Genomic DNA, 57,671 nt, shown 5'->3' on the forward strand with positions numbered 1-57,671 from the left:
TCGGGTGGGAGACGACCATATGGGGCGTTTCCTGGTCGAATCCCTGGCCCGCGAAGGTTGCGACACCCGCGGTATCACGGTCGATCCGGAACGCCTCACCGCCATGGTGCTGCTCGGTCTCAAGGACCGCGAAACCTTTCCGTTGGTGTTCTACCGCGAGAACTGCGCCGACATGGCCCTGCGCGCCGAAGACATCCGCGAGGACTTCGTCGCCTCCAGCAAGGCCTTGTTGATCACCGGCACTCATTTTTCCACCGCCAGCGTCTACAACGCCAGTATCCAGGCCCTGGACTACGCGGAAAAACACAATGTCCGCCGCGTGCTCGATATCGACTACCGCCCGGTGCTCTGGGGGCTGGCCGGCAAGGCCGATGGCGCAACCCGGTTTGTCGCCGACCAGCAGGTCAGCCAGCATGTGCAAAGCATCCTTCCACGCTTCGACCTGATCGTGGGCACTGAAGAAGAGTTCCTGATCGCCGGCGGCAGCCAGGACTTGCTCACCGCGCTGCGCACCGTGCGTGGGCTGAGCGCCGCGACCCTGGTGGTCAAGCTCGGCGCACAAGGCTGCACGGTGATTCATGGAGCGATTCCGGCACGCCTCGAAGACGGCGCCATTTATCCGGGGGTGCGGGTCGAAGTGCTCAATGTGCTGGGCGCCGGCGATGCCTTTATGTCGGGCTTCCTCTGCGGTTGGCTGGAGCAGGCCAGCGATGAACGCTGCTGCCAACTGGCCAATGCCTGTGGTGGCCTGGTGGTGTCGCGGCACGCCTGCGCCCCGGCGATGCCGACCCGCGCCGAACTCGATTACCTGTTCAACAGCCCGGTGCCGATCACCCGGCCTGACCAGGACATGACGCTGCAACGCCTGCATCAGGTCAGCGTGCCGCGCAAAGCCTGGCGGCAGCTGTTTATCTTTGCCTTCGACCATCGCGGGCAACTGGTGGAGCTGGCCCACAAGGGCGGTCGCGACCTCAACAGCATCGGTGAACTCAAGCTGCTGTTCATCAAGGCCGTGGAGCGGGTCGAGGCTGATCTGCGCAAGCAGGGCATCGAGGCGGATGTCGGTTTGCTGGCCGATCAGCGTTTTGGCCAGGATGCGTTGAACGCTGCCACCGGTCGCGGCTGGTGGGTCGCGCGTCCGGTGGAAGTCCAGGGTTCGCGGCCGCTGGCCTTCGAACAGGGCCGTTCCATCGGCAGCAACCTGATTGCCTGGCCCCAGGAGCAGATCATCAAGTGCCTGGTGCAATTCCATCCGGATGACGAGCCCATGTTGCGTCTGGAACAGGAAGCGCAGATCAAGGCCCTGTACCAGGCGTCGCAGGTCAGCGGTCATGAATTGCTGCTGGAAATCATCCCGCCCAAGGATCACCCATCGACTTACCCCGATGTGCTCTATCGTGCCCTCAAGCGCCTCTACAACCTGGATATCTACCCGGCCTGGTGGAAGATCGAAGCGCAAAGTGCCGCCGAATGGGAACAGCTCGATGCGCTGATTCAAGAGCGCGATCCCTATTGCCGAGGCGTGGTTCTGTTGGGCCTGAACGCGCCGGCCGCGACCTTGGCGCAGGGTTTTCAGCAGGCCAGCCAGAGTCGGACCTGCCGCGGCTTTGCCGTCGGCCGGACGATTTTCCAGGAGCCCAGTCGGGCCTGGATGGCCGGCGAAATTGATGACGAAGCGTTGATCCTGCAGGTGCAGGCGACGTTTGTCGGCCTGATTGACGCCTGGCGTGCGGCACGCGGCTGAGCAGAACATCTGATTGATGCACTTAAGCCTGAACACCTACCTTGTGGGAGCCGGATTTATCCGCGAAGAGGCCCTTGAGGTCGCCAAAAGCTTCGCGGGCAAGCACCGCTCCCACAGGTGATCAGTTGAATATTTTAGAGAAAACAATAAAAGGTGCAGCCATGCCCGCTATCCGAATTGGCATCAACCCGATCTCCTGGAGTAACGACGACCTGCCTTCCCTGGGCGGCGAGACACCGCTGAGCACCGCCCTGAGCGAAGGCAAGGCCATCGGCTACGAAGGGTTCGAGCTTAACGGCAAATTTCCCAAGGACGCCAAGGGCGTCGGCGATGTGCTGCGGCCTTACGACCTGGCCCTGGTTTCCGGCTGGTATTCCAGTCGCCTGGCCAGGCGCTCGGCGGCCGAGGAAATCGATGCGATTGCCAGCCATGTCCAATTGCTCGCGCAGAACGGCGCCAAGGTACTGGTCTACGGCGAAGTCGCCGACTCCATTCAAGGCCAGCGCATTGCACTGGTGGAGCGCCCGCGTTTTCACAGTGAACAGACCTGGCGGGAATACGCCGACAAACTCACCGAGCTGGCACGTTTTACCCTGTCCCAGGGGGTACGCCTGGCTTATCACCATCATATGGGGGCCTATGTCGAATCGCCGGCCGACATCGATAAGTTGATGGCGCTGACCGGCCACGAAGTCGGCCTGCTGTTCGATTCGGGCCATTGCTACATGGGTGGCGGCGAGCCGCTCGAGGTGCTGCGCAAACATATCGGGCGTATCTGCCACGTGCACTTCAAGGATGTGCGCAAACCGGTGGTGCAACTGGCGCGCAACAACCTCTGGAGCTTCCCGGACTGCATCGTCAACGGCACCTTTACCGTGCCCGGCGATGGCGATATCGACTTTGCCGCGCTGCTGGATGTGTTGCTGGCCGCCGATTATCACGGCTGGCTGGTGGTCGAGGCCGAGCAGGATCCGGCTGTCGCACCGAGTTATATCTACGCCAAGAAGGGCTTCGACACCTTGCGTGGGTTGCTCGACCGGAGGACCGGACAATGAGCCTGCTGGTCAAAAGTCACGCCAAGGGCCGGAGCCTGGTTGAGTTGGCACCCGGTACCCTGGAGTATGTCGGCTTCGCCGCCTATCGCCTGAGCCTCGGCGAAAACTTGCCGGTCAGCGCCGGCGACCAGGAGCTATGCCTGGTGCTGCTCGGCGGTCGGGTCAGCATCAAGGGTGAGGCACCGGAGCAGGGCGCCTTCGACTGGGACAATATCGGCGATCGCCAGTCGGTGTTCGAAGACAAATCACCCTATGCCGTCTATCTGCCGCCTGGCAGCCAGGCCCAGGTGGTTGCCTTGAGCGATGTGCAGATTGCCGTGTGTGCCGCCCCCGGTTCGCCAACCGCCGGCCACGGCCCACGGCTGATCACCCCGCAAAGCATGAAGCGCAGCGTGCGTGGCAAGGGCGCCAACACCCGCTATGTCTGCGACATCTTGCCTGACACCGAGCCGGCGCACTCGCTGCTGGTGGTGGAGGTGCGTACGCCGTCCGGGCATTCGTCGAGCTACCCGCCGCACAAGCACGACACCGACGACGTGCCGCGCCAGAGTTTTCTCGAAGAGGTCTATTACCACCAGGTCAACCCGCCCCAGGGCTTCGTCTTCCAGCGTGTCTACACCGATGACCGTTCCATCGACCAGGCCATGGCCGTGGAAAACAGCGACCTGGTGGTGGTGCCCAAGGGTTATCACCCGGTCAGCGTGCCTTACGGCTACGAGTCGTATTACCTGAACGTGATGGCCGGGCCCAAGCGCGTCTGGCACTTCCATAACGATCCACAACACAGCTGGCTGCTGGATTTGTAGTTCCTGCGCGATTTCAACCTTCGGATGGAGAACAAGAATAATGAACCAGCCCCTGCGTTTCGCCCTGAACCGTATGGTTGCCCCACGTCTGTCACTGCCGCAATTCATTGAGCTGGCGGTGGCCCTGAAGGCCGATGCCATCGAGATCCGCAACGACCTCATGGGCGTTGAAATCGAAGACGGCACACCGGCCATACGGGTCCGCGAACTGTGTGCGGCCCACGGCATCAAGGTGCTGTCGATCAACGCCCTGTACCCCTTTGATGTCTGGAATGCCGAGCGCCGTGGGCAAACCCTGGCGTTGGCGGCCTATGCCCGCGATTGTGGGGCGCAGGGGCTGGTGATGTGCCCGTTCAACGACCGCGACGATCCGCGTTCTGAAGCGCAACGCAACGCCGGGTTGCGCACCGCCTTGAGCGAACTGGCGCCGATTCTGCGCGAGTATGGGATTCTCGGCTTTATCGAACCGCTGGGTTTCGCGGAGTGCGCGCTGCGACGCAAGCGCACGGCGGTGGACGCGATCAAGGCGATTGGCGGGCTGGATGTATTCCGCCTGGTGCATGACACCTTTCATCATCACCTGGCTGGCGAACAGGAATACTTCCCCGAACTGACCGGCCTGGTGCACATCTCCGGGGTCGAAGACGCGCAAGCGCCGCTGGCGAGCATCCGCGACGGCCACCGGGTGCTGGTGGGCGAGGCCGATATCCTCGGCAATGCGGCACAGATCGAGGCCTTGCGCAGCAGCGGCTACAGCGGCTATCTGTCGTTCGAGCCCTTTGCCGAAAGCATCCATGGGCGGGTGGATATCCAGCAGGCGCTGGGCGCGAGCATGGCCCATCTGCAACAGGCATTGGCGGTGCAAGCATGACCACGACACGACTGACCATGGCCCAGGCGCTGGTGAAGTTCCTCGACAACCAGTATGTCGAGGTCGATGGGGTGCAAAGCAAGTTCGTCGCCGGGGTCTTCACCATCTTCGGCCACGGCAATGTGCTCGGTCTTGGCCAGGCACTGGAGCAGGACAGCGGCGACCTGGTGGTCCATCAGGGGCGCAATGAACAGGGCATGGCCCACGCGGCCATCGGCTTTGCCAAGCAGCATCTGCGGCGGAAAATCTACGCCTGCACTTCATCGGTCGGCCCCGGCGCGGCGAATATGCTGACCGCCGCCGCGACGGCGACCGCCAACCGTATACCCTTGCTGCTGCTGCCCGGCGATGTCTACGCCAGCCGTCAGCCGGACCCGGTGCTGCAACAGATCGAGCAGTTCCACGACCTGAGCATCAGCACCAACGATGCCTTCAAGGCGGTCAGCAAGTATTGGGACCGCATCAACCGTCCGGAGCAGTTGATGAGCGCGGCGATCCACGCCATGCGGGTGCTCACCGATCCGGCGGAAACCGGCGCGGTGACCCTGGCGCTGCCGCAGGATGTCCAGGCCGAAGCCTATGACTATCCCGATTATTTCCTGCAAAAGCGCGTGCACCGCATCGACCGCCGTCCGGCCACCGAGGCCATGCTCGGTGATGCCGTGGCGCTGCTCAAGGGCAAGCGCAAACCTTTGATCATCTGTGGCGGCGGGGTCCGTTACTCCGGGGCTAATGCGGCGTTGCAGGCCTTTGCCGAACGTTTCGAGATTCCTTTCGCCGAGACTCAGGCCGGCAAGAGCGCGGTGGTCTCCAGCCATCCGCTGAACGTCGGCGGCATTGGTGAAACCGGCTGCCTGGCAGCCAACCTGCTGGCCAAGGAAGCCGACCTGATCATCGGCATCGGTACCCGCTATTCGGATTTCACCACCGCATCGAAATGGCTGTTCCAGCATCCCGAGGTGCAGTTCCTCAATCTCAATATCAGCCCCTGCGATGCCCTGAAGCTCGATGGCGTGCAGGTGCTGGCCGATGCCCACTGCGCTTTGCAGGCGTTGTCCGCGGCGCTGGGCGAGTATCGCGCCGGTTGGGGCGAGCAAACACGCCAGGCCAAGGCCCAGTTGGACGAGGAGGTCGACCGGGTCTATCAGGTCGAGTACCAGGCCAAGGATTTTGTCCCGGAAATCAACGACCACATGGACCCGGCGGTGCTGCGCGAATTTATCGAGCTGACCGGTTCCTGCCTGACCCAGAGCCGAGTGCTTGGCGTGTTGAACGAAACCCTGGCCGATGACGCTGTGATCGTCGCGGCGGCCGGCAGCCTGCCCGGTGACCTGCAACGCAGCTGGCGGAGCAAGGGCGTGAACACCTACCACGTCGAGTACGGCTATTCCTGCATGGGCTACGAGGTCAATGCCGCCCTCGGGGTGAAACTCGCGGAACCGGCGCGGGAAGTCTATGCGCTGGTCGGCGACGGCTCCTACATGATGCTGCATTCGGAGCTGGTCACCTCGATCCAGGAGCGGCGCAAGATCAATGTGATCCTGCTCGACAACATGACCTTCGGCTGCATCAACAACCTGCAGATGGGAAACGGCATGGACAGCTTCGGCACTGAGTTCCGTTTCCGCGATCCGGCCACCGGCAAGCTCGATGGTGACTTTGTCCCGGTGGATTTTGCCATGAGCGCGGCGGCCTATGGCTGCAAGACCTACAAGGTCAATAGTGTCGAGCAGTTGCAGGCGGCCTTGGCCGATGCACGGTTGCAGACGGTGTCGACGCTGATCGACATCAAGGTCCTGCCCAAGACCATGATCCACGGCTACCTGTCCTGGTGGCGGGTCGGTGTGGCGCAAGTCTCCAGCAGTGCGCGCACCGATGCCGTGGCCAAAACCCTTAATGAGCAACTGGCCAAGGCGCGTCAGTACTGACCCCTTGCACCGAACAATACGCACGCCAACAGGAGTTTTTCCATGTCTTTAAAGCTAGGTGTCATCGGCACCGGTGCCATCGGTCAGGATCACATTCGTCGTTGCAGCCAGACCCTGCTCAACAGCCAGGTGGTGGCGGTCACCGACATCAACCTGCAACAGGCGGCCAAGGTGGTCGCCGACCTGCAACTGAGCGCCGAGGTCTACCCGGACGGTCATGCGCTGATCAAGGCGGCGGAAGTCGAAGCCATCCTGGTCACCTCCTGGGGCCCGAGCCACGAGGAGTTCGTGCTGGCGGCGATCGCGGCCGGCAAGCCGGTGTTCTGCGAGAAGCCGCTGGCGGTCACGGCCGAAGGCTGTCGCAAGATCGTCGCCGCCGAAGTGGCCCACGGCAAGCGCCTGGTCCAGGTCGGTTTCATGCGGCCCTACGATGAAGGTTATCGCGCCCTCAAGGCGGTGATCGACAGCGGCCAGATCGGCGAGCCGTTGATGCTGCATTGCGCCCATCGCAACCCGAGCGTGGGCGAGAACTACAAGACCGACATGGCCATCACCGACACCTTGATCCACGAGTTGGACGTGCTGCGCTGGCTGCTGGCCGACGACTACGTGTCGGTGCAGGTGGTGTTCCCACGCAAGACCAGCAAGGCCCTCGCGCACCTGAAGGACCCGCAGATTGTCCTGCTGGAAACCGCTCGGGGGACGCGGATCGACGTCGAGGTCTTCGTCAACTGTCAGTACGGCTATGACATCCAGTGCGAAGTGGTCGGCGAAACCGGCATCGCCAAGCTGCCGGAACCTTCGCAAGTGCAACTGCGCAGCGGCGCCAAACTGTCCAACGCGATCCTGATGGATTGGAAAGACCGCTTTATCGCCGCCTATGACGTCGAGTTGCAGGCGTTTATCGATGGCGTGCGGGCCGGCCAGGTCGGTGGCCCGTCGGCCTGGGATGGCCTGGCGGCGGCGGTGGCAGCGGATGCCTGCATCGAAGCCCAGGGCAGTGGGGCGATTGTCCGCATCGCGTTGCCTGAGCGTCCGCATTTTTACGGCCGATGAAAAAGAAAATAAATTTCTAAAACAGATTGATATGGAAATTATTTTCCAATAAAGTCGATTTTAGATTGTCGAGGGTCAGTGGTCATTCGCTGGCCGGTTACTGAAAGAGTCACGTTTGATCCATAAAACCAACAAGAATGTGGAGAAAGACTTTTCATGAAAACCAAGATCCGTTTCACCTCCCTTGCCCTGTCCCTGATGCTCGCCAGCGGTGCTGCCTTCGCCGACATGAAGATCGGCGTGAGCATGTCGCAGTTCGATGACACCTGGCTGACCTACCTGCGCGAATCCATGGACCAGAAAGCCAAGTCCATGCCTGACGGCGTGAAACTGCAGTTCGAAGATGCCCGCGGCGATGTGGTCAAGCAACTGAGCCAGGTGGAAAGCTTCGTCAGCCAGAAAGTCGACGCCATCATCGTCAACCCGGTGGACACTGCCGCGACCAAGAAAATCACCGATGCGGCGGTCAAGGCAGGGATTCCGCTGGTCTACGTCAACCGCCGGCCGGATGACCTGAACCTGCCCAAGGGCGTGACCACCGTCGCCTCCAACGATCTCGAAGCCGGTCAGATGCAGATGAACTACCTCGCCGAGAAAATGAACGGCAAGGGCGACATCGTGATCCTCCTCGGCGACCTCGCCAACAACTCCACCGCCAACCGCACCAAGGGCGTCAAGTCGGTCCTGGCCAAGTACCCGAACATCAAGATCGAGCAGGAGCAGACCGGTACCTGGCAGCGCGACAAGGGCATGACCCTGGTCAACGATTGGCTGACCCAGGGCCGCAAATTCGATGCGGTGGTCGCCAACAACGACGAGATGGCCATCGGTGCCTCCATGGCGCTGGAGCAGGCCGGGGTGAAAAAGGGTAGTGTGCTGATTGCCGGGGTCGATGGCACCCCGGATGGCCTGCGTGCGGTGAAAAAAGGCGATATGGCGGTCTCGGTGTTCCAGGATGCCAAGGGCCAGGCGGTCGGCTCCATCGACTCGGCGGTGAAGATGGTCAAGCACGAGCCGGTCGAGCCGGCGGTGTGGGTACCGTATCGCCTGATCACCCCGGAAAACGTCGCTCAGTTCAAATAGTCAGTCCGTTCGATAAAAACAATAAGCAAGCAAGGTCGCACTGCCCACCTTGCTGATGGAGTATCTGATCATGTTCGCTTCAGCGACTGCTTCGAGCAACCCGCTGGTGGGTATCCAGCCAACCGCCATACCTGTCGATGAGCCGTACCTGCTGGAGATTGTCAACGTCAGCAAGGGTTTTCCCGGGGTAGTGGCGCTGTCCAACGTACAACTGCGGGTGCGCCCGGGGTCGGTGCTGGCCCTGATGGGCGAGAACGGTGCCGGCAAATCCACCCTGATGAAAATCATCGCCGGCATCTACCAGCCGGACGCCGGTGAGCTGCGCCTGCGCGGCAAACCGGTGATCTTCGACACGCCGCTGGCCGCCTTGCAGTCCGGGATCGCGATGATCCATCAGGAACTCAACCTGATGCCGCACATGAGCGTCGCCGAGAATATCTGGATCGGCCGCGAGCAGCTCAACGGCTTCCACATGATCGACCACCGGGAAATGCACCGCTGCACGGCGAAACTGTTGGAGCGGCTGCGCATTGACCTCGACCCGGAGGAACACGTCGGCAACCTGAGTATCGCCGAACGGCAGATGGTCGAAATCGCCAAGGCGGTGTCCTACGACTCCGACATCCTGATCATGGATGAGCCGACCTCGGCCATCACCGACAAGGAAGTCGCCCACCTGTTCTCGATCATTGCCGACCTCAAGTCCCAGGGTAAGGGCATCATCTACATCACCCACAAAATGAACGAAGTGTTCGCCATCGCCGATGAAGTGGCGGTGTTCCGCGACGGTGCCTACATCGGCCTGCAACGGGCCGACAGCATGGACGGTGACAGCCTGATCTCGATGATGGTCGGGCGTGAGCTGAGCCAGTTGTTCCCGGTGCGTGAAAAGCCGATCGGCGATTTGTTGCTGTCGGTACGCGACCTGCGCCTGGAGGGCATTTTCAAAGGGGTTTCGTTCGACCTGCATGCCGGCGAGATCCTCGGCATCGCCGGGTTGATGGGCTCAGGCAGGACCAACGTCGCCGAAGCGCTGTTCGGCATCACCCCGAGCGATGGCGGTGAAATTCGCCTCGATGGCCAACTGATACGGATCAGCGACCCGCACCTGGCCATCGACAAGGGCTTTGCCTTGCTCACCGAGGACCGCAAGCTCAGCGGCCTGTTCCCGTGCCTTTCGGTCATGGAAAACATGGAAATGGCCGTGCTGCCGCATTACGTCGGCGGCAACGGTTTCATCCAGCAGAAGGCCTTGCGCGCCCTGTGCGAGGAGATGTGCAAGAAGCTGCGGGTGAAAACCCCGTCCCTGGAGCAGTGCATCGACACCTTGTCCGGGGGCAACCAGCAGAAGGCCTTGCTCGCCCGGTGGTTGATGACCAATCCGCGCATCCTGATTCTCGACGAGCCGACCCGTGGCATCGACGTCGGCGCCAAGGCCGAGATCTACCGGCTGATCGCCTACCTCGCCAGCGAAGGCATGGCGGTGATCATGATTTCCTCGGAGCTGCCGGAAGTGCTCGGCATGAGCGACCGGGTGATGGTCATGCACGAGGGCGACCTGATGGGCACCCTCGACCGTGGCGAGGCGACCCAGGAGCGAGTCATGCAGTTGGCCTCCGGGATGACCGCGGTTCACTAGTTGTTCAACGAACAGAGGCCGGCAGCGGTGCTCCGCTGCGGCAACGCGATAGAAGGGTGAGTGGTTATGAACGTGATACTGGAAAACAAGCCTGCAACGGTGTCGGTCAAGAGTCGCCGGCGCCTTCCCACCGAATTGAGCATTTTTCTGGTACTGATCGGCATTGGTCTGGTCTTCGAGCTGTTCGGTTGGATCGTGCGTGACCAGAGTTTCCTGATGAACTCCCAGCGGCTGGTGCTGATGATCCTGCAGGTCTCGATCATTGGCTTGCTGGCGATTGGTGTCACCCAGGTCATTATCACCACTGGCATTGACCTGTCGTCGGGCTCGGTGCTGGCGCTCTCGGCGATGATCGCCGCGAGCCTGGCGCAAACCTCGGACTTCGCCCGGGCGGTGTTTCCGTCGCTGACCGACCTGCCGGTGTGGATCCCGGTGATCGTCGGGCTCGGCGTGGGACTGCTGGCGGGGGCGATCAATGGCAGCATCATTGCCATCACCGGCATCCCTCCGTTTATTGCCACCCTGGGCATGATGGTCTCGGCCCGTGGCCTGGCGCGTTACTACACCGAAGGCCAGCCGGTGAGCATGCTCTCGGATTCCTATACGGCCATCGGCCACGGCGCGATGCCGGTGATCATTTTCCTGGTGGTGGCGGTGATCTTTCATATCGCCCTGCGTTACACCAAGTACGGCAAGTACACCTATGCCATCGGCGGCAACATGCAGGCGGCGCGCACCTCCGGGATCAACGTCAAGCGCCATCTGGTGATCGTCTATAGCATCGCCGGGCTGTTGTCGGGGCTGGCCGGGGTGGTTGCGTCGGCACGGGCCGCCACCGGGCAGGCAGGCATGGGCATGTCCTACGAACTGGATGCGATTGCCGCCGCGGTGATCGGCGGTACCAGCCTGGCGGGCGGGGTGGGACGGATTACCGGCACGGTGATCGGCGCGCTGATCCTCGGGGTCATGGCCAGCGGCTTCACCTTTGTCGGCGTCGATGCCTATATCCAGGACATCATCAAGGGGCTGATCATCGTGGTCGCGGTGGTCATCGACCAATACCGCAACAAACGCAAGCTCAAGCGCTGAGTTTGCCGTAAACAAAAAGGGCCTGTTCAGGCCCTTTTTGCGTACTGATGTTTCTCTCTCGCGAAGGTCAGGCCACTGTGGACGGAATGGCGACTGAAGCCCGTTGTGTCGGCGCATCAGGCAGATAGCGCGCAACGGCCTGATAAACCTCATCCACCGAAATGTTATCCATTCCGTCTTTTCGAATGATGCTGTGATGGGTGTGTACGGGATACGGCCCTGTCTGCGCCGGATCGGTTTTCCCGCAGAGCAGGACCATCGGTCGCTCTACCGCGCAGGCGACGTGCATCGGGCCGGTATCGCCAGTCAGCAGTAGCTGACAACGCTGGAGTACCGCCGCGAGTTGGCCGACATTGGTTTTGCCAATGAGATTCAAGATATGCGGATGGGGGGTCAGCGCGTCGGCGGCAAAGGCCTCGCTGGATGAGCCCGTGAGCACAATATGGACAGCCGGGTGTTGCGTCACCAGGCGCTGTACCAACTGATCAAAACGCTTGAACGACCAGCTCCGCGTGTCTTTGGTCATCAGGAAAGGAAACAGCTTGTGCAAGAAGCGCTGGCCCTTTTTCGAAATCTGATGACAGCCCATGTGCAAGGCAATCACAAAAGGTTCAGGGGCCGCCGGGATACTCTTCAGTAATCGGTCGGCGTCTGCCTTGTCCTGTGCATTGACATTGAGTTCATAGGGGCCCGCTGGAAATTCAGCCGCCGATGGCAGTTGCTGAAGCACGAAGCGATAAAAATTTTCCGAGTAGTGAAAGGCGCCTTCATAGCGAGGAAGCATCAAGACCCGAGGAATGTCTTTTAGATACTCGGTGACTTTGTTGATGTTCTGTAAGGGCAATACGGCGTCATACTCGGCGGCCAGTTGGGCGATGGGGCGCTCTTTGGCGGAGTAGAGCGTGTTGATGCAACTGTTGTGGGCGAGCAATTCATGGGACAGCGCTGACAACGCCACGGCATCTATTTGAGCATGCGGTTTTGCCTGGCGCAGGGCACGGATACCGGGCGTTGCAAACAAGGTGTCGCCCAGGCGGTGCGGAGCAACCAAGAGAATTTTTTCTGCTGCCTGTAGCGGATTGGTTGTCATGCGCAAGGGATCCGGTTCGGGTTTCGAGGGCGACGGTTCGCGGGGTGACAGACTATCGTAAAAAAGGGGAGATTTTCCAATCGGCGGGTTTTTCCAGTGATTTCTCCGGATCGAGAAGCGCCGTTGCCACGCGGCGCTGAAGAAAACCGCCGCCAGGTCGATAACCTTATGGCCGGGATCGCCTGCGATCCGGCCGTGGCCTGTTGTCTTCCGTCCCCGTTCAATGCGAGATCCCGCCCATGCTGTTGAGAAATATCCGGATTGCACCCCGAGCGTTCATTGGTTTTGCCGCTATCGCCTTGCTCAGTGTGTTCCTGGGCGTGTTCGCGCTGAAGCAGATTCGCGATGTCCAGGCCCAGGCCGCCGATATCCAGAACAACTGGTTGCAGCGGGTGCGGGTGCTGGCCTCGGCGAACGCATCGCTGGACCGTTACCGCCTGGGCTCCATGGCCCATATCCTGTCTTCCAGCGCCGCGGACATGAAGGTCTACGAAGACAAATCGGCCGGACGCCTGCAAAGCGTTCATGAGCAGATGTCGATTTACGCGGGCTTGCTGACCAGCGGCGACGACAAAGGGCGGTTGGATGCCTTCAACCGCAGCCTGGAGGCGTATGCCAAGAATCACCTCGAGTTGCTCAGGCTCTCGCGGCAAGGGGACAAGGCCGGTGCCAACAGCTACCTCTCGACCATCCGCGAATCCTATGAGCAGATGACCAAGAACCTTGATGACCTGATCGAACATGCGAACCAGGGCGCGGAGCTGGCTGGCAAACAGTCGGCCAGCACCTATGACAGCGCGGTGGCGGGCATCGGCCTGGTGATTCTGCTGGTGGGTGTCGGCACCGTGCTGGTGGCCTGGTTGCTCACCCGCAGTATTACCGTACCGATCATCGAGGCGGTCCAGGTCGCGGAAACCATTGCCAAGGGCGACCTGACGCAACCGATCAATCCGGCCGGCAACGACGAAGCCAGCCGTTTGCTCGCGGCCCTGGCGGTGATGCAGGGCAGCTTGCTCACCACCCTCAAGCAAATCACCCATTCATCGACCCAACTGGCCTCGGCGGCCGAACAGTTGAATGCGGTGACGGCCGAGGGCAGCCGCGACCTGCAACAGCAGCACGGTGAAATCGAACAGGCCGCCACCGCCGTGACCGAGATGACCAGCGCCATTGAAGAGGTGGCCAGGAACGCCTCGTCCACCTCGGACCTGTCCCAGGAGTCGCGGACCATTGCGCTGAAGGGGCAACAGCGGATGATCGAGGCGGTGACGGCGATTGCCGCGCTGACCCGTGGCGTCGAGGTCAGTTCCGAGCAGATCGGTGGCCTGGCGGAGCAGGCGCAGGGCATCGGCAAGGTGCTCGATGTGATTCGCACCATCGCCGAGCAGACCAACTTGCTGGCGCTCAATGCCGCGATTGAAGCGGCGCGCGCCGGTGACGCCGGTCGGGGGTTTGCGGTGGTCGCGGATGAAGTGCGGGCCTTGGCCCATCGGACCGCGCAGTCGACCCGGGAAATCGAAGAGATGATCGGCAGCATCCAGACCGGCACTGCCAATGCGGTGAGCGGCATGCACAACAGCAGCAACATGACCCGCCAGACCCTGGAACTTGCCGAGGCGGCCAAGACCGCGCTGGCGGAAATCGTCGAGGCGAACGACGAAATCAATAACCGCAACCTGGTCATCACCACGGCCGCCGACGAGCAGGCGCATGTGGCCCGTTCAGTGGATCGCAATCTGCTGAATATCCGCGAGTTGTCGATTCAGTCTTCCGAGGGCTCGCACCAGACCACTGCGGCGTCGCAGTCCCTGGCCCACCTGGCCAGCGAACTCAACACCTTGGTCAAGCACTTCCAGATCTAGGCTCTCAAGCCTGACCGACGCCGCTTCGGTCCGAGCCCCCGACGCCCTGCAACAGGCCAGCCTGCCTCCCGGTAGGCTGTGCCGGCACAGCGGTCCCTCAGTCAATGCTTGTGCAGCGGCGCGTCATTCAATCTGCGGCGATGGGGACACGGCCGTTGTTGGCCGCACCGCTGAAGAACTGCACTTTTATCGCAATGACCAGTACGGCCAGTCCGGCAAACAGCAGACCGCTGTACAGGGTGCCCTGCAAGCCCAGGCGCGCGAGGAACCAGCCACCGGTCGTGGAACCGATGGTCACGCCCAGATTGATGAAGGAAATGTAGAGGCCAGTGGCGAACTCAGGTGCCTCCGGGGCCTCGGACGTCAGCCAGACCTGGGTGACGATCAGGCCGCTGGTATGTGTCGCCCCCCAGATCAGCATGATCAACAGCATGGCCGGCAAGGACGGACTGGCGAACAGGTACAGCAGGCCGTAGGTGCCGGCCAGCAGGATCGGATGCAGCAGGGTGGTCCTGACCTTGTTCTGGCCGATCAGCTTGCCGGCATACAGGTTGCCGGCGATTCCGCCAATGCCGAACACCACCAGCAGGAGACTGATCAGCTGTGCGTTCATACCCGCTTCCTTGGCCAGGTACTCGGCCGAGTAGCTGTACACGGAAAACATCGCGGCAAAGATCAGGGTCGAGGCGGTGATATTCAGCCACAGCGGGAATTTGCGCAGGATCGCCAGTTGTTCCCTGTAGGACGCGCTCACCTTTTTCGGGGCATCCGGCAACTGGGCAATGATCCCCAGTCCCGCGATGCAGTTGACCGCCGCGCAAAACAGAAACGAGGTTTCATAGGAGAATTGCGCGGCGATCAGGGTGGTCAACGGCACCCCCAGGACCATGCCCAGGCTGGTGCCGACAAATGCCTTGGCGGCGGCCCGTGTCGACTCCCGGGGCGGGTACAGCGCGATGGCGGCGACGAACGCCAGTGAAAAGTACAGGGGGTGGAACAGTGCCGGGATGATGCGCAGCACCATCAGCGATTCGAAGTTCGTTGCGTAGGCCGACAGCACGCTGCTGCCGGCGAACACGAATAGCGCCAGGCTGAGCATTTTCTTGCGGTTGAAACGCGAGAGCAGCAAGACCACGAGCGGACCGGACAGGGCGATGATCAGCGCGAACATCCCCACCAGCAGGCCGGCCTGGGCGGGGCTGATGGCGAAGCGTTCGATAATCACCGGCAGAATGCCCACCACGCCGAATTCGAGGGTATAGACGCCGAACAGGCCCAGGGCCAGAAAGTAGATTGGATGGAGGATTTTCATGATCCGGACTCCAGGTCTCGGTGGGGCGGGAAGGGGGGAAGCGTCAGGCCCTGGCGCGTCCGAGCCTGCGTGAACCGTGGGGCACGGGGTTATTGGCCATAGACCGCGTTGCAGAGGTTGACGGTGAATGGCCCGGACATGCCTTCGAATGCGGTGTTGGTAAAGGCTACTACGCTCAGCTCCGCGGCCGGGTCGACGAACCAGGAGTGTCCGTAGGCTCCGCCCAGGCGCCAGCTACCGACGGACTCGGCGGTCTGTGCCGCAACCGGGTCCTTGAGCACCGTGAAACCCAGGCCGAAACCGCGTCCGGGCCAGTTGGCCAACGCCAGGTCGCCGCTCTGGTTGCTGCCCATTTGCGCGACCAGGGACTCGGGCAGCAACGGGGCGCCGCCTTTGCGCAGGGTTTCCAGGAGCTGGAGAAACTCTCCGGCGCTGCCGACCATGCCCGAACCACCCGAGTCGTAGGCCTGAGTATCCAAGACCCGGGCTGGTTCCAGGCGGATGCCGGCGGTGCCTTCAAACACCGGGACCACTTCCAGCGCCTGCATGCGCCGTGGCCGTGGCTGATCGTTGAGGTAGGCCGGACCAAGGCGGCCGACGTCGGTCACCCGGAAACCGGTGTCGCGCCAGCCCAGCGGGCGACCGACCCACTGGTCCACGGCCGCGGCCAGCGAAGTGTCGTTCACGGCGGCGATCACGCCGCCCAACACATCGGTGGCTATCGAGTAACCCCAGTCACTGCCTGGCTTGTAGAGCAAAGGCGCTTGGCCCAGGCGGCGCAGGTTTTCTTCCAGCGAGAGCGCCGTGCGGTCCATGCCATCGGAGACGCCGGCTGCGCGATAAGCGCCGTCCCGATTGTTTTCCAGGAAACCATAGGTGAGGCCGGCGGTATGGGTCAGCAAGTGGCGCACGGTCATCCGCGCCGGTGTGCCGTCGGCCAGGGTCGGCTTGAAGTACGGCAGCCAGCGGGTGATGTCGTCGTCCAGGCTGATACGGCCCTGGGCGACGAGCGCCAGGGCCGCCACCGAGGTGATCGGCTTGGAGACCGAGGACAGGCGGAACAGGGCGTCCTGGCGCATCGGCACCTGAGCCTCGCGGTCGGCGAGGCCGGCCGCGCGCTGATAAATCTGTCGCCCACGATGGGCGACCAGTACCACGGCGCCGACCAGGCGTTGCTCATGCAGACTCTGTTCGAGCACGGCATCGATGCGTGACGCCAGTCCGGCCGTCTCGACCGGGTGAAGGGATTGCACTGGACGTAGCGGTTCGTTGACAGACATAAAGGGCCCCGACTGATGAATGGATCAAGCTCAGGAGTCGATGGTAGAGCGGGGCGTATTAGGGAAACAGAGGTTACAATTCCGGGCTGTACGGACTTTTCTGTCCTCAATCAAGGGAGTGAGCGGTGGATAAGCTCAATGGTATTAGCGTGTTCGTGCAGGTCGCCGAAAGTCGCAGTTTTGTCGCTGCCGGCCGCGTGCTCGGAGTTTCCGCCTCGGCCGTCGGCAAAGGCATTGCCCGCCTGGAACACAAGCTCAACGCGCGGTTGTTCCATCGCAATACCCGCAGCATCAACCTGACTGCCGAGGGCGCGCTGTTCCTCGAGCGCTGTCGGCGAGTGCTCAATGAGCTGGAGGCGGCGGAGCAGGAGCTGTCCAGTTCCCGCGAGGCACCACGGGGCAAATTACGCATCAGCCTGCCGTTGCAGGGCAATGTGCTGTTCATGCAGCTTTCGTCCTTCATGCGCGAGTATCCGGAAATCCGCCTGGAACTGGACTTCACCGATCGCCTGGTGGACGTGGTCGAGGAGGGTTTCGATGCGGTGGTGCGCACCGGGCAATTGCACGATTCGCGGCTGATGGCCAGGAAGCTGGGTAGCTTCGAGTTTCATCTGGTGGGGGCACCGGGCTATTTCGCCGCCAAGGGTTATCCGCAAGCGGTGGAGCATCTGTTGGAACACCAGTGCCTGCATTACCGGATGCCCTCCACCGGCAAGCTGGAAAAATGGCCGTTGGCGGGACTGGTACAAGGCACTGAGTTGAAGGTGCCGGAGACGATGGTCTGCAATAACCTGGAGATGCTTATCCATACCGCCCGACAGGGCCTGGGCATCGCTTGCGTACCCGAGTTCGCCGTGCGCGAGGCGCTGGCGGGCGGAGAGTTGGAGTCGATACTGCCGGGGCGGATCCAGCGCACACTACAGATGCAGGTGGTCTGGCCGTCGAGTCGCTACCTGCCGCCCAAGCTGCGCGCATTCATCGATTTCATCTGCACGAGTGGGAAACCGTTGCCTGGCTGACCCGCTTCAGATCGCCCTGAGCACCACGATGCCCGGGGTTTTCCTGACGTAATCCAGGAACGGCGAATCCACCACCTTGTGGTTGGCTTCGCGGGCGGAGGCGTTGCGCAGCACCGGGCCCTTGTCGGTCATGATGAAGATACCGGTGTGGGTGACGTCCAGCCCTTCGGCCGGGGTGTAGATACCGATGTAGTCACCGGTTTTCAGGCGACTGACCACGGCGTCGTCGATCCACTCGCTGGGGATATAGGTAATGGCGCGCTCGACCGTGCCCACCGACGGGATCAGCGTGCCGCCGCTGCCGTCGCCTTGTGCGTTGAGGACCTTGGTGACGGTGGTCGCCCTCGGGCTGGCCTGCGTTGTCACATCCCGGGCATTGAGCGGCTGGGTGTGCGCCCAGTCGGTGAAGAAGTGCTTGCGCTCGGCGTAGCTGACCTTGCCCTCGGCGTAGCGTGTGCGCACCAGGTTTTCGACGAAGCGCGGCAGGCTGTCGGATTTGCGCAAGGCCTCGACGTAATCCAGGTAGGTAAAGCAATCCAGGCCGCGGAAGTCGATCACCAGCTTCTCCGGCGCGGTCGCGGAGCCGACCAGCATATGCGCCACATAGGGCGTGCCGAGGAAGTTGGCGGAGATATTCTTGATCCGTTCGCCTTGCTCATGGCCGGCGTGCTTGAGGATTCGGGTCTCGATGAACTCGATCTTGTGGCGCGTGTAGTCATCCAGCGTGACCGGATCGTCGAGGTGTTGCCGGGTGGTGAAACCACTCAACGCGAGCATCAGGGGCAAGCCCGATACCAACGCGATAACCTTGTTCATTGGCACTCCGCAGGGGTGCAGGAGACCCGCACTGGGTGATCGATTTTACATCACGGTTGCGACGACTCAATGAAACCTGGCGGTTTTCCGTTTGTTATTCCTTAATTGAATAAAATCATGATTATTTATTCCTTTTATAAGTTGTTGAGCTGGCGCATTTTAGCCTCCAGCACCTGAAACGCAGGTGTACCTCTCTCCACGAAAAGGAAGCAACCCCATGACGATCAAAGCGATCAACGTTCGTAACCAATTTCGCGGCGTCATCAAGGAAATTCTCATTGGCGAGGTGCTGTCCGAGATTGATGTGCAGACCGCGTCGGGGATCGTCACCTCGGTGATTACCACGCGCTCGGTACGCGACCTTGAATTGGCGGTAGGCAGTGAAGTGATCGCCTTCGTCAAATCCACCGAAGTCTCGATCGCCAAGCTCTGATGGAACGGTGCTTTCAGGCACTGACAATCAACTCGATCCGGCAACCCGGCTGCGCATCCTGCACCTCAAGGCGCATGTCATGCAGCCGGGCCACCGCCGCCACCATGCTCAGCCCCAGTCCGTTGCCCGCCGTATGCCGGCTGGATTCGGAACGGTACAGCCGGCGGAACACCGTTTCGCGCTCGGCTTCGGGAATCCCCGGACCATTATCCACCACGCACAGTCCGCGTCTGTCCGGGGCATCCATCACCGCCACCTGCACCCGGCTATGGTCAGGCGAAAACTTGATGGCATTGTCCAGCAGATTGCAGGTCGCATCGAACAGCAGCTGCGCATCGCCGAAGATCAGGCAGGGCTCGGGCGTGCCGCTCAAAGTCAACTCGATGCCACGCTCTTCGGCCAGCGGCTCGAAGAACTCGGCTGCATCGGCGGCGATGCGGTTCAGGTCGATCTCGGCAAAGCTGCTGCGCCGGGCACTGGCTTCTATCTCGGAAATCCGCAGCAGGGCGCGGAAGGTCGACAGCAACCCCTGGGCATCCTCAATGGCGTTGTCGATGGCTGCCGCGTATTCGTCTTCGCGCAGGTGCCGGCGCTGGGCCCGTTCCAGGCCCGCGAGCAAGCGGGTAAGGGGCGTGCGCAAATCGTGGGCGATATCGTCGCAGACGCCCTTGACCTCGCTCATCAGGCGTTCCAACTCGTCGAGCATCTGGTTGACCACCGTGGCGATACGGTCGATATCGTCACGGTTGCCGCGGGTCGGCAGGCGTTCGTTGAGGTCGCCCTTGACGATCCGTTCGATGGCGCGGGTCAGCACATCCAGCCGTCGGCGCGCCGAGTAGCCCAGCCCGACCGCCCCGAGCAAACCCACCAGCAGCAGCAACGAGCCGCCGGAGACCATCGCATTGACCAGCAACTCATCGAACTCGCGGATGTCATGGATATCCTGAGCCACCATCAGGGTCTGGCCATTGTCCAGGCGATGCATCATGAAGCGGATCGGGCGGTCTTTTCTGCGGGTCTTTTCCCAGTAGAATTCGTTGGGCTTGTCATAGCCCTTGAAAGCCGGCATTTCACTGACCGCCCCGGCAATCAGTTGGCCTTTGGCGTCGTAGATACCGTGGGGGACCCGACCGTCGATGTCCTGTTCGGAATGCTTGCGGATTTCCGCCAGGCGTAGCTCTTCGGGCTGTGCGCTGCGGTTGTCGATCTGCCGATAGAGGGCCGTATCGACCTCGGCCATCAAGTAGCCGGCAGTCTGCCAATAGAGGTAACCGAACAGCGCAAGGAACGAGCAACTGAACAGCGCCAGGGACATCAGCGCCGTACGGAAACTGATGGTGCGGGGGATTTCACGCAGGTGAACGGAGAACATAACCGGCCCCGCGAATGGTATGGATCATCGGTTCTTCGCCTTCGCCATCGACCTTGCGGCGCAAACGGCCCAAATGCACTTCGATGACATTGGTGCGTTCGTCGTAGGCGTAGTTCCACACCGCCTCGAACAGCATGGTCCGCGTCACCACCTGCTCCGCGTGCTGCGCCAGGTATTCGAGCAGGGCGTATTCCCGGGGCAACAGCTCCACCAACCGTTCACCGCGCTTGACGCTGCGCTTGAGCAGGTCCAGCTCCAGATTGCCAACCCGCAGGCGGTTGACCCGCTCTTCGCTGGGGGCGACCCTGCGGCGGCTCAAGGCATCCAGGCGCGCGGTCAGTTCGATAAATTCGAAGGGCTTGGTCAGGTAGTCGTCGCCGCCGGCCCGTAGGCCGCGAACCCGTTCGTCCAGCGCGCTGAGGGCGCTGAGGATCAGCACCGGCGTGGCGATACCCGAGGCGCGCAGGGCGGTGAGCATGCCCAGGCCATCGAGGGCGCCGGGTAGCATGCGGTCGAGCACGATGACGTCGAAACTGTCGCTGATGGCGCGCACCAGGCCGTCCCGACCGTTATCAACGTGGGTGACGTCGAAGCCGTGGTCTTGCAGGGCGGCTTCGATCTCCCGGGCAGTGGCGGGGTCGTCCTCGACGACCAGAACATGGGTCATGGGCACTTCGCAGAATGAGAGAGGGTGGTAGTCTTGCACTGCCCCCGGGGAGCCTGGCTGGTCAGTGCGTCGTGGTTGGCTTGTCGACCGGCATAGTGTGCCAAACCGGGTTTATCTGAAAGGTCGCGTCAATATGAAAAAAAGTTTAGCTGAGTCGGCTCGGAGCCGGTCTTGAGAATCCTGGTCATCGAGGATGACGCCCGAGCGGCCAGTTACCTGGTGCGCGGCCTCAACGAAAGCGGGCACGTCGCCGATACCGTCGCCGATGGTCGCAGTGGCCTGGACATGGCCCTGGAAGGGATCTACGACGCCTTGATCGTCGACCGCAAGCTGCCGGGGCTGGACGGTCTCGCGCTGGTCCAGGAACTGCGCCGCCAGGGCCTGCGCACGCCGGTGCTGATGCTCAGTGCCCTGGACTCCACCACCCAGCGGGTCGAAGGTTTGCGCGCCGGGTGTGACGACTACCTGGCCAAGCCCTATGCCTTCGTCGAGGTGCTCGCCCGGCTGGAAGCCTTGCAGCGTGGCCGTGACCCGGTGCTGGGATTGTCGCGGACCTTGCGGGTCGGCAGTCTGCAACTGGATTGCGCCGCGCGCACCGCCACCCGCGAAGGGCAGGTTATCGTCCTGCAGCAGCGCGAGTCGCTGATCCTGGAAAAGCTCATGCGTCACTGCGATGAGGTGGTGACCCGCAGCATGTTGCTGGAGAGTGCCTGGGACTATGACTTCGACCCCATCGACAACGTGATCGATAAACACATCTATCGGTTGCGTCGCAAACTGGACGCCGGGTTCAGCCATTCGTTGATCCAGACCGTGCCGGGGGTCGGGTACCGGTTGCTACAGGACGACGAAGACCCCCTTGATGCGCCACTGCGGTCAACGCCGCCTCTGTAGGAGCGAGCTTGCTCGCGATGGTCGTCCAGGCTCCGCTGGGTATCAGATGCCCCGCGTTATCGTTGACGTCCATCGCCAGCAAGCTGGCTCCTACAAGGAACCGCGTTCACATGATATTTACCTAAACTAAAATTTAGCTTTGGAGGAACGGGACGCGGGCCTCTGCCTGATAGCTTCGGAATCTGATCGATGGCTCTGCCACACAGGTTCTGGAGATATCCCGTAGATGCTGCTCACGCCGAAAATCGAGGCTTTTCATCCACCTCATGCCCCAAGCCGACTGTTCCGGGCCCTGGCCCTGGTCGGCTTGACGCTGCTGGGCGGTTGCTCGCTGGTGCCGGATTACCAGGCGCCGGCCTTGCCCCTGGCCCCGCAGTGGTCGGCCAAGGACCCGTCCGCGACCCCGGCTGACGCCGCGGGCGGACCCTGGTGGCGTGAGTTCCACAGCGCCGAGCTCGATGGCCTGATTGCCCGTGGCCTGAACGACAACTACAGCCTCAAGGCCGCCGTGAGCCGGGTCGACCAGGCCCGGGCCATCGCCCAGGTGGCCGGTGCCGGGCAATACCCCAACCTGTCCCTGGGCGGCAGCTACCAGCGCCAGAACAACTACGGCAGCACGAAAAAAACCAGCGTCTTCGCCGAAGCCACCTATGAGGTGGACTTCTGGGGCAAGCAGCGCGCCACGGCCGATTCCTCCCAGGCCCTGGCCAACGCCAGCCAGTTCGATGCCCAGACCCTGCGCATGACCCTCGGTGCAAGTATCGCCGACACCTATTTCCAGGTTCTCTCGCTGCAAGAGCGCGTGCGCCTGGCCCAGTCCATTGCCGCCGATGCCAGCCAGGTCCTCGACCTGGTACAGGTGCAGGCCAGCCAGGGCGCGGTGTCGAGTCTGGAAGTCGAACAGCAGCGCAATGCCCAGCAAACCTTCCAGGCCGCCGTGCCGTTGTTGCAACAGCAACTCGACGCGGCGCAGTACCAACTGGCGACGCTGGTGGGTGTGCCACCGGAAGGTTTCAAGGTCCAGCAGAGCGGGCTCGACACGCTCCAGGTGCCGCAACCCAAGGTCGGCCTGCCCGTCGGCCTGGTGCGTCAACGCCCGGATATCCAGGCCGCCGAGGCCCGCCTGGTGTCGGCCAACTTCGACGTCGGCGTGGCCCGGGCGGCGTTCCTGCCCAACCTTTCGCTGGACCTGCTCGGCGGTATCGACACCCTGGCCGGCGGGCATATCTGGAGCATGGTCGGCAGCCTGGCCCAGCCGGTGTTCAGCGGCGGCCAACTGACCGGGCAACTGCACGCCGACCAGGCCCATGTGCAGGAGCTGACCGCCAGCTATCGGGCCTCGATCATCGAAGCCCTGCGCGACGTGGAAACCCAGCTCAGCGCCGCGCGGCAACTGGACCAGGCCTATGCCCTGAACCAGGCCGCCGTCGGCTCGGCCCGTGAGGCCGCACGCCTGGCCCAGGTCCGCTACCGGCTCGGCTCCACCGATTTCCAGACGCTGCTGGTGGTCGAGCGCACCCAGTACCAGGCCGAAGACAGCCTGTTGCAGGTGCGCCTCCAGCATTTGCAGGCCGCCGTCGGCCTGTTCCGCGCCATCGGCGGCGACTTCAGCGCGCCAACCCTGGCTGCCGCCACATCTTCTTCTCTCTCTCAGGTCGTTCAGCCATGAAGCATTCACCCCAGGCGCCATCCCAACATCGTCGTCTGCGCCTCGGCCTGCTGGTCGTGGCCCTGTTCGGCGCGTCGTTGTTGATCAAAACCCAGTGGATCGACCGCGCCCAGGCGGCACCGGCAACCCCTGTTGATAGCGCCATCCCGGTGGTGATGCAGGCGGCGGGGCAGAAGGACCTGCCGATCTGGATCGACGCCATCGGCAATGTCCAACCCCTCAACACCGTCAATGTACGGGTACGGGTCGACGGCGAGCTGCAGAAAGTCCTGTTCACCGAAGGCCAGATGGTCAACGCCGGCAGCCAGTTGGCGCAGATCGACCCGCGGGTGTACCAGGCCCAGGTGGCCCAGGCGCAGGCGTTGGTCAGCAAGGACCAGGCGCAGCTTGCCAATTTGAAGGTCAATCTTGACCGGGCCAGTAAGCTGGCGGCGGCCAAGGCCGGCCCGACCCAGGATGTCGACACCTACCGCGCGCAACTGGCGGCCCAGCAGGCCACGGTCCAGGCCGACCAGGCGGCGCTGGAGAATGCCCGCCTGCAACTGGCCTTTACCCGGATCGACGCGCCATTCACCGGCCGCACCGGGCAACGCCTGCTGGATGTCGGTTCGATTGTCCACGGCGCCGATGCCACCGGTTTGGTGACCCTGACGCAGATGGACCCGATCTCGGTGGCCTTCGCGGTGTCCCAGGACGACCTGGCGCGGATCCTCAAGGAAAACGCCGTGGCGCCCTTGCAGGTGTTCGCCATGAGCCGCGACGGCCATCGACAGTTGGCCACCGGTTACCTGAGTTTTATCGACAGCCAGGTGATCGCCGCCAGCGGGCAGATCCAGCTCAAGGCGCAATTCCACAACGCGGGCCAACAACTCTGGCCTGGCCAACTGGTGGGGGCACGCCTGCTGGTGAATACCCAGAAGGCCGCCACCGTGGTACCGGCCAATGCCGTGCAGCAAGGGCAGAAGGGGGACTTCGTCTACGTGGTCAATGCCGACCAGCGGGTCGAGCCACGGCAGGTCACGGCGGCGACGGTGGTTGACGGGCAACAGTGGATCAAGGACGGCCTGGCGCCAGGTGAAGTGGTGGTGGTCCAGGGGCAGTCGCGGATTGCCCCCGGACTCAAGGTCAAGCCGATCAGCCTGGAATCGGATCCGGCGGCCCCTGAGCTGGCATTGACCGGCAGCACCGGAGGCAAGCCATGAACCTGCTCGCCGGGCTGATCCAGCGCCGCACCGGGCTGTGCCTGCTGGCCCTGGGGGTGATGCTGCTGGGCATCTTCGCCTATTTCCAACTGCCGGTGGCGCCGTTGCCGACGGTGGATTTTCCCACCATTCAGGTCACTGCCAAGCTCTCCGGGGCCAGTGCCGAGACCATGGCGACCTCGGTGGCGACGCCACTGGAGCGAGCCTTCGCGGCGGTGCCGCAGGTCACCTCGATGACCTCTTCGAGCTCCTCGGGCAAGACCCAGATCGTCCTGCAGTTCGACCTGTCGCGCAATATCGACGGCGCGGCCCAGGACGTGCAGACGGCAATCAACACCGCCAGCTCCACCTTGCCGAAAACCATGACCAGCACGCCGACCTTCAACAAGGTCAACCCGGCGGAGTTCACCGTGCTGTCCCTGGCCTTGACCTCGCCGACGCGGACCTTGCCGGAGCTCGATCGCTACGCCGACAACTACCTGGCCCAGCGCCTGTCGCAGATGCCGGGCGTGGGGCTAGTGGATTTCCATGGCGAGCAGAAGCCGGCGGTGCGCATCCAGATCGACCCGGATGCCCTGGCGGCCCGGGGCCTGACCCTGGAGGACGTGCGCAGCATCGTCGGCCTCAGTACCCTCGATCAACCCAAGGGCAACCTCAACGGCCAGTACCGCTCGGTGACCCTCAATGCCACCGACCAGTTGCTCGACCCCAAGGGTTATCGCGAGCAGGTGGTGGCCTACAAGGCCGGGGTGCCGATCAAACTCGGCGATCTGGGCCGGGTCATCGATGGCGCCGAGGACACCCAGCAGGCCGCCGGTATCGACGGCCAGCCGACGGTGATCGTCGACATCCACAAGCAGCCGGGCTTCAACGTGCTGTCGACCATCGCCAATATCAAGGCCAGCCTGCCGGCCCTGACCGCGTCCTTGCCGCGGGACGTCCAGGTCCAGGTGGTCGGTGACCGCACCCAGACCATCAACGCCTCGGTCAACGACGTGCAGTTCACCCTGCTGCTGTCCATCGCCCTGGTGGTCGTGGTGATCTTCGTGTTCCTGCGCAAGGCCACCGCGACCCTGATCCCGACCCTGACCATCCCGCTATCGCTGGTGGCGACCTTTGCCGTGATGTACCTGCTGGGCTACAGCCTGGACAACCTGTCGATCATGGGCCTGGCGATTGCCGTCGGTTTTGTGGTGGACGACGCCATCGTGGTCATGGAAAACATCGTTCGCCACCTGGAGATGGGCAAGTCGCGGATCCAGGCGGCGGTGGACGGTTTGCGTGAAGTGGGTTTCACCATTGTCTCGATGACCGTGTCGCTGATCGCGGTGTTTCTGCCGATCCTGTTGATGGGCGGTATCGTCGGGCGGCTGATGCGCGAGTTCGCGGTGACGGTCAGCGTGGCGATCCTGATGTCCGGCGTGGTCTCCCTGACCGTGACGCCGATGCTCTGCGCCTGGTTGCTCAAACCGGAGCACGACTCGCGTCCGAGCCGTTTCGGCGACGCCTGCGAGGCGGTCTACAAGCGGATTCACGAGGGCTATCGGCGCAGCCTGGAGTGGGTGCTCGATCACCAGCGCCTGACCCTGGCGGTAGCCGTCGCCACCTTCGTCGCCACGGCGATGCTCTACCTGTATATCCCCAAGGGCTTTTTCCCGCAGCAGGACACCGGGTTGATCCAGGGGGTCGCCGAAGCCGCTTCGGACATTTCTCCGGACGCCATGCGCCAACGGGTCGCGCTGCTGGCCGATATCGTCAGCGCCGATCCGGCGGTGGCCAAGGCCTATTTCTGGATCGGCCCCAACCCGACGGTCAGCCAGGGCCGGGTGATGGTCAACCTCAAGCCCTTCGATCAGCGCAGCGTCAGTGCCCAACAGGTGATCGCACGCTTGCAGCCGGCCCTCGACAAGGTCCAGGGCATCAAGCTGTTCCTGCAGGCCAACCAGGATATCCAGATCGGCGGCCGCGCCAGCAAGACCCAATACCAGTACACCTTGCAGGACCCGGACAGCCAGGAGCTGGACCATTGGAGCGGGCTGTTGCTCGAGCGCCTCAAGCAGTTGCCGCAATTGCGCAACGTCACCTCCGACCAGCAGCGCGCCGCGCCTCAGGCCACCCTGGTGATCGACCGACCGTCGGCGGCGCGTCTTGGCGTCAATGTGCAGGCGATCGACGACGTGCTCTATGACGCCTTCGGCCAGCGCCAGATCGCGACCATGTTCACCCAGCTGGACCAGAACCACGTTATTCTCGAACTCGATCCGCACTGGCAGATGTCCATCGACACCCTCAAGCACCTGTATGTGCGTTCGACCAGCGGGGGCATGGTGCCGCTGGATATGCTGGCCAGTGTCCGCAACGAGCTGGCGCCGATCGTCATCAACCACCAGGGCGTGTTCCCGGCCATTACCCTGTCGTTCGACCTGGCCCCCGGGCAGGCCCTGAGCGATGCGGTCAACGCCATCGAGAAGGCCTCGCTGGCGGTAGGCCTGCCCGACACGGTATCGGGGAGTTTTCAGGGCACCGCCCAGGCGTTCAAGGATTCGCTCAAGTCGCAACCCTGGTTGATCCTGGCGGCGATCCTGACGGTCTATATCGTCCTCGGCGTGCTCTATGAAAACGCCATCCATCCGCTGACGATTATTTCCACCTTGCCTTCGGCCGGTTTCGGCGCCTTGCTGGCGTTGATCATCTGCGGGCAGGACCTGTCGGTGCTGGGCATGATCGGGATCATCTTGCTGATCGGGATCGTCAAGAAGAACGCGATCATGATCGTCGACTTCACCCTGGAGGCCGAGCGCGGCGGTATGGCGCCCCGCGAGGCGGTGCATGAAGCCTGTCTGCTGCGCCTGCGGCCGATCCTGATGACCTCGCTGGCGGCGCTGCTCGGTGCCGTGCCGCTGGCGTTTGGTCACGGCGCCGGTTCGGAACTGCGCCAGCCCTTGGGGATCGCCATTGTCGGTGGGTTGGCGGTGTCGCAGCTGCTGACGCTCTACACCACCCCGGTGGTCTACCTGTGGTTCGACCGGTTGCGCGGGCAAAAAAAAGCTCGCGACAAAGGCGAGCCGAATGGGATTGAAGCGAGGAGTGAGCCGATCCTAGGCGTGCACAAGTGAAATCGGCGTGAAAGCCCTGGTCAGGAAAATGTAAATTTCGTGACCGGGTGGTCATTCGTCGGAACCTTGCGCCAGCGTCTGCCAATCGCTATTGATCGGCTACGCTCAATATTTTTGAAGCCTGCAGGCGTTTGCTGGCAGGGATCAATTATGTTGAGAAGGAGATGGCTATGAAGGACGTGTACATTTACGACAACGGGGACGAGTTTCCCATCAACAATCGACTGCGTTGCGGCCAGACTGCTTATGTCGCGGAGTTTGGCGGGGAGCCGCCGGTCGAGGTGGTAGCGGCGAAGGCCGTGAAGCCCGCGCCGACGCTGCTGGTCAAACCACCGTATTTTCCCAAGGCCAAGCCGCGCCTGAACAAACACGCCTGACCTTGTACCTGTAGGAGCCGAGCTTGCTCGCGATGGAGGTCAACGATAACGCGGGGCATCTGATACCCAGCGGTGTCTGGACGACCATCGCGAGCAAGCTCGCTCCTACATCAGATATCAGATTGGATGTGACGGTGTTTTCGCATCGCGCTTTCAGCGTCGGCGCAAACTCTGCTCCATCCGACTGATACCTTCCTCCAGCAATGCTCTCGGGCAACCGAAGTTCAAACGCACGAACTGCTTCGCGTTGTCGCCGAATTCGATACCCGCGCTCAAGCCCACCTTGGCCTCGTCGAGGAAAAACTGGTATGGGTCCGCCAGCCCCAACGCGCTGCAATCCAGCCAGGCCAGGTAGGTGCCCTGCGCCGGGTGCAGGACCACGCCCGGCAGCCGGGTTTCCACCGCGTGTTGCAGGTAGTCGCGGTTGGCCTGCAGGTACTCCACCAGCCCCTTGAGCCACGGAGCGCACTCGGTGTAGGCCGTGCAGGTGGCCTCCAGCCCCAGGGTGTTGACGCTGTCGACCATTCCCAGGCGGGAGGCGTTGAAACGCTCGCGTATCAGCGGGTCCTGGATAATGGCATAGGCGGTCTTCAGCCCGGCGATGTTATAGGCCTTGCTCGCTGACATCAGGGTGATGGTGCGCTTGGCGATCTCCGCGCTCAGGGCGGCGATCGGCACATGCCGACGGCCGTCGAAGCAGAGGTCGGCGTGGATTTCGTCGCTGATGATCAGCGCGCCCTGTTCCAGGCAGATATCCGCCACCTGTTGCAGTTCTTCCCGTGGGAAGACCTTGCCCAGCGGGTTGTGCGGGTTGCTCAGCAGCAACGCGCCGCCGCCGTGCAAGGCGTTGCGCAGGGCATTGAAGGGGGTGACGTAGTCCCCCTGGGCGTCACGCTCGAACGCCAGTTCGACTTTCGGCAGGTTCCAGTGCCCCGGCGCCAGACGCAGCGGGCGGTAGTTCGGCGTCTGCACCACGACGTTCTGGCCCGGTTGCACAAAGGCGTGCAACGCCATGTTGAAACCCGGCTCGACCCCCGGCAGGAAAATCAGCTCCTGGGGCAGCACGCGCCAGGCGTATTTGGCCCAGAGATCGGTGACGATGGCCTGGCGCAGGGCGTCCTGGGCCACGCTGTAACCCAGTTGCGGATGTTCCAGGCGCTGCTGCAGGGCCTGGGTGATCGCACTCGCCACCGGCAGGTCCATATCGGCCACCCACATGGGCAGGACGTCGGCCGGGTAGCGGCTCCACTTGGTGCTGCCGGTGTTGCGACGGTCGATCAGGGTGTCGAAGTTGAAGGTCATGCTGGTGGTCAATCTCGAAAGAAATCCCCGAAAGCGTCGGGTGTTCGTGGCCTGGGACGGCGGTCCGATGCGTGTCGCCAGGGGGGGCAGTCTAACTGTTCGGCGCATCCGGCGGGGTCTCATCATCGCCACGCACCACCCGGTTGCGTCCGCGATCCTTGGCCCGATAGAGGGCCTGGTCCGCCGCCTGGAGGACCTGGGCCACGGTCTGCCCACCCTGCGGCCAGCCGGCCACACCCAGGGAGATGGTCACCGGAATGCCGTTCGGGCTTTCGGTGTAGGCCATCGCCGTGCGCAAACGCTCGGCCACCAGGGTCGCTTGGGCCAGCGGGGTAGCGGGTAGCAGCATGAGGAACTCTTCGCCACCCTGGCGGCAGAGCACGTCGCTTTCCCGGGAGTGGCGACGGATCTGCTGGGCCAGGTGTTGCAGCACCAGGTCGCCGGCGCTGTGCCCGTAGCTGTCGTTGACCTGCTTGAAGTGGTCGATGTCCAGGGCGATCAGCGAAAACGGCTGCTGGCGGCTTTCCCAGTCGTCGAGGATCAATTGCAGGCCGCGCCGGTTGGTCAGGCCGGTCAGCGGATCGGTGACGCTTTCCTGGTTGAGCCGGCCCAGTTGCTGGTGCAGTGACATCAGGGCCTTCTGCATGGTGTTCTTCAACTGTGCGGCCTCGTAGTACCAGGCCTTGACCTTGCTCACCGACTGGGCGGCGGTGGAGGAGCCCCAATACTGAGTGGTATTGGCCAGTTGCCAGAGCGGTTTGCTGATCAGCGTCGAAATCCACCAGATGCCCAGCAGTGACAGCAGCAACAGTGGCACGGCATACCCGGCCACTTCCAGCATCAGCCGTTGCAGGCCCTCCAGGGTGACGGAGGTCGGTCGCTGGCTGATCACGCCCCAACCGATCCGCGGTACCGGCGCATACCCGGTGAGCATGTCGACGCCCTTGGAGTTGTGCAACCGCAGGCTGCCGGTCTCGCCGGCGATCACCGCGTCGATGGCCGGGTTGCCCTTGATCGTGTCGCCGATCCGCGCCGGGTCCTGGTGATAGATCAGTCGGCCCTGGGTATCGACTACATAGAGGTAGGAGCCGTCACGGTAATATTGCTCGCCCAGCAGCGAGTGCAGGATATTCGGTTCGTTGAGATAGATACCGGCGCCCAGGTAGCCCAGGTAGTTGCCGTCACCGTCGAAGATCGGATGCGAGATCTGGATCATCAGGTGGTTGTTGGCCCCGACATAGGGGCTTGAAATATAGGGTTGGCGCACCGCGCTGGCCTGGCGAAAGCCCTCGCTGTTGGGAGCGGTGCCGGTCAGGTTCATTGACAGCGGAGAGGATGCGATGATCTTGCCGTCCGCGCGGATGATGATCACCGAGTTGAAGCTGCCGGTCTCGCGGCGCAGCCGATGCGCTTCCTGCCACAGTAGGTCTGGCTGGTCCCAGATCGCGGGGAGCAGCCCGGCACTGAAGGCCAGTTGCTGCTGGGTCGACTTGAGGAAGTTGTTGGTGCTGTTCGCCAACTTCAGGGCATAGATCCGATTGGCTTCCAGGGTCTGTTCCATCAGGAAGTTGCGCTGGGTCTGATAGCTGGCGAAGAAGAGATTGCCGGCAGTCAGGGTGACGACGGAAAGCGACAGCAACAGGATCAATCGGCGGAGGTCGATGCGTGGCATGGATTTCTTATAAAAATAATGGCGGGCCCGGGCAGCCTGAGGTGCAATGATAGATCAGAGCGCCCGGCAGCCCTATGGGCCTGGCATAAAAAAACGGCGCTACCCTGTAGGAGCCAGCTTGCTGGCGATGGTATCGATGCGGTGTCCTGTCAAACCGCGTCGTCTGGATCGCCAGCAAGCTGGCTCCTACAGGGGCAGCGTGGGTTTGCGAACCACACCGCTTGGGTGACCTCAGAAGATGTAGTCGGTGGTCAGGAACGTCGACTCGCGGTTATGGATGATATCGCTGATCAGCGCCTTGTTGCTGTCCTGGAACTTGGTCGCTACCAGGGTCCGGATCGAAAACACCCGCAAGGCATCGTGCACCGAGAGCGTGCCTTCGGCCGAATTCTTGCGCCCGTTGAACGGGTAGGTGTCCGGGCCGCGCTGGCACTGGGCATTGATATTGATCCGCCCGACCTGATTGGCGAAGGTGTCCACCAGTCGGCCGATCTGGGCCGGATCCGTGCCGAAAATACTCAATTGCTGGCCGAAGTCCGATTCCAGTACGTAATCGATCACGGTTTCCAGGTCGCGGTAAGGGACGATGGGCACCACCGGGCCGAACTGCTCCTCCTGGTACACGCGCATCCCGTCATTCACCGGGTAGAGCAGCGCCGGGTAGAAGAACGAAGCGCGGGTTTGGCCACCATTGGGGTTGACCACCTTGGCCCCCTTGGCCTGGGCATCGGCCACCAGGGCATTGAGATAGTCGATCTTGCTGGCTTCCGGCAAGGGCGTCAGCGACACGCCATTGTCCCAGGGCATGCCCGGCACCAGGCTTTGCACCTTGCGATTGAATTTCTCGATAAAACCCTCGACCACCGCTTCGTGCACGAACAGGATCTTCAGCGCGGTGCAGCGCTGGCCATTGAACGACAACGAGCCGGTGACGCATTCGTTGACCGCGTTGTCCAGGTCGACCTCGGGCAGCACGATGGCCGGATTCTTCGCGTCCAGGCCGAGGGCGGCGCGCAGGCGGTGGGGTTTGGGGTGGAGTTTCTTCAGGTCGCTGGCGGCCTTGTTGGTGCCGATAAAGGCGAAGATATCGATCTTGCCGCTGGCCATCAGCGCGCTCACGGTTTCCCGGCCGCTGCCATAGATCACGTTGATCACTCCGGCCGGGAAGCTGTCGCGGAAGGCTTCCAGCAGCGGACGGATCAGCAGCACGCCAAGCTTGGCTGGCTTGAACACCACGGTATTGCCCATGATCAGCGCCGGGATCAGGGTGGTGAAGGTTTCATTCAGTGGATAGTTGTAGGGGCCCATGCACAGCGCCACGCCCATGGGGACGCGGCGGATCTGGCCGAGGGTGTCCTGTTCCAGTTCGAAGCGACTGGAGCGGCGATCGAGTTCCTTCAAGGCATTGATGGTGTCGACGATGTAGTCGCAGGTACGGTCGAATTCCTTCTCGGAATCCTTGAGGTTCTTGCCGATCTCCCACATCAGCAGCTTGACCACCGCCTCGCGCTGCTCGCGCATGCGCCGCAGGAAGGCTTCGACATGCTGGATGCGCTCGGCCACGCGCATCGTCGGCCATTCGCCCTGGCCGCGGTCATAGGCGCGAACCGCGGCGTCGAGGGCGGTGAGGGCGGTCTCGGCATCCAGCAGCGGTGTGCTGCCGAGGATCACTTGCTCATCGCCGCTGGCAGTGGCGAGGTACACCGGGCTGCGGACCTGGGCAAGGGGGCCGGCCCAGGTCCGCAAGGCGCCGTCGACCAGGTATTCGCGTTGTTCCAGCGGGCCTTCGAATCGGTACTTTTCCGGGATGTCCGCGGCGGCGGGAAACAGTGAGTCGAGCAGCTTCTGGTCGGTCATGAGGCTATCACCCTGTCTGATGGAAAGGACGCTGAAACGCTTCAGTGCTTGGGCCTGTTTTATCACGAAACAGCTTAGCCGCGTCCAGCGCAAACGACAGGTTGGGGTACCGACGGTTGAAGCGCGGCGGTGCTGGCCGCAGAATGACGCCCATTTTTCATTTTCAAGGCGACTTTCATGACGCTGGCAACCTTGCTCCTGTTCCTGATCAGCTCGGCGGCGATCATTGCGATGCCCGGCCCGACGGTGCTGCTGGCGTTGCACAACGGTTCCAACCACGGCGTGCGTGCGGCGGCCTGGGGCATGGGCGGGGCGGTGTTGGCCGATGCGCTGCTGGTGACGGCGGTGGCCTGTGGCCTGGGGATTCTGCTGCAGGCCAGCGAGGCCCTGTTCCAGGCGGTGAAGTGGCTGGGGGCGGCGTATCTGGTCTGGCTCGGCTGGAAGATGCTGCGCTCGCCCGCGACCTTGGCCGAACTGCCGGTGCCGCAGGGTTCGAGCCGTTCCGTTGGTTTGTTCATGCGCTGTTTCGTGGTGGCGCTGACCAACCCCAAGGCGTTGTTGTTCATGTCAGCGTTTCTGCCGCAGTTTATCGACAGTGCGCAGCCGCAGTTGCCGCAATATGCGCTGCTGGCCATGGTGCTGACCTTGCTCAATGTCAGCATCATGTTGTTTTACGCACTGTGCGGCGCGCGCTTGTTGAGCCGCTTGCAGGGCGGCCAGCTGCGGGCATTCAACCGGGTGACCGGTGGTTTGCTGATGACCTTGGGCGCAGTGTTGGCGTTTTATCGGCGGGGTGCCGCGGCCTGACCCGTGGGGTTGTTCTTGAGGGCCTCTTCGCGGCGGTGCGGCGTCCCGACAAGCTCCGCTCCCACACTGTTCGAGTCGGACTCAAAGCATGCGTATGACACCGAACCTGTGGGAGCGGAGCTTGCCCGCGAAGAGGCCGGCAGCCTCAACTAAACCTTCGGATCCTCATGCGGCTTGAGCGGCCGCGCATATTCGGGCTTGAGCTTGCCATCCTTGTCCAGCAGCCAGGCATCGAGAATCTCCCGCACCACGGGACCGGCGACCCGACCACCGGCCTCACCGTTCTCGATCATCACCGAAATCACGATTTGCGGGTCTTCCGCCGGGGCAAAACCGACGAACAGGGCGTTATCTCGATTGCGCTCCGAAGTCTTCAAACGGTCATAACGCTCACCCTGCTTGATCGCCACCACCTGCGCCGTGCCGCTCTTACCGGCAATGCGATACTGCGCGCCGACCGCCGCCGCCCGGGCGATACCACGCGGATCGTGCATCACCAACTGCATGGCGTAGTTGACCTGCTCCCACTGCCTGGGGTCATGCAGCACGATATTGGGAATCGGATTCTCATCCACCGGCGCAACCTGGCCGATGGTCCGGGCCAGGTGCGGACGATTCCACACGCCCTTGTTGGCGATCAGGGTCGTGGCCTGGGCCAGTTGCAGCGGCGTGACCTGCATATAGCCCTGGCCGATGCCGAGGATCACCGTTTCGCCGGGGAACCAGGCCTGGCGCCGGGTCGTGCGTTTCCACTCGCGGGACGGCATCAGCCCCGGCGATTCCTCGAACATGTCCAGGGAGACCTTCTGCCCGACGCCGAACTTGTTCAGGTAATCGTGCAGGCGGTCGATGCCCAGCTTGCTCGCCAGGTCATAGAAGTAGGTGTCGTTGGAGCGCATGATCGCCGCGTTCAGGTCGACCCAACCGTCGCCGCTGTGGTTCCAGTTGCGGTATTTGTGGTCGACATTGGGCAACTGGAAGTAACCGGGGTCGAACACTCGGGTGGAGGGTGAGATCACGCCGCTGTCCAGGCCGGCGATGGCCACTTCCGGCTTGATGGTCGAACCCGGGGCGTAGAGCCCGCGCAGGGCACGGTTGAACAGCGGGCGGTCGAGGGAGTCGCGCAGGGCTGAATAATCCTTGGCGCGGATCCCGGTGACGAACAGGTTCGGATCGAAACTCGGCTTGCTGACCATTGCCAGCACTTCGCCGGTCTTCGGGTCGATGGCGACCACCGCGCCCCGCCGGTCGCCCAGGGCCTTCTCGGCGGCTTCCTGCAAATTGATATCCAGGCTCAGGACAATGTTCTTGCCGGGAATCGGATCGGTATGCTTGAGCACCCGCATCACCCGGCCCTGGGCGTTGGTCTCGACTTCCTCGTAGCCGACATGGCCGTGCAGCTCGTTTTCGTAGAAACGCTCGATGCCGGTCTTGCCGATGGACTGGGTGCCGCGGTATTCCACCGGGTCGAGTTGCTTGCTTTCCTTTTCGTTGATCCGGCCGACATAACCCACCGAATGGGCGAAATGGTCGCCCAGCGGGTAGTGCCGGACGAACTGCGGCTCGACCTCGACGCCCGGCAGCTTGAACTCGTTCACCGCCAGCAGGGCGATCTGTTGTTCGGTCAGTTCGTAGAGCAGGGTGACCGGCTCGAACGGGTGGCGCGACTGTTTGAGGATCTTGGTGAACATCGTCCGGTCTTCTTCCGGCAGATTGAGCACGCTCATCACCGTGTCCAGCACCTGGCCGACGTCACCGGCGCGCTCGCGGGTCAGGGTCATGTTGAAGCTGGGCTGGTTGTCGGCGAGGACCTGGCCGTTGCGGTCGAGAATGAAGCCGCGTTCCGGCGGGATCGGCAGGACGTGGACGCGGTTGTTTTCCGAGACGGTGGAGTTATAGGAAAACTCGGTGACCTGGAGGAAATACAGGCGGGCGACCAGGCTGCCGGCCAGCCCCAGGACCAGGATGCCGCACGCCAACAAGCGCTTGTTCACCAGGCGCTTTTCGTTCTCGTGATCCTTGATATGAATGGGATCGGTCATGAGGAACCTGTTTTGTGCAAAGAAAATTGAATATGAACGGAGCAGCTAAAAGGAAAAAGTATATAGGCGGCTATTTAAATCGGCGCACACGATACCAAGAAGCGCTCGCTTCCGGGGCTTATTTCGCAAGCAGGGTACCCAATGGTCGAACGGAGATCAGAGAGCAGAAAAATATTGTCATCGATTGTTTCAACCCGGCATGCTGGCAGGCTTCTTCCCCCCCTGCGGAGACCCGTCCCAGATGCCTGCCGTGGCTGCCCACCCGACCGACTCCGCCTCCCGCCGTTCCGCCACCGTCCTCGCCTTGTGCCTGCCCAGCGACGTGCTGCTTTACCTGTTGTTGCCCATGAACACCCAGGCCTTTGGCGTGACCTTGGCCCAGGCCGGGGTATTGCTGGCGGCCAACCGACTGGTGCGGATCTTCGGTTACAGCTATGTGCTGCGCTATTACGCCCGCCACGGCGATCGCTCGACCCTGATGCTGGCGGCCGGGGCCGCCGCGTTCTGCGCCCTGGGCAACTCGCTGATCTCCGGCTTTGGCTGGTTATTGCTGCTGCGCCTGGTCTGGGGCCTGTCGTTTGCCGCGATGAACCTGTCGACGCAGGTGCTGGCGACCCTGGAGCCGAGCGGTGCCGCGCGCCGGGCGGGGCGTTCGCGGGGAGTGATTGCCATCGGCCCGATGATCGCCTTGTCCGTGGGCGGCTGGTTGAGCCTGCACTTCGGGCCCCGGCTGATTTTCCTGCTGCTCTGCGGCACGGCGCTGATCGGGCTGTGGGTGGCGCGCGGGCTGCCGACGCTGGGGCATGAACTGGCAGCCCCTTCCGGGCGTCGCTTCAAACGGCCGGACAGTGTCGCAATGTGGTCCTTTGTCGAAGGCGTGGCGCTGGACGGGTTGTTTATCTTCGGTTTGTCGTTGCAGGCCTCCGCCGTATTGGGTGGCAATGCGGTGATCATCGCCGGGATATTGATGGCCCTGCGTTATGTCTCGGAAATGCTCCTCAGCCCCTTGGGCGGTCGGGCCGCCGACAGTTATGGCGTGGTGCGCATGTTGCTGTTGTTCTCGATCCTCAGCGGCCTGGCCCTGAGCGCCTTCGGCAGCCATTGGCTGATTCTTGGTGCCGGCGCGGTGCTGATTCTGCGGGCCTTGCAACTGCCGCTGGTGGTGACCCTGGTGGCCGAGCGCAATCCGGGGGCCGGACGGGTCCAGGCCCTGGCCTCGAATGCGGTGTGGCGCGATATCGGTGCCGGTGTCGGCCCGTTGCTGGCGGGAGTGTTACTGCCGCTGGCTTCGGCCAGTTGGGTGTATTCCCTGGCCGGTTTGGCAATTGCCCTGAGCGCGCTGGGTTGTGTGGTCTGGCGGCGCTAGGCGATTGGTACTGCCCAGATCGGTCGGAATGGACCTTTCCATGAGTCGGGCGTGACTTTCATGTCGCCAAGGAGCGGGCGATGCTGGGGGCAGGGCTGTCAGTCGCGCAGGTCCTGGGTGTTGATTTTCCGCATCGGGCGGCCAGGGGGGTGATCGGCTCGGCATTCGGCGGATGCCTATGAAGTCTCCGACTACAAGCGCGTCTCGGTCCGCCTGGCCTCCGGCTTGGATGCCTGGGTTTATGTAAGCGTTTAGTACAAAGCTTGCGACCTTCGGCGACTACACAAAAGCAGTCGTCGACGAGTATGCTTTTGCGACAAGGCTACAGGTTGAACGAGGGAGCGGAGTTATGGACAAAGTCATCGTCATCACCGGCGGCAGTCGTGGTATCGGCGCCGCCACCGCGGTACTCGCCGCGCAGCAGGGTTATCGCATTTGTATCAACTACCTGGCGGATGAGGAAGCGGCCCTGCGGGTGCTGGAGCAGGTGCGCGGGCTGGGTGCCGTGGCCATTGCCGTGCGCGCCGATGTCAGTATCGAGGATGAGGTGATCCGCCTGTTCAATCGGGTGGACGCCGAGCTGGGGCCGGTCACCGCCCTGGTCAACAATGCCGGGACCGTCGGACACAAGTCTCGGGTCGATGAAATGTCCGAATTCCGTATTCTGCAAACCCTGAAGGTCAACACCCTGGCGCCGATCCTCTGCGCCAAGCATGCGGTGCGGCGGATGTCACCGCGCCATGGTGGTCAGGGCGGTAATATCGTCAATGTGTCTTCGGCGGCGGCGCGTCTCGGCTCGCCCAACGAATACGTGGATTACGCCGCTTCCAAGGGCGCGCTGGACACCTTTACCCTCGGTTTGTCCAAGGAGCTGGCGGGCGAGGGCATTCGCGTCAATGCCGTGCGCCCGGGTTATATCTACACCGAGTTCCATGCCCTGAGCGGCGATGCCGACCGGGTCAGCAAACTGGAATCGGCCATTCCCATGGGCCGCGGCGGTCGCGCCGAAGAAGTGGCAGAGGCGATTGTCTGGCTGCTCTCGGACAAGGCTTCCTACGCCACCGGGACCTTTATCGATCTGGCGGGTGGCCGTTAAGTCGGTTTTTGCGCCGGTCATGTCGCTCGGGCACATCGACCCGTTGAGCGCACGCCTCACACTGTAACGCCGGCGCCAGGGCTTTGCCTGGCCGCCGACCGACCGTTACAGGGATCCCCGAATGACCGTTATCTTTCGTCCGGCGCTACGCTCGGATGCCCGCGAGATTGCCCGCCTGTTCCAGATTTCCTCGGAAGGGGCATCCGACTATATCTGGAGCCAGCTGGCTGAAGGCGCCGAATCCTTGCTGGATGTCGGTGAGCGGCGTTATGCCCGCGAGGGCGTGGATTTTTCTTATGAAAACTGCCTGATGGCCGAGGTGCAAGGCCAGGTTATCGGCATGTTGCACAGCTATCCGATGTTTGAAGACCCGGATGCGACGCCGAGCAGCGATCCGGTGCTGGCGCCGTATGCCGATCTGGAGATTCCCGACACCCTTTATATTTCCAGCCTGGCCCTGCATGAGGGCTGGCGCAACCAGGGCTTGGGCGCACGCTTTCTTGAATATGCTCGCCAACGCTGTCAGGCCCTTGAGCTCAAGGGCCTGAGCCTGATCGACTATGCAATGAATACAGGTGCCTGCCGCTTCTATCAGCGTCATGGCTTTACGATTGTCGGTGAATGTCAGATCGTGCCGCATCCAATGATTCGCGTGACCGGCGCGGCGTATCTGATGCACCGGCCCCTGAATACGACCACGGCTAACAGTTAAATGCGGTCCTTGAGGGAGCTGGCTTGCCGGCGATGGCGGTCACATGGTCGATGCAAGACTTGCGGGCCTCATCGCTGGCAAGCCAGCTCCTACAGGGGGCGGTGTTCTTGAGATTGTGTGGTCACTGCTCCAGCAATGACCGCACAATCCGTCCCAGGGTCTCCATCGCCTGCTCCGACACCTCGTTCCACGGGCTGCCGTAATTCAAACGGATGCAGTTGCGAAAACGTTGGGTCGGCGAAAAGATCGGTCCCGGGGCGATGCTGATGCCCTGGGCCAGGGCGATCTGGAACAGTTTCAGCGAATCCAGTTGTTCCGGCAGCTCCAGCCACAGGAAGTAACCGCCGCTCGGCTGGCTGACCCGCGTCTGCGCCGGGAAGTAACGGGCAATCGCCGCCAGCATGGCGCTCTGTTGTTCCTCCAGGGCATAACGCAGTTTGCGCAGGTGCCGGTCGTAGCCGCCGTTTTGCAGATAGTCGGCCAGGGCCGCCTGGGCCGGCATCGAGGCGCACAGCGAGGTCATCAGCTTGAGTCGCTCGACCTTCTGCGCGTAACGTCCCGCCGCTACCCAGCCGATGCGGTAACCCGGCGCCAGGCTCTTGGAGAAAGAGCCGCAATGCATCACCAGGCCCTCGGTGTCGAAGGCCTTGGCCGGTTTCGGCGCCTGTTGGCCGTAATAAAGCTCGGCGTAGACATCGTCTTCGATCAGTGGCACCTGATGCTGGCGCAACAGCTCCACCAGCGCCTGCTTTTTCGTCTCGGGCAGGGTCGCGCCGAGAGGGTTCTGGAAGCTGGTCATGCACCAGCAGGCCTTGATCGGATGGCGTTCCAGGGTCTGGGCGAGCACCCCGAGGTCGATGCCGTCGCGCGGATGCACTGGAATCTCCACCGCCTTGAGCTTGAGCCGTTCCAGCACTTGCAGGCAGGCATAGAAGGCCGGGGCCTCAATGGCCACCAGGTCGCCGGGCTCGGTGACGGCCTGCAGGCACAGGTTCAGCGCCTCCAGGGCGCCGTTGGTGATCAGCAGTTCCTCCATGGGCAGCATCAGCCCGCCGACCATGTAGCGCAGGACGATCTGCCGCCGCAGTTGCGGGTTACCCGGCGACAGGTCGGTGACCACCATGCGCGGGTCCATCTCGCGGCTGGAACTGGCCAGGGAGCGGGACAGGCGTTGCAGGGGAAACAGCGTCGGGCTCGGGAAGGCCGAGCCGAAGGGCACGGTGGCGGGGTCCTTGATGGAGTCCAGCACCGAGAACACCAGTTCGCTGACATCCACTTCGGTGGACTCGCTGACCTGGCTGCTGATCGCCGGCTCCGAGAACGGGCTGGGGGTGTGGGCGTTGACGAAGTAGCCGGAGCGCGGCCGGGCGCGGATCAGACCGCGGCGCTCCAGCAGGTAGTAGGCTTGGAACACGGTCGACGGGCTGACCCCGTAGGTCTGGCTGGCATAGCGCACCGATGGTACACGCTGGCCGGGGCCGAGGACGCCGGTGCGGATCAGCTCAGCGATGTCGTCGGCGAATTTTTCGTAGCGTTTCATGGCAACTCGATTGGTTTGGCGGGTGGGTCCTGATATCCGTCGATCAAGGTGGAACGCAGTTCCTGTGGGAGCCGGCTTGCCGGCGATGAGGCCAGTAAGTCCTGCATCGCCTGATCGGGTGCTATCGCCAGCAAGCCGGCTCCTACCGTTTTGCGGCGCTTTCAATACGGGCTGATCGGCGCCAGGGCCACCCCTTGGGGATTCTAAGGCATCAACGGTTCAGCGGGGCGACAAAGCGGCTCTTCGCCACGCTGTAGACCTCGGGTTGGTCGCTGTCGAGCACTTTGAAGCTCACCTCCTGCGAGCTGCTTTTCGGCCTGTCGCCGAGCATCGCCACCGACACCGGCAGGTCGACGATTTCACCCGCCGCCAGGTTCAGTTCGGTCTTGCCCTGCAACTGGAAGCCATCGCTGTCCTGCAGTTCCAGGCGATAGCGCTGGGGCTGTTGGGTCTTGTTGATGATCTTGAGGCTGTAGATGTTCTCGATCTGGCCCTGGCTGTTTTCCCGGAACAAGCCACGGTCCTTGCTCACGTCCAGCGAGACCATGGGCCGTTCCACCAGGGCTGCGGCCAACGCGCCGATCATGATCAGCAGCACGGCGCTGTAGCCGATCAGGCGCGGGCGCAGCAGATGGGTCTTGCCACCTTGCAACTGATGTTCGGAGGTATAGCTCACCAGTCCACGGGCGTAGCCCATCTTGTCCATGATCGAATCGCAGGCGTCGATGCAGGCCGCGCAACCGATGCATTCCATCTGCAGGCCGTCGCGGATGTCGATGCCGGTGGGGCAGACCTGCACGCACATCTGGCAGTCGATGCAATCCCCCAGGCCGACACTGGCCGGCGCTACCTCGCGTTTGCGCGGGCCACGGTTTTCACCCCGGGCGGGGTCGTAGGAAATGGTCAGGGTGTCCTTGTCGAACATGACGCTCTGGAACCGCGCATAGGGACACATGTGCATGCACACCGCTTCGCGCAGCCAACCGGCGTTGATATAAGTGGCTGCGGTGAAAAACAGCACCCAGAACAGGCTGACACCGCCGATCTGCAGCGTTATCAGCTCCTGGGCCAGCGGTCGGATCGGTGTGAAGTAACCGACGAAGGTCAGCCCGGTCAGCAGGCTGATCCCCAGCCACAAGCTGTGCTTGGCGGCGCGCCGGGCCAGCTTGTTCAGGCCCCAGGGCGCGGCTTGCAGCTTGATGCGTTGGTTACGCTCGCCCTCGGTGACTTTCTCGCACCACATGAACAGCCAGGTCCATGAGCTTTGCGGGCAGGTGTAACCGCACCAGACCCGACCGGCGAACACGGTGATGGCGAACAGGCCGAAGGCACAGATGATCAGCAGGGCCGAGAGCAGGATAAAGTCCTGGGGCCAGAAGGTCGCACCGAAGATATGGAAGCGGCTTTCGGCCAGATCCCAGAGCACCGCCTGGCGGCCGCCCCAGTTCAGCCACACCGTGCCGAAGAACAACAGGAACAGAAACCCGCCGCCACCCAGCCGCAGGTTACGGAACAGCCCGCTGAAGCTGCGGGTGTGGATCAGTTGGTCGGTGGACCTGGCCTTCAGCCTCGCACGTGCAGGCTCGAAGGTTTCAACACTCTGGACGGGGATTCTCTCGCTCATGGTCTGTCGCTCGTCAGCCTCCATCAGGCCTGGGCACTATGCCGAGCGAACTGTTTGCATAACAGACTCAGGTATTTGAATAAAAAGCGGATCAGATGGTCGACCTCGGTAGCCTGCGACAGCTTGTCCCAGCCTGTGCCGCTCGCTGCGGTCGTGCCCTGTGGCGCCAGACGCAAAGGCCGGGCGGCGCTGCTGACACAGGTCAATCAAATCACCGAATCACCGTCACTCACCTTTACATGGTGGCGGCTGTCGATGGCGCTGGCGACGGTCAGGGCGTCGGCCTCGGCTTCGGTCACCCGATAAACCGGTCGTCCAGTTCGGCGCGGGACATGCTTTTGCCGTCGTCGGTATTGATTCGCACGGCACTGGTCGGGCCATGCAGACGGATATCGCCTTGCTCCAGGGCACAGGTCTGGGTCGAGGGTTGGATATGCACAGGCATGGTGCTCGCCTTGTGTTCTGCCGATAGCGCGGCTGAAGCGCCATTCCCGTCTATGCTTCAGGCGCGCTGCGTCAGGCGATCACCGGTGGCATGCTGGTTGGCGGATCGGTCCTGGGCGGTGGTGTGCTGTCCGGCGGCTCCTGCGTCGGTATCGGCTGCGGCTCCGTCGGTGGCAGGGTCGGTTGGTCGATATTGGGATCTGGCGTTTCTGCCGGAATCGGAATATTCATGAAGCTGGCCTCCTTTATGCGTGCTGCAGGTGTGGCGCCCTTTTTGGGATCCGGACACCCCGTAAAGCGGTGGACCCTGCCCGGGTGTTTTTGACTCCCGCGTTATGACAAGTGGCGTTTCCCGACAAATCGGTCTGAACTTTTGTTCCGGTAGCGGGCTCCGAATTGAAGCGACCTTTTTCAGGATGAAGCCGGTGGCCATGCCGATCACGCAGAGTGGAGCGTCCATGGGGCGTAAGGAGTGATGCTCGATGACAGCCGATAAACCGTTGGACGAGGAAGGCACTGAAGTCCTGCCCTTGTCCCAGGCCTTGCTGCTGCCGCGCATCGCCATTGAAGACGTGACGCCGACCATTGATGGCGGGCAGTTCGCGGTCAAGGCGGTGGCGGGGCAGGAGTTGGTGGTAAGCGCCAAGGTGTTCGCCGACGGCCACGACAAGCTGGCGGTGCTGCTGGCCTGGAAAAACCTCGGCGAGGCCGACTGGCAGCGCACGGCCATGACCGATAAAGGCAACAACGCCTGGCGGGGCCGCTTGCGGGTCGGCGACCAGGGGCGCTATGTCTATCGGATCGAAGCCTGGATCGATCAGTTCGCCAGCTTCTGCTACGAACTGGAGAAGAAGTTCGTCGCCGGTGTGCCCATCGATCTTGAATTGCAGGAGGGACGGGCGCAGGTGCTGCACGCCATCGAGCGTAGTCATGACGAGGTGGCGATGGGCCTGACGGCCTTGCACGAGGAGTTGCTGCACCTGTCGAACGATGGTCAGGTCGAGCGCTTTCTCAAGCCCGCCACGGCGGTGCTGATGCGCAAGGCCGACCACCATGCCTACCTGAGTCGTAGCTACGACTACCCGCTGGACGTGGAGCGCAGCCTGGCGCAGTTCGCCAGCTGGTACGAGCTGTTTCCGCGTTCGGTCACCGACCGGGCGGCCCGTCACGGCACCTTCAACGATGTGCACAGTCGCTTGCCGATGATCCGTGACATGGGCTTCGACGTGCTGTACTTCCCGCCGATCCATCCTATCGGTCGCAGTTACCGCAAAGGCCCGAACAATGCCCTGATTGCCGGCCCCGACGACCCGGGCAGTCCCTATGCCATTGGCAGCGAGGAGGGCGGGCACGAGGCGATTCACGCGCAACTGGGCAGCCGCGAGGATTTTCGCCGGTTGGTCAGTGCAGCGGCCGAGCATGGCTTGGAAATCGCCCTGGATTTCGCCATCCAGTGCTCCCAGGACCACCCCTGGTTGCAGCAGCATCCCGGCTGGTTCAACTGGCGGCCGGACGGCAGCATCAAATACGCGGAGAACCCGCCGAAAAAATACCAGGACATCGTCAACGTCGATTTCTATGCCGCCGAGGCGATTCCCAGCCTCTGGGTCGAGCTGCGGGATATCGTGCTGGGCTGGGTTGCGGAGGGGGTGAAGATCTTCCGTGTCGACAACCCCCACACCAAGCCGCTGCCGTTCTGGCAATGGCTGATTGCCGACGTGCGCGGCGTCCACCCCGAGGTGATGTTTCTCGCCGAGGCGTTCACCACGCCGGCGATGATGGCGCGCCTGGGCAAGGTCGGTTATTCCCAGAGCTACACCTATTTCACCTGGCGCAACAGCAAGGCCGAGCTGGCGACCTATTTCACCGAGCTGAACCAGTCGCCCTGGCGTGAGTGCTACCGGCCGAATTTCTTCGTCAATACACCGGATATCAACCCGGCCTTTCTCCACCATTCCGGGCGCGCCGGGTTTCTTATCCGCGCGGCACTGGCAACTATGGGCTCGGGGCTCTGGGGCATGTACTCGGGCTTCGAGCTGTGCGAGTCGGCGGCGTTGCCGGGCAAGGAGGAATACCTGGATTCGGAGAAATACGAGATCCGTCCTCGGGACTTCAATGCGCCGGGCAACATCATCGCCGAGATCGCCCAGCTCAATCGTATCCGTCGCCAGCACCCAGCCTTGCAGACGCACCTGGGGTTGCAGGTCTACAACGCCTGGAACGACAACATCCTGTATTTCGGCAAGCGCACGGCGGACCTGCGCAGCTTCATTCTGGTGGCCGTCAGCCTTGATCCGCATAACGCCCAGGAAGCGCACTTCGAATTGCCCTTGTGGGAATTCGGCCTGACGGATGACGCCGCCACCCGTGGCGAGGATTTGATGAACGGCCACACCTGGACCTGGTACGGCAAGACCCAGTGGATGCGCATCGAGCCGTGGCACCAGCCGTTTGGCATCTGGCGCATTCAACCGCTTTGACAGGCAGGGCTCGGTTCTGTGGGAGCGGTGCTTGCCCGCGAAGAGGCCCTTAAGACCGCCGGAAGCTTCGCGGGCAAGCACCGCTGCCACAAGTTCCCGCAGTAAAGCTGTTGCCTGCAGTCCGACTGATTCGACAGGAGTTATTCATGGCGAAGAAAACCCGCCCAGCCAGCTTTATCGACGACCCGCTTTGGTACAAGGACGCGGTGATCTACCAGGTTCACGTCAAATCCTTCTTCGACTCGAACAACGACGGCATCGGTGATTTCCCCGGCTTGATCGCCAAGCTCGACTACATCGCCGACCTCGGCGTGAACACCATCTGGCTGTTGCCGTTCTACCCCTCGCCACGCCGCGACGATGGCTACGACATCGCCGAATACCGTGGCGTGCACAGTGACTACGGGACCATGGCCGATGCCAAACGCTTTATCGCCGAAGCCCACAAGCGTGGCCTGCGGGTCATCGCCGAGCTGGTGATCAACCACACCTCCGACCAGCACCCCTGGTTCCAGCGCGCGCGCCTGGCCAAGCCCGGCTCCAGCGCCCGCAAGTTCTACGTCTGGTCCGACACCGATGACAAATACACCGATACCCGGATCATCTTCCTCGACACCGAGAAGTCCAACTGGACCTGGGACCCGCTGGCCGGTCAGTATTTCTGGCACCGCTTCTACTCCCACCAGCCGGATCTGAACTTCGACCACCCGCCGGTGCTGCAAGCGGTACTGGCGGTGATGCGCTACTGGCTCGACCTGGGCATCGACGGCCTGCGGCTGGATGCCATTCCCTACCTGATCGAGCGTGACGGCACCAACAACGAGAACCTGCCCGAAACCCACCAGGTGCTCAAGAAAATCCGCGCTGAAATCGATGCGCATTATCCCGACCGCATGCTGCTGGCCGAGGCCAATCAATGGCCGGAAGACACCCAGCTGTATTTTGGCGAGCCGAAGGGCGACGGTGGCGACGAATGCCATATGGCCTTTCACTTCCCGCTGATGCCGCGCATGTACATGGCGTTGGCCCAGGAGGATCGCTTCCCGATCACCGACATCCTGCGCCAGACCCCGGAAATTCCCGCCAATTGCCAATGGGCGATCTTCCTGCGCAACCACGATGAGCTGACCCTGGAAATGGTCACCGACCGTGAGCGCGACTATCTCTGGAACTACTACGCCGCCGACCGCCGGGCACGAATCAACCTTGGCATCCGCCGGCGCCTGGCGCCGCTGATGGAGCGTGACCGCCGGCGCATCGAACTGCTCAACAGCCTGCTGCTGTCGATGCCGGGCACGCCAACCCTGTATTACGGCGATGAAATCGGCATGGGCGACAATATCTACCTGGGCGACCGCGATGGCGTGCGCACGCCGATGCAGTGGTCCATCGACCGCAACGGTGGCTTCTCCCGCGCCGACCCGGCCAGCCTGGTATTGCCGCCGATCATGGACCCGCTCTACGGCTATCAGACGGTGAACGTCGAGTCCCAGGCCGGCGATCCCCATTCGTTGCTGAACTGGACCCGCCGCCTGCTGGCGGTGCGCAAGCAACAGAAAGCCTTCGGCCGTGGCAGCCTGAAAATGCTCTCGCCGAACAACCGCCGCATCCTTGCCTATATCCGCGAATACACCGGGCACGACGGCAAGAATGAGCTCATCCTCTGCGTCGCCAACGTGTCCCGCACCGCCCAGGCGGCGGAGCTCGAGCTGTCCGCGTTCGCCGGCCGGGTGCCGGTGGAGATGCTCGGTGGCAATGCATTCCCGCCCATCGGCCAGCTCAACTTCCTGCTGACCCTGGCACCCTATGGTTTCTACTGGTTCCTGCTGGCCACTGAAACGCAAATGCCCAGCTGGCACGTGGAGCCGGTGCAGAGCCTGCCGGACTTCACCACGCTGGTGCTGAAGAAACGCATGGAAGAACTGCTCGAAAGCCCTTCGCGCACGGCCCTGGAGCAGACCATCCTCCCGGAATGGCTGCCCAAGCGGCGCTGGTTCGCCGGCAAGGATACGGCGCTCGAACAGGTGCGCCTGGTCTATGGCGTGCGCTTCGGCGATCCGCAGCACCCGGTGCTGCTGGGTGAAGTGGAAGTCACGGCGGGCGGCCAAAGCAGCCGTTACCAGTTGCCATTCGGGTTTCTGGCCGAGGAGCAGACCAGCGCCGCATTGCCGCAACAGTTGGCCATGGCCCGGGTCCGCCGTGGTCGGCAAGTCGGCTTGATCACCGATGCGTTCAGCCTTGAACCGTTTATTCGCGCGGTGATCGATGGCATGCGCGGCGACACGGTATTGGTCGGTGGCGACGGCACGCTGCATTTCCAGGCCACGCCCGAACTCAAGGCCTTGGAGCTGCCCGCCGACATGACGGTGCGTTACCTGTCTGCCGAGCAGTCCAACAGTTCGGTGGTGGTGGCCGAACGAATCATGCTCAAGCTGATCCGCAAGGTCGGTGCCGGTGTACACCCGGAGCTGGAAATGAGCGCCTACCTCACCGCCGCCGGTTTCCGGCATATTTCACCGTTGCTCGGTTCGTTGGTACGCCGCGATGCCGAGGGCGAAGACAGCCTGCTGATGATTGCCCAGGGGCTGCTCAACAACCAGGGCGATGCCTGGAGCTGGACCCAGAACAACCTGGAGCGGGCGATCCGCGATGAATTGGCCGATGCCGTTTCGGAACACGAGCAGCATTACAACGCCCTCGGTGAACTGGCGGATTTCGCTGCCTTGCTCGGTCAGCGCCTGGGTGAAATGCACCTTGTGCTCGCGGCGCCTACCAACGATCCGGCCTTCAGTGCGCAAGTGAGCACGGACAAGGATGTCCAGCGCTGGAGCAAAACGATCAGCCAGCAGATGGCGCGCGCCTTGCAGTTGCTCAAGCAGCATCAGCAGGCGTTGCCGGCGGACGAGCAGGCACTTGTGGATCGTCTGTTGCTGCAGAAAAAAGCTATTCTCGGCGATATCCAGAAGCTCGCCGGTCAACTGGTGGGCGGCCTGCGCCTGCGGGTCCACGGCGACTTGCACCTGGGCCAGGTGTTGGTGGTGCAGGGCGATGCTTACCTGATCGACTTCGAAGGCGAGCCCGCCCGCTCGTTGCAGGAACGGCGCGGCAAGCACAGCCCCTACAAGGATGTCAGCGGGGTGCTGCGTTCGTTCGATTACGCCGCGGCCATGGCCTGCAACAGCGCCAGCCACCTCGATCCGTCCAGCGCCGGGCCGGCCAGCCGGCGTGTCACCCAGCGTTACCTGAAAGAAGCGCGCAAGGTCTTTATTCAGGCATATCGGCGAGCGACGGCTAGTCTTGTTCAAGCGTGGCAGCATCCGGCCGGCGAAGAAGCGGCCCTGACCCTGTTCAGCTTGGAGAAAGCCGCGTATGAGATTGTCTATGAGGCGGAAAATCGCCCGACCTGGCTCGGCGTGCCATTGCACGGTTTGAGTGGGTTGTTGAGTGAGATGAAAACCTTGTCCGGTGGAGAGCAGTGATGAGTTTGAGCAAGGAACAAGGTCAATCCGTGAACCGTGCATTGCCCGCGAAGAAGGATATCGAGGCCCTGGTACGGGCCGAACACCAGGACCCGTTCGCCATTCTCGGGCCCCATGACGACGGTGCCGGGGGCCAGTATATCCGTGCCTTTCTGCCCGGCGCCCTGGGCGTCCAGGCCTTGGCCCGCGACAGCGAGGAGGTCCTGGGCAGCCTCGACAGCACCGAGGTGCCGGGATTGTTTGTCGGTCATGTCGCCCAGCAGCAGCCCTATCTGTTGCGTATCCAATGGGCCGCGGGGGAGCAGATCTGCGAGGATCCCTACAGTTTCGGGCCGTTGCTGGGGGAGATGGATCTCTACCTGTTCGCCGAAGGCAACCATCGCGACCTGAGCGGCTGTCTCGGTGCCCAGGTGACCCAGGTCGAGGGGGTCGACGGTGTGCGTTTCGCGGTCTGGGCGCCGAATGCCCGGCGGGTCTCGGTGGTCGGCGACTTCAATATCTGGGACGGGCGCCGGCACCCGATGCGCCTGCGCCACCCCAGCGGGGTCTGGGAAATCTTTGTGCCGCGCCTGCGTCCGGGCGAGGCCTACAAGTACGAGATTCTCGGCAAGGACGCGATCCTGCCGCTCAAGGCCGACCCCGTGGCCCTGGCCTCCCAGTTGCCGCCTGACACCGCTTCACGTGTCGCCGCGCCCCTGCGCATCGACTGGCGGGACCAGGCCTGGATGGCATCGCGCGGCGCCCGGCATCGGCACGATGCGCCGCTGTCGATCTATGAACTGCATGCCGGCTCCTGGCAGTGCGAGATCGATGAAATCGGCGAAGTGTCCCGCCAGTACACCTGGGGCGAACTGGCCGAACGGCTGATTCCCTATGTCCAGCAACTGGGCTTCACCCATATCGAACTGATGCCGATCATGGAGCATCCGTTTGGCGGTTCCTGGGGTTATCAGCCGCTGTCGCAGTTCGCGCCGAGTGCGCGTTATGGCAGCCCGGATGACTTCGCCGCCTTTGTCGATGCCTGCCACCGGGCTGAAATCGGTGTGATCCTTGACTGGGTGCCAGCGCATTTTCCCACGGATACCCACGGCCTGGCGCAGTTCGACGGCACCGCCTTGTATGAGTACGGCAACCCGCTGGAAGGTTTTCACCAGGACTGGGACACCCTGATCTACAACCTCGGGCGCACCGAGGTGCACGGCTTCATGCTGGCCTCGGCCCTGCACTGGCTCAAGCATTTCCATGTCGACGGCCTGCGGGTGGACGCGGTGGCGTCGATGCTCTACCGCGACTATTCGCGCAAGGCTGGCGAGTGGGTACCGAACCGCCACGGTGGCCGGGAAAACATCGAGGCTATCGAGTTCCTGCGTCATCTCAACGACGTGGTGGCCCTGGAAGCCCCCGGCGCCCTGGTGATCGCCGAGGAGTCCACGGCCTGGCCCGGTGTCAGCCAAGGCACCCAGCAGGGCGGGCTGGGTTTCGCCTACAAATGGAACATGGGCTGGATGCACGATTCGCTGCACTACATCCAGCAGGACCCGGTGTACCGCGCCCATCATCACAATGAGCTGAGTTTCGGCTTGGTGTATGCCTGGTCCGAGCGCTTTATCCTGCCGATTTCCCATGACGAAGTGGTGCACGGCAAGCATTCGCTGATCGACAAGATGCCCGGCGACCGCTGGCAGAAGTTCGCCAATCTGCGGGCCTACCTGAGTTTTATGTGGGCGCACCCGGGCAAGAAACTGCTGTTCATGGGCTGTGAGTTCGGCCAGTGGCGCGAGTGGAATCACGATCAGCAACTGGATTGGTACCTGCTGCAATACTCCGAGCACCTTGGGGTGCAGAAGCTGGTGGGTGACCTGAACCGCCTGTATCGCCAGGAGCCGGCGCTGTACGACCAGGACGATGTGCCCCAGGGCTTCCAGTGGTTGATCGGCGACGATGCGACCAACAGCGTCTACGCCTGGTTGCGCTGGAGCCGGGAAGGCCGACCGCTGCTGGTGGTCGCCAACTTCACGCCGGTGCCGCGTGAGGCCTATCGGATCGGCGTACCCTTTGCCGGGCAATGGAAGGAGGTGATCAACAGCGATGCGGCGATGTATGCCGGCTCCAACTATGGCAATGGCGGCGGGGTTTCCTCCGAGGACCACGCCAGCCATGGCCAGGCCTCGTCGCTGGTGCTGAACCTGCCGCCACTGGCGGTGTTGATGTTGCGACCGGAGGGCTAGCCTGTAGGCACCGGGCTTGTCGGATCGCCGCACCGCCGCGAAGCTTTTAGCGTTTTCGCGGGCCGCTTCGCGAGCAAGCTCGGCTCCTACAGTGACCGTGTTCGGGCTTGATCGTGCTACCAGCGCATCCGCACCCCGACGTTGCCGATGATGCCGTTCAGGCCGGTGTCGTCGGAGGTGCCGCTGTAGTCCGCGCTGACATACAGGCTGACTGTCGGCGACACCTTGGCTACCAGGCCCAGCCCCAGCTCCACGGTGGAGCTGTTGCGACTGATGGCGATCTTGTCGACCGGTTCCAGGCTCAGGGAGTTGCCGCTGCCGAATGTGTGCCAGAAGTTGGTCCGCAGGTAGGGCTCCACGGGCAGGCCGTGCACTTCATAACTACCCCTGAGACTGGCACCGATCCGGCCACTCCAGGACGATGGGTCGGCGGACGTAGTCGCCTGCCCGGGACTGTCCACGCTACCTTGCTGGTTGACCACCTGGGCCTGGGGTTCGATCACCCAGTCCCGGCCCAGTCCGATCGGGAATCCACCCTCCAGCGAAAACGTCATCTGCCGCGAAGCCTGGCCTTGCAGAATGCCCTGGTCGGAGCGGGTGTAGAGCGTACTCTGGTTATTCATGGCGGTCAGGTTGACATGCCAGCCCTGTTGCCCGGTCAGGCTCCAGAACGCGCCGAGATTATTACCTTGGGGACTCAGGCCATCCATGCGCGGGTCGCGTGGTGCGGTGACAAAACCGTCAGCCCGATCCAGTGCGCCGCTGCTTCCGGTAAAGACCCCGGCGGTCAATGTCTGGCCGCCGCTGCGATTGCTGTAAAGGCCGGGAATAATCAGCAGGTCGCCAAAGGCGCCGGAAAACAGCGGATCGAGGTTACCGACCTCACCCTGGCCCAGCGTGCGGTCCTGGAAGCGAACCGTCGGATGGGCATCAGCGCTGCTCGATACAATGCCGGCGAACCGCCAGCCCGGCAATTGGCCGCTGCTGTTCAGTATTGGCAATCGACCCAGTGGCAAGGGCGCGAGCGTGTCGCCCTGGTACCAGGGGTGGAGGTCTTCTTCGAGAGGTGCTGCCTGGAGTTCAAGGGCGCAGCACAGTAAAAGCACAGTCGAAATCGTATCAGCCGTGGTCCTCAGGCTGCGGTGGGTCATGAACGTTTTCATCGGGTGTTCCTTGCTGTCGCATAAATACCTGAATTGGCGTCTCTCCTGCCCCCGAACGAGGGACGGCCGAAATCATCGAGGCAAACCGCCGGCGACCCGCTATGGCGGGCATCCGAAGGCTTGTCCCTTGGGTTTTGAAACCGGGGGTAGTCACTTGTAGCTAAGGAGAGCCGCAGGTCTGCGTCAAGAAAATAACTAATAAATAGATCTGTTTGATCAGGTTTTGCAAGTCATTGAGTAATCGGCTATTTGGTCTATTCAGGCTGATTCTGAGCGGGACCGGGAAGAGCGGCTTGGCCCTGTGTTTTTCAGATAAACACCATCTCGAACGGTTGCCGCGCCCGTTCAATCAGGGTCGGGGCCAGGACCGGTGGCAGTCCCAGTTCCGGATCGCCTTGCAAGTGGCTGTGGTAGGCGTGCGCGGCGTGCAGCTTGCGGGCAATACCCCAGGTATCGAGGCGGATCTTGCGGGCCCGGTGCCAGGGGATCAGGCCTTCGTCGCGCAAGGGTCGGAACCAGGCATGCATGGGGATCTCCAGCAGCGTTGCGCCGCTGGCGACGCAGGCCTGGGCGGCGGCGCGGCCGACGCTGTCATGATCGGCAATGCCGTCTTCGCGCCAAGTGGTCAGCACCACGTCGTCGGGGCGCAGGTAGCGCCGCAGGAATTGGCTGAGCGGTTGTTCCTGCTGTTCCAGCGCCCCGTGGCGAAAGCCGCCGCGAAGCCATTTCAGCCGGTGCAGTTCCAGGCCCAGGCGGCGTAAGGCTTCGGCGCTTTCCTGGGGGCAAACCACACTCAGGCGGCTTGAGGGCCAGAGGGTCGAGCCGGGGTAGAGGGCACTGCCGTCGGTAATCGAGATCAGCAGCAGCGGGTGTTCGAGGGTGGCGAGCAGTTGCAGCAGGCCGCCGCAACAATGCACTTCGTCACCGGGATGTGGGGCGATCACCACCGCCCGGGCCCCGGGCCGGATCAGGCGGTGCAGGCCAATGGTCGGGACACGGGCCAACTGCCGCGAGTTCCAGATCAGCGGCGCAACTTCGTTGCGTGCGGCTTGGGTGCTCATGATGTTTGTCACTTCCTTGTGTGGACTTGCACGCATCCTCCATCAGCCTTGATGTGTCCGGTGTCGCCTGGCGACCCGGGAATGCGCGGGTGAGTATCGCCCATATAGAGTGAAATGCGACGTTTATTGCGGAAAAAAACCTCAGGTTTCTTCGTCAGGTTGTAACTCGAACATCACCAGCGAGCGTCCGGTGAGGGTGTATTCGCGGTTGAAGGCAAAACGCTCCTGGCCCTTGACCTGCGGGTCGTTGGTGTCGAGCACGCAGGTCCAGTCCAGGCCTTGCGGCACTTCCGGCAAGCGGAAGTTGACGCCGTCGTGGTGGGCATTGACTGCCAGCAGCAAGGTCGCATCGGCGCCGGTGCGGGAAACACCGGAGACCTGGGCGCGGCCGTCGAGCAACATGCCCAGGCAGCGGCCATTGCCGTCGTGCCAGTGTTCGGTGGTCATTTCCTGGCCGTCCGGTGTCAGCCAGGTGACGTCCTTGATCCCCAGTTGCTCGTTGTAGTCGCCGACCAGGAAGCGCCCGCGGCGCAGGATGGGGTAGGCCAGGCGCAGCTTGATCAGGCGCTTGACGAACTTGAGCAGCGACTTGCCGTCTTCATCCAGCGTCCAGTTGACCCAGCCGATTTCACTGTCCTGACAATAGGCGTTGTTGTTGCCATGCTGGGTGCGGGCGAACTCGTCGCCGGCGACGATCATCGGCGTGCCCTGGGCCAGCAGCAGGGTGGCGAAGAAGTTGCGCATCTGCCGCAGGCGCAGGGCATTGATCTGCGGATCGTCGCTGGGCCCTTCGATGCCATGGTTCCAGGACAGGTTGTTGTTGCTGCCGTCCTGGTTGTTTTCGTCGTTGGCTTCGTTGTGCTTGTCGTTGTACGACACCAGGTCGTGCAGGGTGAAGCCATCATGGGCGGTGATGAAGTTGACCGAGGTGTAGGGGCGTCGCCCGCGCTGGTCGAACAGATCGCCGGAAGCGGTCATGCGCCGGGCGAAGTCGGCGAGCTGGCCGTCATCGCCTTTCCAGAATGCGCGCACGGTGTCGCGGAAGCGGTCGTTCCACTCGGCCCAGCCCGGCGGGAAGCCACCCACCTGATAGCCACCGGGGCCGCAGTCCCAGGGTTCGGCGATCAGCTTGACCTGGCTCAGTACCGGGTCCTGGCGACAGGCGACGAGGAAACTGTGCCGCTCGTTGAAACCGTCGTGATAGCGGCCGAGGATGGTCGCCAGGTCGAAGCGGAAACCGTCCACGTGCATTTCCGTGGCCCAGTAGCGCAGCGAGTCGGTGACCATTTGCAGCACGCAGGGGTGGCTCAGGTCGAGGGTGTTGCCGGTGCCCGAGTCGTTGATATAAAAGCGCTTGTCCTCGGGCATCAGCCGGTAGTAGGAGGCGTTGTCGATGCCGCGCATGGACAGTGTCGGGCCTTGCTCGTTGCCTTCGGCGGTGTGGTTGTAGACCACGTCAAGGATCAGCTCCAGGCCGGCGTCGTGCAGGTGTGCGACCATCTCCTTGAATTCGGCGATCTTGCCGCTGGCCAGGTAGCGCGGGTCGGGCGCGAAGAAGGCGATGCTGTTGTAGCCCCAGTAGTTGGTCATGCCTTTGTGCAGCAGGTGCTGGTCGTTGACGAACGCATGGATTGGCAGCAGTTCCACCGAGGACACCCCGAGCTTGCGGATATGTTCCAGCACCTCGTCGACCATCAGTCCAGCGAAGGTTCCGCGCACCGCTTCCGGCACCGCGGGATGACGCATGCTGAAGCCGCGTACATGGGTTTCATAGAGCAGGGTGCGCTCCCAGGGCACGTTGACCCGCTGGTCGTGGCCCCAGGTGTGCGCCGGGTCGATGACTTTGCTCTTGGGGACGAAGGGCGCACTGTCACGTTCGTCGAAGCTGAGGTCGGCGTCAGGGTGACCGATGGTGTAGCCGAACAGCGCCTCGGACCATTTCAACTGGCCGACCAGTTGCTTGGCGTAGGGATCGATCAGCAGTTTGTTGGGGTTGAAGCGGTGGCCGTTCTGCGGGTCGTAGGGGCCATGCACCCGATAACCGTAGATCAACCCGGGATGGGCGTCGGGCAGATAGCCGTGGAAGATCTCGTCGGTGTATTCGGGCAGTTCGAGGCGTTCCAGTTCCACTTCGCCGTTGGCGTCGAACAGGCAGAGTTCGACCCGGGTGGCGTTGGCGGAAAACAGTGCGAAGTTGACCCCCAGGCCATCCCAGGTGGCCCCGAGCGGGAAGGGCAGGCCTTCGCGGATTCGCGAGGCCTGGGCTTCGGGCGTGGGTTCGGGCTTTTTCGGCTTGGACATGGGCGCTCCTGCGGGTGTGTTCTTGAAAGCCCCACGTGACGGTTGGAGATCGTCTTGACCTCGCGCTCGCAACGAGGGTCAACAGCGGTCGCTGTGGGAGCCGGCTTGCCGGCGATGAGGCCCTTGAGCCTTGTGGTGCTCATCCGGACGCTATCGCTGGCAAGCCAGCTCCTACACGGTTTGTGGTGCTTTCACTGTTGCTGACTGATGTTCAGCCGGCTGACGGCTTGCGGGGTGCTCGGGGTTTCTTTTCGGCGGTCGGTTTGGTGGCGGCGGTAGCCGATTTCGGGGTGGCCGCGGGCTTGGCGGCGACCTTGGGCTTGGCGGCGGGTTTGGTCACGGTCGGTTTTTTCGGCGTCAGCGCCTCGGCTTCCGCCAGCTTGCGCGCCATCTCCCAATGCCGGGCCTCCTGGCCCTCGGGGCGGCCCTCCGACTCCCAGATCTGATAAGCAAACTCACGGATGCGTTTTTCGTCGGTACTCATCGCCATGCTCCTGAACTCAAGTTTGGATAAAGAGATTGACCGGGAAATCTTCGAGTGCCGCACCCACCATCAGCTCGTTATGGGGTGTGACTGCGCACATCGAAAATAGTCCCTTTAATTTGCGCCCCGGTGCGGCGAATGGCAGTTTGACCCGCGTATCGCCCCAAACCGGTGCCTGTACCCGCGGCAGCTGATCGTCGGCCAGCAGTTGGGCCGACAGCCGGGGGATGATCACAATGGCGCGCTGCGTCGGTGTGCCGCGCATGAAAGCCAGCACCTGTTCGGCCCGCTTGCCGAGCACTGCCAATGGCTGATAGTCGCCACGACTGAAGACCCTCCCATATTCAGCCCGCACCCCCAGAGTACGGGCAATCAAGGCCTGTTTGAGTCGACCGCTGCGCCAGTCCGTCAACAGCTCCCCTGGCGCTGCCGGTTGCTGCAATGCCTGTTGCCGGGCCGCGAAATCCACCGCTCGGCGATTGTCCGGGTCCACCAGGCTGAAGTCCCAGAACTCGTTGCCCTGGTACAGGTCTGGCACGCCCGGTACGGTCATGCGCAGCAAACACTGGGCCAAACTGTTGAGTGCGCCGGCTGGCGCAATCTTTTCTACCGCTGCCGCCAGGGCCGTGCGCAGTGGCAGGCCGGCCGGACGGGTCAGCAGTGTTTCGAGAAAATCGCGGCAGGCCTGCTCGTAGGCCTCGTTCGGTGCGCTCCAACTGCTGTGCAGCTTGGCTTCGCGCAGGGCCTTGCATTGCCATTGCCAGAGACGTCCGGCGTAATCATCCAGCCCGGCCGAATCGTCGCTCGCCAGGGTCAGCGGCCAACTGCCCAACAGCGCCTGGTAGAGAATCAACTCGTCCGCCGCCGAGGGGGCCAGGGGATCAGCGCGCAGGGCTTGGGCCAGTTGGCGAAAGCCTTGCACCTGTTCGACATACCAGGGACCGTACTCGCTCAGTACCGCCAGCCGCGCGCGGCTGTCCTCGCCCCGTTTGTGATCATGGGTGGCGCTGGTCAACAGGTTGTCCGGGAAATTTTCCAGGCGTTGTCGGTTGGCCGCATGGAAGGCCTGCGGGGGGGCGCTGAAGCGCTCGGTGGCAAAGCCCACGTCATTGCGCGACAGCAGCACCGCCGAGCGATAGAACGCCGTATCTTCGACAGCCTTGGCGGCCGTTGGCGAGGTCAGTTGCTGGAAGCGCACGCAGGCATGCTTGAGCAGCTTGCGCTGACGCCCTGGTGCGCGCTGGCGCCAGGGTTGTCCGCCGAGCCACTGTTGCAGGTAGTCGAGCAGCGGCCAGTCGGCCTCGCCGAGGGTGGTGCGAGCGCCGGCCAGGGCCTGTTGGAAAAACCCCTCGTCCTCGGCCGGGCGGCCATTGGCGTTGATATAGGTGCGGTACACCGGGTAGTGCACAATCAGCGCCTGCAAGGCTCGGCGAATCGCGCCGAGGGTCAGGTCGCGGCTCATCAGGTCGTCCCGGGCCACTTGCAGCAGGGCCTGGGCCACGCTTTCGCAGTCCCCCGCCAGCCCGCCGGCAAGGACCTGCTGGCGGGCCAATTGGGCTTCCTCGGCGAACTTGGCGGGGCGCTCGCTCAAGCGGCTCCAGAGTTCGCTCAAGGGTTGCTCGCCGCGCGGATC

Annotated in this window: 42 protein-coding genes and 3 pseudogenes (2 of these 45 cut by a window edge); 26 read left to right on the forward strand and 19 right to left on the reverse strand. The window is 62.8% G+C overall.

The genetic code is table 11. The features are described from left to right. From AC07VG_RS25230 to AC07VG_RS25270, 9 genes are all read left to right on the forward strand, one after another. Positions 1 to 1,744: the 3' portion of a bifunctional 5-dehydro-2-deoxygluconokinase/5-dehydro-2-deoxyphosphogluconate aldolase gene (locus tag AC07VG_RS25230; RefSeq protein WP_495022086.1), read on the forward strand. The gene continues 194 nt to the left of window position 1, outside the view; the window shows 1,744 of its 1,938 coding nt (coding positions 195–1,938); its start codon lies off the left edge, out of view; the stop codon is at positions 1,742 to 1,744. A gap of 161 nt (positions 1,745 to 1,905) precedes the next feature. Further along, complete coding sequence (iolE, locus tag AC07VG_RS25235; protein WP_495022087.1) at positions 1,906 to 2,799, forward strand: myo-inosose-2 dehydratase; 894 nt, start codon at positions 1,906 to 1,908, stop codon at positions 2,797 to 2,799. Then, entirely contained in the window at positions 2,796 to 3,605 is an 810-nt protein-coding gene (gene iolB, locus AC07VG_RS25240; RefSeq protein WP_495001841.1) for a 5-deoxy-glucuronate isomerase, read from the forward strand. The genes iolE and iolB overlap by 4 nt, the downstream gene beginning before the upstream one ends. A 40-nt stretch (positions 3,606 to 3,645) precedes the next feature. Continuing rightward, complete coding sequence (locus AC07VG_RS25245) at positions 3,646 to 4,476, forward strand: TIM barrel protein (protein ID WP_495001842.1); 831 nt, start codon at positions 3,646 to 3,648, stop codon at positions 4,474 to 4,476. Further along, positions 4,473 to 6,404 carry a 3D-(3,5/4)-trihydroxycyclohexane-1,2-dione acylhydrolase (decyclizing) gene (gene iolD, locus AC07VG_RS25250; RefSeq protein ID WP_495022088.1) on the forward strand — a complete coding sequence of 644 codons (1,932 nt, stop codon included), beginning with the start codon at positions 4,473 to 4,475 and terminating at the stop codon, positions 6,402 to 6,404. The genes AC07VG_RS25245 and iolD overlap by 4 nt, the downstream gene beginning before the upstream one ends. A gap of 42 nt (positions 6,405 to 6,446) precedes the next feature. Next, complete coding sequence (iolG, locus tag AC07VG_RS25255) at positions 6,447 to 7,460, forward strand: bifunctional inositol 2-dehydrogenase/D-chiro-inositol 1-dehydrogenase (protein ID WP_495022089.1); 1,014 nt, start codon at positions 6,447 to 6,449, stop codon at positions 7,458 to 7,460. A gap of 156 nt (positions 7,461 to 7,616) precedes the next feature. Next, entirely contained in the window at positions 7,617 to 8,543 is a 927-nt protein-coding gene (locus tag AC07VG_RS25260) for a sugar ABC transporter substrate-binding protein (protein WP_495001845.1), read from the forward strand. A gap of 70 nt (positions 8,544 to 8,613) precedes the next feature. Continuing rightward, on the forward strand, positions 8,614 to 10,182 hold the full coding sequence (locus tag AC07VG_RS25265) for a sugar ABC transporter ATP-binding protein (RefSeq protein WP_495001846.1): 1,569 nt from the start codon (positions 8,614 to 8,616) through the stop codon (positions 10,180 to 10,182). A 66-nt stretch (positions 10,183 to 10,248) separates the two neighbouring features. Beyond that, on the forward strand, positions 10,249 to 11,271 hold the full coding sequence (locus tag AC07VG_RS25270; protein WP_495001847.1) for an ABC transporter permease: 1,023 nt from the start codon (positions 10,249 to 10,251) through the stop codon (positions 11,269 to 11,271). A gap of 67 nt (positions 11,272 to 11,338) precedes the next feature. Here AC07VG_RS25270 and AC07VG_RS25275 read toward each other — a convergent pair whose 3' ends face one another. Further along, positions 11,339 to 12,361 (reverse strand): glycosyltransferase family 9 protein, encoded by a 1,023-nt coding sequence (locus AC07VG_RS25275; protein WP_495022090.1) that lies wholly within the window; start codon positions 12,359 to 12,361, stop codon positions 11,339 to 11,341. A gap of 239 nt (positions 12,362 to 12,600) precedes the next feature. Here AC07VG_RS25275 and AC07VG_RS25280 point away from each other — a divergent pair. Further along, positions 12,601 to 13,365, forward strand: a pseudogene (locus tag AC07VG_RS25280) (MCP four helix bundle domain-containing protein); the annotation flags it as partial. Next, positions 13,360 to 14,223 (forward strand): methyl-accepting chemotaxis protein, encoded by an 864-nt coding sequence (locus tag AC07VG_RS25285; RefSeq protein WP_495001935.1) that lies wholly within the window; start codon positions 13,360 to 13,362, stop codon positions 14,221 to 14,223. The pseudogene AC07VG_RS25280 and the gene AC07VG_RS25285, both read left to right, overlap by 6 nt. A gap of 127 nt (positions 14,224 to 14,350) precedes the next feature. Here the strand turns inward: AC07VG_RS25285 and AC07VG_RS25290 are convergent, their stop codons facing one another. Both AC07VG_RS25290 and AC07VG_RS25295 read right to left on the reverse strand, forming a co-directional pair. Beyond that, positions 14,351 to 15,535, reverse strand: coding sequence for an MFS transporter (locus AC07VG_RS25290; RefSeq protein WP_495022091.1), 1,185 nt, complete (start codon positions 15,533 to 15,535; stop codon positions 14,351 to 14,353). Positions 15,536 to 15,624: 89 nt separating this feature from the next. After that, positions 15,625 to 16,815, reverse strand: a complete 1,191-nt coding sequence (locus AC07VG_RS25295; protein ID WP_495022092.1) for a serine hydrolase domain-containing protein — start codon at positions 16,813 to 16,815, stop codon at positions 15,625 to 15,627. A gap of 125 nt (positions 16,816 to 16,940) precedes the next feature. Between AC07VG_RS25295 and AC07VG_RS25300 the strand changes: the two genes are divergently transcribed. Continuing rightward, positions 16,941 to 17,834 carry a LysR family transcriptional regulator gene (locus tag AC07VG_RS25300; RefSeq protein WP_495001851.1) on the forward strand — a complete coding sequence of 298 codons (894 nt, stop codon included), beginning with the start codon at positions 16,941 to 16,943 and terminating at the stop codon, positions 17,832 to 17,834. 6 nt (positions 17,835 to 17,840) lie between these two features. Here the strand turns inward: AC07VG_RS25300 and AC07VG_RS25305 are convergent, their stop codons facing one another. Next, a complete protein-coding gene (locus AC07VG_RS25305; protein ID WP_495001852.1) occupies positions 17,841 to 18,650 on the reverse strand; it encodes a DUF1460 domain-containing protein in 810 nt (269 codons plus the stop codon). A 217-nt stretch (positions 18,651 to 18,867) separates the two neighbouring features. Here AC07VG_RS25305 and AC07VG_RS25310 point away from each other — a divergent pair, with 217 nt between their 5' ends. Then, positions 18,868 to 19,083: a TOBE domain-containing protein gene (locus tag AC07VG_RS25310; RefSeq protein ID WP_100941607.1), complete on the forward strand. Its 216-nt coding sequence runs from the start codon at positions 18,868 to 18,870 to the stop codon at positions 19,081 to 19,083. 13 nt (positions 19,084 to 19,096) lie between these two features. Here AC07VG_RS25310 and AC07VG_RS25315 read toward each other — a convergent pair whose 3' ends face one another. Continuing rightward, complete coding sequence (locus AC07VG_RS25315; RefSeq protein ID WP_495022093.1) at positions 19,097 to 20,455, reverse strand: sensor histidine kinase; 1,359 nt, start codon at positions 20,453 to 20,455, stop codon at positions 19,097 to 19,099. Then, entirely contained in the window at positions 20,433 to 21,122 is a 690-nt protein-coding gene (locus tag AC07VG_RS25320; RefSeq protein ID WP_495001854.1) for a response regulator transcription factor, read from the reverse strand. Before AC07VG_RS25320 ends, AC07VG_RS25315 begins: the two co-directional genes overlap by 23 nt. 171 nt (positions 21,123 to 21,293) lie before the next feature. Here AC07VG_RS25320 and AC07VG_RS25325 point away from each other — a divergent pair, with 171 nt between their 5' ends. The 5 genes from AC07VG_RS25325 (at position 21,294) to AC07VG_RS25345 (ending at position 28,380) form a co-directional block, all read left to right on the forward strand. Then, the gene (locus tag AC07VG_RS25325) at positions 21,294 to 22,016 is read left to right on the forward strand and encodes a response regulator transcription factor (protein ID WP_495001855.1); all 723 of its coding nucleotides are present in this window, start codon (positions 21,294 to 21,296) and stop codon (positions 22,014 to 22,016) included. Positions 22,017 to 22,242: 226 nt separating this feature from the next. Beyond that, on the forward strand, positions 22,243 to 23,685 hold the full coding sequence (locus tag AC07VG_RS25330; RefSeq protein WP_495022094.1) for an efflux transporter outer membrane subunit: 1,443 nt from the start codon (positions 22,243 to 22,245) through the stop codon (positions 23,683 to 23,685). Continuing rightward, positions 23,682 to 24,887, forward strand: coding sequence for an efflux RND transporter periplasmic adaptor subunit (locus AC07VG_RS25335; protein ID WP_495001857.1), 1,206 nt, complete (start codon positions 23,682 to 23,684; stop codon positions 24,885 to 24,887). Before AC07VG_RS25330 ends, AC07VG_RS25335 begins: the two co-directional genes overlap by 4 nt. Then, the gene (locus AC07VG_RS25340; RefSeq protein WP_495022095.1) at positions 24,884 to 28,003 is read left to right on the forward strand and encodes an efflux RND transporter permease subunit; all 3,120 of its coding nucleotides are present in this window, start codon (positions 24,884 to 24,886) and stop codon (positions 28,001 to 28,003) included. Before AC07VG_RS25335 ends, AC07VG_RS25340 begins: the two co-directional genes overlap by 4 nt. Before the next feature lie 170 nt (positions 28,004 to 28,173). Further along, positions 28,174 to 28,380, forward strand: a complete 207-nt coding sequence (locus AC07VG_RS25345) for a hypothetical protein (RefSeq protein ID WP_495001859.1) — start codon at positions 28,174 to 28,176, stop codon at positions 28,378 to 28,380. A 153-nt stretch (positions 28,381 to 28,533) separates the two neighbouring features. On the opposite strand, the gene AC07VG_RS25350 is transcribed toward AC07VG_RS25345, so the two are convergent. From AC07VG_RS25350 to AC07VG_RS25360, 3 genes are all read right to left on the reverse strand, one after another. Next, entirely contained in the window at positions 28,534 to 29,682 is a 1,149-nt protein-coding gene (locus AC07VG_RS25350) for a MalY/PatB family protein (RefSeq protein ID WP_495022096.1), read from the reverse strand. Positions 29,683 to 29,773: 91 nt separating this feature from the next. Beyond that, a complete protein-coding gene (locus tag AC07VG_RS25355) occupies positions 29,774 to 31,354 on the reverse strand; it encodes a sensor domain-containing diguanylate cyclase (RefSeq protein WP_495001861.1) in 1,581 nt (526 codons plus the stop codon). 231 nt (positions 31,355 to 31,585) lie between these two features. After that, positions 31,586 to 33,211 (reverse strand): NADP-dependent glyceraldehyde-3-phosphate dehydrogenase, encoded by a 1,626-nt coding sequence (locus AC07VG_RS25360; RefSeq protein WP_495022097.1) that lies wholly within the window; start codon positions 33,209 to 33,211, stop codon positions 31,586 to 31,588. Positions 33,212 to 33,388: 177 nt separating this feature from the next. On the opposite strand from AC07VG_RS25360, the gene AC07VG_RS25365 reads away from it, so the two are divergent. Further along, positions 33,389 to 34,018, forward strand: coding sequence for a LysE family translocator (locus tag AC07VG_RS25365; protein ID WP_495001863.1), 630 nt, complete (start codon positions 33,389 to 33,391; stop codon positions 34,016 to 34,018). Positions 34,019 to 34,167: 149 nt separating this feature from the next. Here AC07VG_RS25365 and mrdA read toward each other — a convergent pair whose 3' ends face one another. After that, positions 34,168 to 36,060 carry a penicillin-binding protein 2 gene (gene mrdA, locus AC07VG_RS25370; protein ID WP_495001864.1) on the reverse strand — a complete coding sequence of 631 codons (1,893 nt, stop codon included), beginning with the start codon at positions 36,058 to 36,060 and terminating at the stop codon, positions 34,168 to 34,170. Between the two features lie 241 nt (positions 36,061 to 36,301). Here mrdA and AC07VG_RS25375 point away from each other — a divergent pair, with 241 nt between their 5' ends. From AC07VG_RS25375 to AC07VG_RS25390, 4 genes and pseudogenes are all read left to right on the forward strand, one after another. Continuing rightward, positions 36,302 to 37,426, forward strand: coding sequence for an MFS transporter (locus AC07VG_RS25375; RefSeq protein ID WP_495022098.1), 1,125 nt, complete (start codon positions 36,302 to 36,304; stop codon positions 37,424 to 37,426). 165 nt (positions 37,427 to 37,591) lie between these two features. After that, positions 37,592 to 37,681: pseudogene (locus tag AC07VG_RS25380) on the forward strand (gamma-glutamylcyclotransferase); the annotation flags it as partial. Between the two features lie 94 nt (positions 37,682 to 37,775). Next, positions 37,776 to 38,522 carry an SDR family oxidoreductase gene (locus AC07VG_RS25385; RefSeq protein ID WP_495001866.1) on the forward strand — a complete coding sequence of 249 codons (747 nt, stop codon included), beginning with the start codon at positions 37,776 to 37,778 and terminating at the stop codon, positions 38,520 to 38,522. 121 nt (positions 38,523 to 38,643) lie between these two features. Then, on the forward strand, positions 38,644 to 39,234 hold the full coding sequence (locus tag AC07VG_RS25390; protein ID WP_495001867.1) for a GNAT family N-acetyltransferase: 591 nt from the start codon (positions 38,644 to 38,646) through the stop codon (positions 39,232 to 39,234). Between the two features lie 121 nt (positions 39,235 to 39,355). On the opposite strand, the gene mapR is transcribed toward AC07VG_RS25390, so the two are convergent. From mapR to AC07VG_RS25410, 4 genes and pseudogenes are all read right to left on the reverse strand, one after another. Beyond that, positions 39,356 to 40,774 (reverse strand): GntR family transcriptional regulator MpaR, encoded by a 1,419-nt coding sequence (gene mapR / locus AC07VG_RS25395; protein WP_495001868.1) that lies wholly within the window; start codon positions 40,772 to 40,774, stop codon positions 39,356 to 39,358. A gap of 211 nt (positions 40,775 to 40,985) precedes the next feature. Next, a complete protein-coding gene (ccoG, locus tag AC07VG_RS25400; RefSeq protein WP_495022099.1) occupies positions 40,986 to 42,398 on the reverse strand; it encodes a cytochrome c oxidase accessory protein CcoG in 1,413 nt (470 codons plus the stop codon). A gap of 206 nt (positions 42,399 to 42,604) precedes the next feature. Beyond that, positions 42,605 to 42,843, reverse strand: a pseudogene (locus tag AC07VG_RS25405) (DUF3203 family protein). Positions 42,844 to 42,914: 71 nt separating this feature from the next. Beyond that, the gene (locus AC07VG_RS25410) at positions 42,915 to 43,073 is read right to left on the reverse strand and encodes a hypothetical protein (RefSeq protein ID WP_495001870.1); all 159 of its coding nucleotides are present in this window, start codon (positions 43,071 to 43,073) and stop codon (positions 42,915 to 42,917) included. A gap of 251 nt (positions 43,074 to 43,324) precedes the next feature. Between AC07VG_RS25410 and AC07VG_RS25415 the strand changes: the two genes are divergently transcribed. From AC07VG_RS25415 to glgB, 3 genes are all read left to right on the forward strand, one after another. Continuing rightward, the gene (locus tag AC07VG_RS25415; RefSeq protein ID WP_495001871.1) at positions 43,325 to 45,322 is read left to right on the forward strand and encodes an alpha-1,4-glucan--maltose-1-phosphate maltosyltransferase; all 1,998 of its coding nucleotides are present in this window, start codon (positions 43,325 to 43,327) and stop codon (positions 45,320 to 45,322) included. Positions 45,323 to 45,468: 146 nt separating this feature from the next. After that, the gene (gene treS, locus AC07VG_RS25420; protein WP_495001872.1) at positions 45,469 to 48,801 is read left to right on the forward strand and encodes a maltose alpha-D-glucosyltransferase; all 3,333 of its coding nucleotides are present in this window, start codon (positions 45,469 to 45,471) and stop codon (positions 48,799 to 48,801) included. Continuing rightward, entirely contained in the window at positions 48,801 to 51,029 is a 2,229-nt protein-coding gene (glgB, locus tag AC07VG_RS25425) for a 1,4-alpha-glucan branching protein GlgB (RefSeq protein ID WP_495001873.1), read from the forward strand. Before treS ends, glgB begins: the two co-directional genes overlap by 1 nt. A 116-nt stretch (positions 51,030 to 51,145) precedes the next feature. Here the strand turns inward: glgB and AC07VG_RS25430 are convergent, their stop codons facing one another. The 5 genes from AC07VG_RS25430 to AC07VG_RS25450 form a co-directional block, all read right to left on the reverse strand. Then, complete coding sequence (locus AC07VG_RS25430; RefSeq protein ID WP_495001874.1) at positions 51,146 to 52,192, reverse strand: autotransporter outer membrane beta-barrel domain-containing protein; 1,047 nt, start codon at positions 52,190 to 52,192, stop codon at positions 51,146 to 51,148. 308 nt (positions 52,193 to 52,500) lie between these two features. Then, entirely contained in the window at positions 52,501 to 53,253 is a 753-nt protein-coding gene (locus AC07VG_RS25435) for a PIG-L deacetylase family protein (RefSeq protein WP_495001875.1), read from the reverse strand. Positions 53,254 to 53,394: 141 nt separating this feature from the next. Continuing rightward, positions 53,395 to 55,554, reverse strand: coding sequence for a glycogen debranching protein GlgX (gene glgX / locus AC07VG_RS25440; protein WP_495022100.1), 2,160 nt, complete (start codon positions 55,552 to 55,554; stop codon positions 53,395 to 53,397). Positions 55,555 to 55,765: 211 nt separating this feature from the next. After that, entirely contained in the window at positions 55,766 to 56,038 is a 273-nt protein-coding gene (locus AC07VG_RS25445) for a DUF2934 domain-containing protein (RefSeq protein WP_495022101.1), read from the reverse strand. 16 nt (positions 56,039 to 56,054) lie between these two features. Beyond that, positions 56,055 to 57,671 carry the 3' portion of a malto-oligosyltrehalose synthase gene (locus tag AC07VG_RS25450; RefSeq protein ID WP_495022102.1) on the reverse strand. Its footprint extends 1,125 nt past the window's final position, so only the last 1,617 of its 2,742 coding nucleotides appear in the window; its start codon lies off the right edge, out of view; the stop codon is at positions 56,055 to 56,057.

Source organism: Pseudomonas sp. GW821-FHT03C07, from assembly GCF_059420925.1.

Coding starts and splice junctions, on each gene's coding strand:
- iolE (WP_495022087.1), top strand. CDS start 1,906: ATGCCCGCTATCCGAATTGGCATCAACCCGATCTCCTGGAGTAACGAC.
- iolB (WP_495001841.1), top strand. CDS start 2,796: ATGAGCCTGCTGGTCAAAAGTCACGCCAAGGGCCGGAGCCTGGTTGAG.
- AC07VG_RS25245 (WP_495001842.1), top strand. CDS start 3,646: ATGAACCAGCCCCTGCGTTTCGCCCTGAACCGTATGGTTGCCCCACGT.
- iolD (WP_495022088.1), top strand. CDS start 4,473: ATGACCACGACACGACTGACCATGGCCCAGGCGCTGGTGAAGTTCCTC.
- iolG (WP_495022089.1), top strand. CDS start 6,447: ATGTCTTTAAAGCTAGGTGTCATCGGCACCGGTGCCATCGGTCAGGAT.
- AC07VG_RS25260 (WP_495001845.1), top strand. CDS start 7,617: ATGAAAACCAAGATCCGTTTCACCTCCCTTGCCCTGTCCCTGATGCTC.
- AC07VG_RS25265 (WP_495001846.1), top strand. CDS start 8,614: ATGTTCGCTTCAGCGACTGCTTCGAGCAACCCGCTGGTGGGTATCCAG.
- AC07VG_RS25270 (WP_495001847.1), top strand. CDS start 10,249: ATGAACGTGATACTGGAAAACAAGCCTGCAACGGTGTCGGTCAAGAGT.
- AC07VG_RS25275 (WP_495022090.1), bottom strand. CDS start 12,361: ATGACAACCAATCCGCTACAGGCAGCAGAAAAAATTCTCTTGGTTGCT.
- AC07VG_RS25285 (WP_495001935.1), top strand. CDS start 13,360: ATGCAGGGCAGCTTGCTCACCACCCTCAAGCAAATCACCCATTCATCG.
- AC07VG_RS25290 (WP_495022091.1), bottom strand. CDS start 15,535: ATGAAAATCCTCCATCCAATCTACTTTCTGGCCCTGGGCCTGTTCGGC.
- AC07VG_RS25295 (WP_495022092.1), bottom strand. CDS start 16,815: ATGTCTGTCAACGAACCGCTACGTCCAGTGCAATCCCTTCACCCGGTC.
- AC07VG_RS25305 (WP_495001852.1), bottom strand. CDS start 18,650: ATGAACAAGGTTATCGCGTTGGTATCGGGCTTGCCCCTGATGCTCGCG.
- AC07VG_RS25310 (WP_100941607.1), top strand. CDS start 18,868: ATGACGATCAAAGCGATCAACGTTCGTAACCAATTTCGCGGCGTCATC.
- AC07VG_RS25315 (WP_495022093.1), bottom strand. CDS start 20,455: ATGTTCTCCGTTCACCTGCGTGAAATCCCCCGCACCATCAGTTTCCGT.
- AC07VG_RS25320 (WP_495001854.1), bottom strand. CDS start 21,122: ATGACCCATGTTCTGGTCGTCGAGGACGACCCCGCCACTGCCCGGGAG.
- AC07VG_RS25330 (WP_495022094.1), top strand. CDS start 22,243: ATGCTGCTCACGCCGAAAATCGAGGCTTTTCATCCACCTCATGCCCCA.
- AC07VG_RS25335 (WP_495001857.1), top strand. CDS start 23,682: ATGAAGCATTCACCCCAGGCGCCATCCCAACATCGTCGTCTGCGCCTC.
- AC07VG_RS25340 (WP_495022095.1), top strand. CDS start 24,884: ATGAACCTGCTCGCCGGGCTGATCCAGCGCCGCACCGGGCTGTGCCTG.
- AC07VG_RS25345 (WP_495001859.1), top strand. CDS start 28,174: ATGAAGGACGTGTACATTTACGACAACGGGGACGAGTTTCCCATCAAC.
- AC07VG_RS25350 (WP_495022096.1), bottom strand. CDS start 29,682: ATGACCTTCAACTTCGACACCCTGATCGACCGTCGCAACACCGGCAGC.
- AC07VG_RS25355 (WP_495001861.1), bottom strand. CDS start 31,354: ATGCCACGCATCGACCTCCGCCGATTGATCCTGTTGCTGTCGCTTTCC.
- AC07VG_RS25360 (WP_495022097.1), bottom strand. CDS start 33,211: ATGACCGACCAGAAGCTGCTCGACTCACTGTTTCCCGCCGCCGCGGAC.
- AC07VG_RS25365 (WP_495001863.1), top strand. CDS start 33,389: ATGACGCTGGCAACCTTGCTCCTGTTCCTGATCAGCTCGGCGGCGATC.
- mrdA (WP_495001864.1), bottom strand. CDS start 36,060: ATGACCGATCCCATTCATATCAAGGATCACGAGAACGAAAAGCGCCTG.
- AC07VG_RS25375 (WP_495022098.1), top strand. CDS start 36,302: ATGCCTGCCGTGGCTGCCCACCCGACCGACTCCGCCTCCCGCCGTTCC.
- AC07VG_RS25385 (WP_495001866.1), top strand. CDS start 37,776: ATGGACAAAGTCATCGTCATCACCGGCGGCAGTCGTGGTATCGGCGCC.
- AC07VG_RS25390 (WP_495001867.1), top strand. CDS start 38,644: ATGACCGTTATCTTTCGTCCGGCGCTACGCTCGGATGCCCGCGAGATT.
- mapR (WP_495001868.1), bottom strand. CDS start 40,774: ATGAAACGCTACGAAAAATTCGCCGACGACATCGCTGAGCTGATCCGC.
- ccoG (WP_495022099.1), bottom strand. CDS start 42,398: ATGAGCGAGAGAATCCCCGTCCAGAGTGTTGAAACCTTCGAGCCTGCA.
- AC07VG_RS25410 (WP_495001870.1), bottom strand. CDS start 43,073: ATGAATATTCCGATTCCGGCAGAAACGCCAGATCCCAATATCGACCAA.
- AC07VG_RS25415 (WP_495001871.1), top strand. CDS start 43,325: ATGACAGCCGATAAACCGTTGGACGAGGAAGGCACTGAAGTCCTGCCC.
- treS (WP_495001872.1), top strand. CDS start 45,469: ATGGCGAAGAAAACCCGCCCAGCCAGCTTTATCGACGACCCGCTTTGG.
- glgB (WP_495001873.1), top strand. CDS start 48,801: ATGAGTTTGAGCAAGGAACAAGGTCAATCCGTGAACCGTGCATTGCCC.
- AC07VG_RS25430 (WP_495001874.1), bottom strand. CDS start 52,192: ATGAAAACGTTCATGACCCACCGCAGCCTGAGGACCACGGCTGATACG.
- AC07VG_RS25435 (WP_495001875.1), bottom strand. CDS start 53,253: ATGAGCACCCAAGCCGCACGCAACGAAGTTGCGCCGCTGATCTGGAAC.
- glgX (WP_495022100.1), bottom strand. CDS start 55,554: ATGTCCAAGCCGAAAAAGCCCGAACCCACGCCCGAAGCCCAGGCCTCG.
- AC07VG_RS25445 (WP_495022101.1), bottom strand. CDS start 56,038: ATGAGTACCGACGAAAAACGCATCCGTGAGTTTGCTTATCAGATCTGG.